Source organism: Nocardia sp. Marseille-Q1738, assembly GCF_965283145.1.
Genome location: NZ_CBDIMS010000004.1, coordinates 1 through 56,919 on the forward strand (window position 1 = coordinate 1; position 56,919 = coordinate 56,919).

The window sequence follows — 56,919 nt, forward strand, 5'->3', positions numbered from 1 at the left end:
TGGGCGCATCCCTGCACCTGCACGCGGAACTGGCCAGATCGGACGGCGCCACCGAGAACACCCTCCGCGACCTGATCCGCGGCGTCGCCGAATTCGGGCTCGCCCGAGCATGGGCCGCCGCCGCAGCTCTACTCCCCGGGCCGGAACCGGACACGGAACCGTGATCGACCGAAACTACCTGGCGGGGATGTGATCTGCCGCACAGTCGGTCACGTGGGGCAACGGTCGCTCGTCCAAGAGGCACAGGGTCCCTCTGATCAGAAAGTTGTGTCATGACATCGAAACCGGTGTTCATCCGGCTCGCCGCGACCGCCGCCGTGCTGGTCGGCGCACTTGAATTTGCCCCTTTCTCCGATCCCGAAAAGTACTGAGCTCGAGGAGCCATTGTGAACAACCCGATAGCGGACGTGCTGATCGTCGGAGCGGGCCCGGTCGGCCTGACTGCGGCGGTTGTGCTGGAGCAACTGGGACACGACGTCGTGATCGTCGACCAGCAGGCCGAGGGCGCCAACACCTCCCGCGCGGCGGTGGTGCACCCGCACACCCTGGAAATACTGGAGCCCTACGGCGTGGTCCCGGCCCTGGTGGAGCGCGGCGTGCACACCCCGACCTTCACGATCCGCGACCGGGATCGCCTGCTGATCGCGGTTCCGTTCAGCGAGCTTCCCACCGCCTACCCGTACACGCTGATGATCTCCCAGGCCGACACCGAGAAGTTCCTGCTGAATCGGCTCACCGCACTGGGCGGGAAGGTCACCCGCCCGGCCACGGTCACCGGGATAACGCAGGAACCGGATTCGGTCACCGCCACCCTCTCGGAGGGCGGGCCGCTTCATGCGCGCTACCTGCTGGCCGCTGACGGTATGCACAGCCTGGCCCGGGAACAGTCGGGAATCGGATTCACCGGCGGCACCTACGCCGAATCGTTCACCCTCGCCGACGTCCGCCTCACCGGCGGAGTACCCACCGACGAGGTCATCCTGTACTTCTCACCGTCCGGGCTCGTGGTGGTCGCGCCGCTGCCCGACGACAGATTCCGGATCGTGGCGACCGTAGACGAGGCACCGCACGACCCGGATATCGCATTCGTGCAGGGCTTGCTCGACGAACGCGGCCCGCAGGCCCACCCGGTCGTGGTCGAAGAAGTGGTGTGGGGGTCACGTTTCCGCGTCCACCACCGCATCGCCGACACCTTCCGCCACGGCCGGGTCCTGCTCGCCGGCGATGCCGGGCACGTGCACTCACCGGCAGGCGGTCAGGGAATGAACCTCGGTATCGAGGACGCCGTCACGGCCGCGACGATGCTGTCCCGGGTCCTGACCGGTGAACCGGAAAGCCTGCTCGACGAATACGCCGACGCCCGGCGCCGCACCGCCGCAACCGTGGTGTCCACAGCGAGCCGGCTCACCGACCTGGCCACCGCGTCGGCGCGCGTGCGACCGATGCGCAATACCGCAATGGCGCTGGCAGGTAAGGCCGCGCCCGTGCGGAACCGGTTGGCGTGGCGCCTGTCCGGACTCGACCGCCGCTGAGAACCTGGCCACCAGGAACTCCAGGAATCGAGGTGTGCGCGATACGGCAGTACGAGTTCGGTGCGCCGGAACGGCTGGTGGGCGCGTCGGTGCCCGACCCGGCACCGGGTGCATGGCAGATACCCGACGGCGCCGGGTTATCGCGTACCGACCAGGTAGCGCTGCAGTGTGGGGCCGAGCCATTCGATGATGGCTTCGCGGGAGAGATCGACCACCGGCGGAATGAACAGCACATACCGGCACAGCGCCAAGCCGAGTGCCTGGGAGGCCGCGAGCCCGGCCCGGGCCGGGGCCCCGGCGGGATCGCCGGTGAGCTCGGCGATCATCGGGACCAGCTGAGCGGCGAAGATGCCACGCATCCGCTCGGCGCTGCCGGTATCGGTGACCGCGGTCCGCAGCAGGATCCGCAGCGCCTCGTCGCCCTCCCACCGATCGGCGATATGGGCGGCCAGGGCCTGGCCCACCCGGTCGGGCGGCAGGACTGTCAGGTCGGGCAGTTCCAGGTCCAGATCCGCTGCACTGGCGAACAATTGCTGTTTGCTGCCGTAGTAGCGCATGACCATGGACGGATCGATGCCGGCATCGCCGGCGATCGCGCGGATCGTCGTGCGGTCGTACCCGTCGGCGGCGAACCGCTCCCGGGCGGCGTCCAGTATCACGGCCTTGGTCTGTGCCGACGACCTTCTCATGTCCCGCAGTGTATGCCAACAGCCGTTTGCAAACAATTGTTGACTCACCCGGAGTCCCGGGTGCATGATGTTTGTCAACGCTCGTTGGCCAACGAGTGTTGATAGAAAAGTAGAGAATGGAGTGCGAACATGCGCATCGTGAACGAACACCTCAACCCGAGTCAGGCCGCACTGGTCGCACCGAGCGGCACCGGATATCTCCTGCTCGCGGCCGAGGTCGACCGCCGGCCGATGTTCCTGCCCGGCAGCCGAGCCAAGGCTCGCCTGATCCGCGAGGCCAAAACGGTCACCGCGGAGCTCGAGCGGCTCCCGGAGGTCGTGCGAGCCACCGTGTTCCGGGGATTCGCCCACCTGGTCTTCGGCGAGAACCACCGCTTGCTGCGCCGCGCGGTCGCCGCGGATCGGCTGCGACCGGCCCGCTACGACGTGGTGATCCTCGTCGAGGTCACTACCCCGGCAATGATCGACACACTGCGGACCCACGCCCACTACCGTCGACTCACACACCTCGTCGCGGCCGGGGCCCGGCGTACCTTCGAACTCGCTGCCGCCAACCCGCGCAATATGGGCGATGTCGACGCCACGCGGCAAGGGGTGTTCCTGTTCAATTTCTTCTACGGGCAGGAGGAAAAGGAACTCGTCCCGGTGTGGGAATACACGGCGGGATGGTGGGCGGTCAACACCGGGCTGGACAACTCCCGGGTCATGCAGCCGCTCCCCGGGGAACCGCGCGACTACGGCATCATCAACCACTGCCGGTGGGACCGTCTGCGCGACGTGGCGCCGAAGATGATCTTCCGGCCCTCGTTCCGGCGGTTCGTCCTGGCCAACTTCGCCGCCAACGACATCTCCGCACAACCCGCCCTCTATCGGCTGGCATGACTCTCGACGAACAACTGCGCCAGGCCGGATCGACCGCTTCGGGCGTGGGAGCACCCGGGGAAGGACGACCTCGTGTGCCCAAAGCTATCGGCCGCGCAGGTTCTGTCGCGCTTGGCCGACTGGCCGGTACGCGATAACACGGCGAGCCGGGCTCACCCGATTCATCATCAAGGGTTTCCATCCGAACGCCGGTCCTAGGGCGTCTGAGCTGGAGGAATAGCGAGGCTGTCGATTGGCGTCGTGAGCTGTTCACCACTGACCGAACGTTCTCGGCAGTCTCCTTATCCAGTGCTCGGCCCCCTGCAATTCGACTGATCTGGGCGGCGATCGACAGACGCACGACACCCCCGGGCTTGGGCTTCCAGCTCACCGCCAGGTTCGGCGCCGAAGTGGTCGACGACCTCGACCCGGGTCCGGGCGAGGCCCAGCGCGATGCAGCGCCATACGATGTCGTGCTCGCCGACGGCGAACGCCTCGGCCAGCGCGACGCGCACCGAATATGTATCGACTACGGATACAGCCACGAATACGACTACTGGCGGTAGCACAGTTGTTTCAGCGCCGAGCACACCAGATCCGTCGAGACGTGCTCGTGCCTTCGATTGCTCGCCGGTCGAACCAGATGCCAGGTGGATCCGCCTCTGAAACGACTGGCCTTCAAGGAAGATGACCTATGTCCAAGCGTTCGCTTGCCGCAGGCCGGTGCGGGGTATGGGGAGATCACCCGTAGGCAATTCTTTCCAACAGATCCAGCGCTTGGTCCACCTTATGCAGCTCGCTCGACGACAAGCTCTCCGACAAGATCTGCGCGAGAGCGTTGTTGAGTGGTGCCTGCTGCCCGCGCACCCAAGCGCGGCCTTCGTCGGTGAGCATCAGGTTCACGCGGCGTCCGTCGATTGGGTCGCGCAAGCCGACGATCAGCCCCTGATCTCGTAACCCGTCGACGACGTTGCGCATAGTCTGCGGGCGCAACATCTCCAGGCGAGCCAGATCGACGGCGGCCATGGCTCCACATCGATGCAGGCGTCCCAGCACCGCCCATTGCGTCGCGGACAATTGACGCTCATCGGGATCCCTCCGGGCGCGGCGCAAAATCACGGTCAGCGCAATGCGCAGGCGCGCCGCCGTGGCGGACAGTCCTGTGGCGTCCGCGGTATCAACGCTCACGTACAACTCCTACTTACCTGATCGGGAACGATCCATAGGTGGCGATGGCCGCGGAAAGCCTATTAACCGGCCTGATAATTTGCGACACTGATGACAAAATTGTCATAATCATTCTTTCGATCGCCGAGTCGTGCAGCTTGCGATTCCCATAACTACGTCCACAAATGACGCGTACTCGATCGCCGAGAGGCGACGGGCCGCTGCGGGCCGACAAGCCCTGATCCCGCGCTCGGTGATCGCGCAGGCGCCCGGGGCACCGAAGGTGGTCGCCGTGCACGAACAGGGCCCGGCGTCCGGGTGTTCGCCTGATCCCGGCGCTGACCCGGCTCTGCGGCACCCGCCCCGGCGGTGTGGTGCCGCACGCGCGCAATCCCTCCGGTGCCCCGCCTGGAGCCTCTCGAACACTCCAGGTCGACCTTGGTGCGCAGGCTTCGGGCGGTGGCGACTCCGAACTGGAAGCGCGGAGTCGTGCGCACCATGAACGGTGTCGCCACCGCCGCGTGCGCCTTGGACTAGCCGATAGGCAGGCAGAAGGTGTTCTCGGCCGAGCCAAGGGGAATGGGAATACACAATTCCACCGAGCCCGTAACGGGGGTGGCCGCGGGCGCATCCGCTGAGGCCGTGCCGACACTGAGCGCGGTGGCTGACAGCGCGAATGCGACGACGGCGAGCGGACGGATAATTCTCGAGTTCATACAGTCATCCTCAGTCGAGTTATGTGAAAAGCCCCGGGCCCGAGACGGCCCAATCAGATCACGCCCCCGAGGGCCGCTGCACGTCGTTTTCAAGAATTCGGATTCCAAGATCAATTATTTGCGAAACTGTCGTGAACAATCACACTAACTGTGTCGTGAATATACACGATAATTCTGTCGATTGATTGTGGTCTTTCGCAATCGACATCGAATACCTCGAGGTCGGCGACGAGGGCATGCTGGGCCACCCCGAGTTGTGACGCCGAGGAAGACGCTGCCGTTCGGAATAGTGTCGGTCACAAACATCCGTTCGGCCCGTTTTTCGCTGCGCTGTTGCCTGTACTTTGATCTTGGAAAACTCCCTACCTCTGAGAGGCTGCCGGATACCGATGTCTCGGATCCGCTTCTCCCGCAGTTGCTTTCGATGCCTCGAGAACATGTTCGACCGGTCCGGTCCACCGGCCTGGTGAAGGAGCAATATGTCCACCGACACCGATACGACGCCTGGATCGGACGCCCCACCGGGGATTCCCTGGTCCGAACGGCTTTCGTCGATCTCCCGCCACGATCTGCCCGCCTCGATCGTGGTATTCCTTGTCGCCCTGCCGTTGTCGCTGGGCATTGCCATCGCGTCCGATGCCCCTATCGCCGCCGGCCTGATCGCGGCTGCGGTGGGTGGCATCGTCGTCGGCTTCGTCGGTGGAAGCCCGCTGCAGGTCAGCGGGCCGGCCGCCGGCCTCACCGTGGTCGTCGCCGAGACCATCCACCAGTTCGACTGGAAGACAACCTGTTTCATCACCGTCGCGGCCGGTCTGTTGCAAATCGTGTTCGGATTGAGCCGGATCGCGCGCGCCGCGCTGGCGATAGCGCCGGTCGTCGTGCATGCCATGCTCGCCGGCATCGGTGTCACCATCGCGCTGCAGCAGGTGCACGTGCTGCTGGGCGGTACGTCGCGCAGCTCGGCCTTCGAGAACGTCACCGAACTACCCGGTCAGCTGCTGAACCTGCACGGTGACGACTTCGTCATCGGCCTGATCGTCATCGGCATCATCGTCGCCTGGCGCTGGGCACCCGAGAAGGTGCGCCTGATTCCGGGCCCGTTGGTCGCGGTGCTGGTGGGTACGGTGCTGTCGCTGGTGCTGCCCGGCAATCCGGAGCGTATCAAGATCGACGGCTCGCTGTTCGACGCGATCGGCCTGCCCGGCCTGCCCAGCGGCAACTGGGGCGGGGTGATGCTGGCGGTGCTTACCATCGCCCTGATCGCCAGTGTGGAGAGCCTGTTGTCGGCGGTGGCGGTGGACAAGCTGCACACCGGCGAGCGCACCAACTTCGACCGCGAGCTGGTAGCTCAGGGCGCGGCCAACATGACCTCCGGCCTGCTCGGTGGCCTCCCGGTCACGGGCGTGATCGTGCGCAGCTCCACCAACGTGGCCGCCGGTGCGCGCACTCAGGCCTCGGCGATTCTGCACGGCGTGTGGATCCTGGTGTTCTCCATCGCGCTCGTCGGCGTCGTGCAGCAGGTCCCGAAGTCGGCACTGGCCGGGTTGCTCATCGTGGTGGGCGTCCAGCTGGTGAAGCTGGCCCATATCCGGCTCGCCCATCGAACCGGCGACCTGGCGGTGTACGTGATGACCATAGTCTGCGTGGTGTTCCTGAACCTGCTCGAGGGCGTGCTGATCGGCCTGGCGCTGGCGTTCGCGATGCTGCTGTGGCGAGTGGTGAAGGTGTCGGTACAGGCCGCGCCAGTGGCGGGCACCGACCGCTGGATCGTCGGCATCGACGGTACGTGCACGTTCCTGGCGCTGCCGAAGCTGACCAAGGAACTAGCCAAGGTGCCGGCCGGTACCCACGTACTGGTCGAGCTGACCGTCGACTTCCTCGACCACGCTGCCTACGAGGCCATCCACGACTGGGCCCGCCAGCACGAAAGCATCGGCGGCAACGTGGAATTCGTCGAGATCGGAACCGCCCGCATGGAACACGCCATGACCCGACCACCCCGGCGCGGCCGGGCGCGCGGCATGCTCGACGAGGTACTCGGCCCGTGGCGCGAGCGCAACGGCGACGCGGTCGCAGCCGGTGTGGCCGCCTACCACCGCAGCCACGCCCGCGTGATGCGGCCGCGCCTGGACGAGCTGCGTGACCGGCAGGATCCACACTCGCTGTTCCTCACCTGCGCCGACTCGCGCATCGTGCCCAACGTGATCACCAACAGCGGCCCCGGTGACCTGTTCACCGTCCGCAACGTCGGCAACCTGCACCCCCCGCACGGCTCGGACCCCTCGGTCGAGGCGGCCCTATCCTTCGCGGTGGACAACCTGAAGGTGCACAACGTGGCGGTGTGCGGCCACTCCTCCTGCGGTGCCATGAAGGCCCTGCTCGCCGACACACCCGCCGGACCGGGACTGGACACCTGGCTCGCCCACGCCCGCCCCAGCCTGGAGGCCTACCGTGACGGGCACCCGGTGCGGGCGGCTGCGGCGGCCGCAGGCTACGACGAAGCCGCACAGCTGAGCATGGTCAACGTCGCCGTGCAACTCGAGACCCTGCAACGCCACCCGGTGATCCGTCAGGCCGTCGCCGACCGCGGCCTGACCGTGTCGGGCCTGTTCTTCGACATCTCCACCGCCTGCGTGCTCGAGGTCACCGCCGACGGCATCAGCGAAATCACCGACCAGGTCGCCACCCCGGGCGTCGTGACCGGCCGTGTGCGAGTTCCCCAGTTCGCCAAGTGAACTCGCCCCCAGTGCCGGTGGCAACACCATCCGGACCACACGTTGATCGCCGGATTCCGGCCTGACACACGAGATGCGTTCGGAAACTGTTTCTCTCGGTAGTGGCAATCGGCGCCGCGGCCAGGGCGTGTGCCGGTTCGGCAAGGCCGCGATCGAGCCGATCGCGGCAAGAGTGGTTCGACTGGCACCTAGGTCGACACGTTCACCGGCCCAGTCACGCATCGCCTGACGGTCCAACTCTGAGCTCCCGGACGAGCATCGGGCCATCGACACTGTCTCGGCGAGCTCGACGTCCTCGGCCACATCCGGCGCGGTGGAGCCGCATCTGATCGACGGCTTCTAGATTTCGATCGATATTGCGCGCCCCTGACGTCGGCTCAGGGAAACTATGGCTAGGGCAAACCACATGGCGGTGGCCGTTGGTCGACAGACCGATGCGCACGCAGCCGCGGGCGCGGGGTTTCAAGATCACTTCCATCGCAATTGTCGACACCGTGGTCGCGGCGGAATGAGTTTGGTCCAGAAGTCGTGGCGTACTGCGTCCCACAACGTGTTCATTTCCGGAAGCAGTTCTCGTGCTTGTGCGAGATCCGGAAAATTCTCGGGACCAAAGGATACGATCGGGGTGGCGCCCGATGCCTCGTGGACGGCGACGATGGAGATCAGGTGGTTCTGAAACGGCCGCCATGTTGCGCGCAATCCGTCGGCTTCGGTTCTTCGCATGTCATCCATGTTTTGTTTCCAACTCGTCGGCTTTGTTCTAGGGCGTTTTCGACCGTTGTCAATGCCGATCTCCTGCTGATTCTGATTGCACGATTACTATCGGTCGGGTCGGGTGCGGGCATGGGTGAGAAACGCAAACATGCCCCTATATTTGCAACTCATAGGCGTACCGGGTGGTGTGAAGTCTGCGATTGGAAGGTGGCGCTCTCCAGCGCGGGCGCCGCCGTGCTGCGACGGGAACGGCGGACGCTGATCGACCGGAGTAATTGCGCGTCCGCTCGACGGCACTCCGTCACCTGCGGTAAGTGTGGGCAACCAATGCCGAACGCAGGTACCACACCCCGCTCGCCTTGGTGGGATCGAACCCTGTGAGCTGACCGATCCGCTTGAGCCGGTAGTCCACGGTGTTGGTGTGTACATGCAGCAGCCGCGCAGTGCGCTGGCGGTTCAGATTGTGCGCGATATGGACCTGCAGGGTCTCCAGCAATTCCGGATGCTCGTCCAGTGGGTCCAGCAGCGACCCGAGATATTCACGGGCGGGGCCCGGGCGGGGGAGCTGGGATTTCCGCGCCAGAACCTCGGAGGGGTACAGGCCCGGCCCCGACCGCACAACCGGGTGACCATGTCGAGTAGTTGGTGGGCTTGATCGGCCGCGGCGGGCACGGTGTCGGTGGGCGCGGTCACCACGGTGGCGGTGATGGGCACGCGGGCCGCCCGCGACAGATGCCCGATCAGTTCCTCTATGGGGCCCTCGGTGATGTGATCGGCGGGCATGAGCAGGGTGCCGCCGTCGATCGACAGCAGCGACAGCACGGTGTCGTCGCAGCGGGTGGCCAGTTCCGCCTGCACGCGCCGGAGTTTGCGGCGGGCAACGACTTTCGCGTCCAGCATCGGGTTGGACTCGTCCGGGTGGGAGGGAATGGCGAGGGCTATGACGCGATAGCGGTCGGAGATGTCGATGCCACACTCGCGGGCCATGGTGGAGGTGGGGTGCCCCCCGAGTAGCGCCGAGGTGAGCGTGTGCACCGCGGTGTGGTGCTCCGACACGACCGCGCGAAGTTCGCGCACATAGGCCACCGAGACTGCCGTGGTCATGGTGTCGAGCATTTCGACGACGAGTTTGGCGCCGTCGAGAATACTTTGGTAGTCGGCCATGCTGGGGGTGAGCATCGGCTCGGTGTCGGCCGAGCCTGAGGCACGCTGCTGGGCCAAGGCAGGAGACACCACTAGGTCGAAGCCGATCTTGAAGCCCTCGTGGATAGCGTGGTGAATGGTACCAATGGGCACGCCTTCGCGAGCCCATTGGGCCGCAGCGTCCTCGAGCTGTTCGGTCTTTTCCGGAATGTTGCTGCCGTCCAGCATGCTGACTGCCAGTTCCAAGCACACGCGCGTGATGATCGTGATGTCGCCGTGGATTGCGTCACCGGGCAAGGTGCCGCAGGGGGCGACGGTTTCGACGAAATGCCCGACCATCTGCCGTGACAAGGCCCGCACGTCTTTCAACGGCAACGACATGGGTCTGCCGGATACGGTGAGTCCTTGCCGGCGCGGAGAGGTGACAGGCATAGTCGAACTTCCTTCCGTCGCCGTTAACTGCGCTATTGCACCAGCGTAACCAGAACACGATTCATGAGAACGGCTTACTCCGAGTAACGTGAAATTTCGGGAGGACCGGTCAGCAAGCGATAGTGAGAGTTCACAATGACGGTCGCTAACTGCCACTGACGTGCCGAGATGCCGGAGAGCAGCGAGGCGAGCGCGACCGGGGGAAGTCGCCGAAACGAGCGCAACCTGCGAGATCGACGGCGCGGATCCACACCTCTCGGTGCGCATCCGCTCCGCGTCGGCGGCTATGCGATCAACGGAAGGTTTGTTTGCCTAATCAAGGACCAGCCGGTCTGCTGCTTTGCGTCTGGCCATCGGTACAGGTATTTCACCTAGCCGGTTTCGCCTTCGCCGGATTCTCGAAGCTGGTAAGCGCCTCCGCTCCGAAAACCGCATAGGTGGTTTATTTCGCGAAGTCGCCTTCTCCGAAGGCAACTCGCCATCCGAGAAGCCCCCACGATGAGGTCAAATGCCAAAAGACTTGGGGATCAGCAAGTTCGGTCGACCTCCGTCAGGTGGTGTCGTTGAGGTGCTTGTCGGTGGTTGGCTGGAGCTGAACGAGGATCGTCCAGTTGCCCTCCCGCCCGGCGTTGACGCGCCAGGACAGATCAAACCTCGGATTCGAAGATCATCCGGGAAGGTACTCCTTCCTGGTCATCCACGGGTTTTGATCATTGCTCACGACTCACGGGAAGCGCAGTGTTGTCGCCGAGGCTGGCTGGCAGCAAACCCCACAGCTGTGTCTTGCTCACGCTGCCCCGGCGTGACTGAACCTGGACAGGCCTCGGTGGCGGACTACCAACCCACCGGGCATCAGATAGGGCCGCAGTGTCATTGGCCGGTCGGCGCGTTGGGTGCTGAAACCGGCTGCCCCAAGGCCTGGGCCTTCAGTTGCTCGAATTCCACGTCCGTGATGACACCGGAGTCGCGGAGGGCCTTGGCGTCGGCGATGTTCTCGGCGGGGGACTTGCCCGCGACCTGCCGGATGTACTGATCGGTGGCTTGCTTCGCATCGGCCTGCGCCCGTTGGGCGCGCAGCGCCATGCCCCGCCCGCGGACGATCAGGTACACCAGCGCCGTCAGGTACGGGAACACCACCAGGGCGATCACCCACACGGCTTTGGCGACGCCGGAGACGGAGTGGTCGCGGAACAGATCCACGAGAATCTGGAACAGCACGATCAGGTAAGCCACGAAGGCGAATACGAGGATCGTGTACCACACGTAATCCCAGAACGAATCCATGTTGTGAACCTCCTCGGGCGGATCTCTCCCGTGTCGTTGCGAGCGTGGGTCCGGCTGCTGCGAATCGGACCGCCGGTCGTCCCCTCGGTCGAAAACAAACTTTTGTTATCTTTGCGGTCCCCTGCCGCATCGCGATTCGGCGACAGATTATGGGTGCGGTTCGAAACAAGCACAGAGCGACGTCGGCGCCAGAACTCGACAAAATTGCTGAACATATAGTACATGAGCAGCGACTCTTGCCGGGATGCAAAGGTTCGACTGTGCCAGTGGGCACTGGCAAAAGCATGCTCGCAGATGAAGCATGGCTGCTGAAATCGCCGCGTGAGTACCGCCGCGGGTCGGTTTGCGGTATCCGGGCCGGGTTTGCGCCAGCTGTCGACACCACGAGTTGCGCCGCTGACGACGGTACTCCTCGCAATCCTGCTCGATATCGCGTTGATTTCGATTCGAACGAAGAAGCCCGTAAGCGCCGGAAATAGAGCTGAGTGGCCGACCAGCTGGCACGGCGGCCTCGCACTCGCGACGATGCTGATGCCGTTCGCCAAATCCACTATTTATGCGAGCCACACCGCTGGAGACGGAGGCGGACATGACCACGGGTGATGGGGATTGGTCCAAGCGGGCGGCGATGACCATTCCGAAAGAAGGGTATTTCAAGTTCGAGCAGGGCAGGTACGGGCCGATATCCCCCGCACACCGGTCAATTATGGCTTCTCGATCATCGCGAGGATCAAACCCGGTCGTGAGGCAGCGATCCGGGAGTACGGTAAGCAGCTCGAGGCAGCATGGGTCTTTTCGCCCGCATCCGCCCGTTCGACACCCTTGTCCGCACCTGCGTCGGTCGCGATTCGAGGACGCCGGCAGTGTCGCTGGAGATATGCTGGCTGGGTGAGGCCAGTGCCACAATCGGTGCGAGCGACCGCAATGCGGACGGCACACCTCGCTGGAGTTCGGGCGTCGAAGACGACTTGGGACTTGGCGAAGCACGATGCTCATTCTCGCCATAAACCACTGCTTTCCTGCGCTGATCTACCGTCCGCGATCCCCGCTTCTGTTCGAGCCGTTGCCGCGGCCCACCTCCGCTCGGGCCCGGCCCCGTTTTGTTCGCGTGATGAGGCGGTGAACCCGATCAGATGCCTCACCAAGTTATGAGAGGTGATTCGCCATGTCAGCAACTGATCAGCGTTCCGTCGGGCAGGCGGTCGCGGCCGGGACGTCCATCGCCGCCGCCATCCTGCTGATGGCAGCCGGCATTCTGTCGATCTTGGAAGGAATCTCCGCCATCGCCAAGGACGAAGTCCTTGTGGCCACGCCCGACTACACCTACCAGCTCAACACCACCAACTGGGGTTGGATCCATTTGATCCTTGGGATCCTGGTGGTGCTCGCCGCAGTCGGACTGATGGCCGGAGCCATGTGGGCGAGAGTGATCGCTGTGTTCCTCGCAGCGCTGTCCATCCTCGTGAACTTCCTGTGGCTGCCCTACTATCCATGGTGGTCGATCGTGGTGATCGCCTTGAACGTCGTCGTGATCTGGGCCGTGACGACGTGGCACCCACGCCGGATCTGACCGCTTCTTCGCACACACTCAGAACCACCGCGGCCGACGATTGGACCGGCTGGGTACCGCGGCGGGCTGTGGCTGCCGGTCATGCGCCGACCGGCCTTGGCCGTGTCCCGGCATCGTTCTTCGTCTCGGACTCGTCCTGCCAGGCGCGGGCGGGTCGGATCAAGAGTTCCAGCGCCAGCAGCGCCAGCAGCCCGCCGAGGACGATCCATACCACCACCAGTCCGGTGGGGTAGCGCCAGAACACCAGCAGGAGCGCGGCGATGCCGATGATCGCCCAGCGCAGCGCGGCGCGAGCCCGGAAAGCCCACGTTTCCACCGAGTTCGGCGGCCGCGATCGCCGAAGTTGCTGCACCGCGTCCATACCGCGCCCGAATCCACGGCGCACCGCGATGGCCGAGGGCGAGTCCCCGGTCAGGTAAGCGCCCAGCGCGATCGCCAGGCCGAGCACGGCGACCCCGCGCAGCGCGGTCCGCAGCGGCACCAGCACCGTGTCGATGATCGCGGTGGCCGCATCCGGTGACAGCACGTCGGGCGGAACCTTGTCCAGATACAGCGCCCGGCCGATGATCAGCGCGATCGCCAGGATGAGCATGCCCGCCGCGATGGCGAGTCCGACGAAGACCAGGGCGCGGCGTCGACGACCCGGGGGTGCCGCGGCGATCGCGGCCACCGCGGCCGCGATCGTCACCCACGGCAGCACTGCCGAGCCTCTGTCGAGCGTGTCGACCGCCTGTTGCGCCCGCACCAGTTCCGGGGATCGGAACAACACGAACTGTTTGTCGACCGCGGGAATCTTCTCGGCGAAGGTGAAGCCACGGTCGAGCAGCCGGGCTTTGACGTTCTCGATCACCGTGCGCAGGGAGAGGGTCACGGTGCCGTTCTCGTCGACGGTCACCGACTCCGGGCCGACGTGCCCGGTCGCCACCGCCACCAACGCGGTGTGGGCGACACGGTTGGCTTGCAGCCAGAGGTCCTCGAACTGGTCGCTGCGCACGAACGACAGCACAGTGTCGTTGACGAAGCCGCGGGCCTGCTGGGTGATGACGGGCGCCAGCCCTTCGACCGCGCGATCCACCCGCGGCCGGTTCGCGGTCGCCGGGACCGCGTCGGTCAGCGCGGCCAGCGCGTCCGCGGTGAGACCCTCGATGTCGACGCGGGCGAAGATCTCGTCCGTGATCGTGTTGGATACCTCGGTCTGCAGAGCCGGATCCGAGCCCAGCGGCGCCACCGTCGAGATGTAGCGATCGGTGTCGAGGACCTCACCGCGCACGAACCGCGACACCACCGTGGTGATCGCCAGAACAGCGACCAGCACCGTCAAGATCGCCACCGCGGTCCACCGCCACGCATGCCGAGGCGGTCGGCGTACCGGCGGCGCCGCCGCGCCACGACCTTTCGTCCGCAGGGCAGCCACCTCGGCACGCAGCCGCTCCAGCTCGGCGCGTTCGTCGGCGCTCAACCTGTCGCCGGGCGTGTCCTCTCGCGCATCGGAAGCCATCGGTACCCCTCACTCCAGGAACGGATACGGCGTTTCCCCGACGTCATCGAAACCAACGGTGTCGGGCGGCCCGTGCGCCTACTATTCGTCGGCCACGACCAACCGCGGCAACCAGCTATCGTGCGGTTCGGTTGGCGGCGCCGCCCCGGTCTCGGTGAGGGCGGCGCCGCCCCGGTCTCGGCGGAGCGGTCCGCCGAGAGCATCGACGTTCCGCCCGCGATGCCTTGCTCGACCCTGTTGGTTTCTCCGCCGACACGCATGTTCCCCGCGATAGCGGTCCCCTTTCGAGGCAGGGCTTGCATCGAAAAGCATCTGCTGATTCACGCCGGGTCGAATCCGATCAGGCCATCCGAGGTCCGGTGAGAAATCAGCGATCTGGTGACGATCAGGGGCGTACGCTTGGACCGAGATTAGCACCACTGATGCCGATGAGTTCGGGATTCTTCTCGAACCGACGCCGCTCGATCCGGCAGAAATTGAAACGAGCTCTGCAGGGAGTCAGGCTGACACGACTTCCTTTCTCGTGACAGAAAGAGGGCTACCGTGACCGAAACCGATATCGACGCGTTAGGTCCCATCGACTATCTCGTAATCGAATTTCCCGCCGATAGGCCTCCGGACGGTTCGGCGCTGCCCCTGCTGCGCGACCTCGTCGAGCGCGGCATCGTCCGGGTGCTGGATCTGGCGTTCGTCCGCAAGGGCACCGACGGATCCCTATCCGGAATCGACATCGCCGACGTCGGACTCGAAGGGGACTTCGACATCACCCTGTTCGCGGAGGCGGGCTCGGGCCTGCTCGACGAAACCGACCGCAGGGAAGCCGGTGCGGCGCTGGAACCGGGATGCTCAGCCGCGATTCTGGTCTACGAGAACAGGTGGGCGGCGCCCTTCGCATCCGCGCTGCGGCGCAACGGCGCCGAACTCGTGGCCTCCGGCCGCATCCCCGTGCAGAGCATCTTGTCGTCCCTCGATGCCATTGAGGCCGAAACTCGTTAGCAAACAATCGCATTCGCGTCGTCGGCCCGACCGAGTAAGGAGAGTGTCATGCCCGGACTGCTTCGCGGCGTAGCCCGCACCGCCGTGGTCGCCGGAACCGCGACCGCTGTCTCCAACCGCGTCTCCCGACGGCAGGGAGAGCGCTGGGCCATGCAGGAGCAGGCGCAGTACGCCCCCGACGCGCAGTATGCGGCGCAGCCCGCCGCACCGCAGCCCGCGCCGCCGTCCGGCGGCGGTGCGGGGATGGACCGGATCACCGCATTGAAAGAACTCGCCCAGCTCAGAGCGCAGGGTGTGCTCACCGAAGCCGAGTTCGAAGCCGAGAAGGCCAGAATTCTCGCATCCTGAAGGAATTTCCCCTCTACGCCATTCACTGCTTGCTCAACGGCAACGGAACTTGTAGATACCACTATGCCCCTTGGTCGCGGTATGGGTGCCGATGCGGTGGCGGCACGAGTGTACGTTGCGAAATTACAGATCGATTCAGGGTGGCATCGACGTTTTACCAGCAATGACGCGGGGACCTCACCGTTCCACAATGGCAAATCAGATCCCGATCGGATCGGGCGCTCACGAACGGGACTGCGGTCACGACGACCGATGACAGTCGACGAGATCCGCCGCGGTATCGCACGACTGACCTTGTGCCACAACAGCGCGTGTAAGCACCACCCGTGCGAGTGCCACCGACCCGACGTAGAAGAGTAGCGGCCGAATCGGCATTGCTGGGCTGTTGCAGGCCGTGGAACTCGAGCACTCGGCGCAACGACGTCACCCGGCTCCACGGCTTTCCGCGGCCGCGGCGGCGCGCCGGGGTAGCAACGCCGCGGCGAGGAATCCGGCGGCTCCGATGGCGGCCAGGACGATCATCGCAGCGGCATAGGCGTGGGACGTGAGCCCGGCGACGAGGATGGTGCCTGCGATGGCGGTGCCGAGCGAGGAGCCGAGGTTGGACACGCTGCGCGACAGCCCGGAGATTTCGCCCTGTTGGTCCTCGCCGAAACTGGACTGGACGACATTGACCGCTGGAGTCAGCATGACGCCGAGCCCGAGGCCGATCAGCAGCAGTCCGGGCGCGAACGCCCAGGGATTCACCAGAGTCCCGGCCAGCGCGAGCAGCACGCCGATGCCGGCGATGGTCACCAGAAAGCCCGCCATGATGAGGGTGCGCTGGGCGCGCCGTCGCGCCAGCCGTGCCGCGGCCAGTGACGAAGCCAGCAGTCCCAGGGTGGCCGCGGTGAAGATCACGCCGGTCTGAATCGCGTCGTATCCCCGCACGACCTGCAGGTATGCCGCCACCACGAACGACGTTCCCATCAGCAGCAGCCACTGGATGTGTTCGGTGATCAGTCCCAGGTTGGAGGTGCGGTTGCGGAACAGGCTCGTCGAAATGAGCGGTTCGCGTCCGGCTCGCTCCCGGGCGCGAATGTTGAGGAAGAAGCACGCCAGGACCACTGCGCCGAGCAGCAGCAGGCCGAGCATGAGCCAGCCATTGTCGTCGGCCGCCAGGATGCCGGTCACGAGCAGTATCAGACCGGCCGCCGACAGAATTGCACCACCGACGTCGAAGGCCCGGGTCGGGTCCGGCGGCAAAGGGTCGGCGATGCGCCGACCGAGCAGCACGATCAATCCGACCACCAGTGCTTGGAAAGCGAACGCCGCTCGCCAGCTGAGCGCGGAGGTGATGACTCCGCCGAGCAACGGTCCCGCCGCCGCACCGATGCCACCCAGCGCCATGATCGCGCCGAATGCCCGTGCCCGCGAGGCCGTTTCGGTGAACAGCAGGGTTGTGAGGATGTAAACGGGCGGGATCAGCATCGCGGTGCCGATACCCTCGAGAATCGAGTTGCCCAGGATCAGCACCCCCAGCCCGGGAGCGAGCGCACTCACAACGGCGCCGACACCGTAGATCATCAGACCCAGCTCGAAACAGCGTTTGCGGCCGTAGCGGTCGGTGAGCTTGCCGCCGGGAATCATCAGCGCCGCCATGACCAGCAGGAAGACCGTTATCACGACCTGCACGCCCTGCGCCGTGGTGTTCAGGTCGGCGCTGATGTCGTTGATCATCACGTTCATGTTCGAACCGGCGAAGCTGCAGATGAACTGCGCGAGCGCCAGCGGAACGAGCGCCCCGCGGGGTGGGCTGGACACACCGGTACCGGCCATCCGGCTGCTCGGCCTATCCGGGCGTCGCCGTGGGCTGGGCCTCGGCGCGGTCGAGTTGCTCGTCGAGGGCCATAGCGGCCGCGACCAGGGCCAGGTGGGTGAATGCCTGCGGGAAGTTGCCCAATTGTTCGCCGGAGGGACCGATCTCCTCGGCGAAGAGCCCGACGTGATTGGCGTAAGTGAGCATCTTGTCGAAGGCGTAGCGGGCTTGGGTCACCCGGCCCGCACGGGCGAGTGCCTCGACATACAGGAAGCTGCACAAGTTGAAGGTGCCTTCGACGCCGCGCAGACCGTCCGGCGATGCCTCGGGGTCGTAGCGGTAGACCAGGCTGTCTCGGACCAGTTCGTCGTCCATGGCGTCGAGGGTGCTCAGCCATGCCGGGTCGCGCGGTGACAGAAACCCCATGCGTGGCATCAGCAGCAGCGACGCATCCAGCACATCGGTGGCGTAATGCTGGACGAAAGCCTGCCGCTTCGCGCTCCAGCCGCGTTCGACGATCTGGGCGAACACCGCGTCCCGCGCCTGTGTCCAGCGGGCTACATCAGCGGGTCGCGAGTAGTCGGTGGCCAACTGGATGCCTCGATCGAACGCGACCCACGTCATCAGCCGGCTGTAGGTGAATTCCTGCTGGCCGCCGCGAGTTTCCCAGATCCCCTCGTCGGGCCGGTCCCAGTGCTCGGTCAGCCAGTCGGTCAGGTTCGCGAACGACCGCCAACCCCAGATGCCACCCATATCCGACGATTGAGCCAGGGCGTCGGCGGCCTCACCGTAGATATCGAGTTGGATCTGATCCGCCGCCGCGTTCCCGACCCGCACCGGCGCGGAACCGCAATAGCCCTCCAGATGGTCTAGTACCTCCTCTTCCAGATGCGGGTCACCATCGATCCGGTACATGATCTGCAGCGGCTCACCGGACGCCGTGTCACCGGCGTCGAGGCGGTCGCGCAGCCAGCGCCGGAAAGCCAATGCCTCTTCGGTGAAGCCGAGGTCGATCAACGCCCGGACCGACAACGAAGCATCCCGGACCCAGGTGTAGCGGTAGTCCCAGTTGCGCTCGCCGCCGAGTTGCTCCGGCAGACCCATCGTGGCCGCGGCGATCGGCGCACCGGTGGGTGCATAGGTGAGCAGTTTCAACGTGATCGCCGAACGGTTGACCATGTCCCGCCACCGGCCCCGGTAGGTGGACGAACGCAGCCAGGACTGCCAGAAGCCCCGGCACTGTTCGAACGCGGCGGCGATATCCTCGCGCGACGGATGCGCCGGCGCTGGACCGTCGCTCGCGTTACTGGTCAACACGATCACGGCGGTCTCCCCTTCGGAGAGCGTGAAGCGGGCCGTGACGTCCCCGTCCTCGGTGTGCAGCAGAACCGGGTCGGTGGCCTGCAGATGCAGATCCGTGCCGGGGCCGTGAAAGACCGCAGCCCGGTCGCCGAGCCGTTCCAGGGTGTGTGTGGCGCGTCCGTAGTCGAATCGCGGGCGGCAGGTGAGCATGAGCGGCAGACTCCCCCGCACCACCCGGGCCACACGCACCAGCCGATGCTGGTCAGTGGGTGCGGAATCGCGGATCGGCTCCATGAAGTCGGCGACCTCACCGACCCCTTCGGGCGCCATGAACCGAGTGACGAGGATGGCCGTGTCCGGCATGTACAGCTGGCGGATCGCCACGTCCTCCGTCGTGAGATCGGCGGCCAGGCGACAATGTCCGCCCCGCTCGCTGTCCAGTAGTGACGCGAAGATGCTGGGTGAATCGAGCCGCGGTGTGCACCACCAGTCGATCGTGCCCGCGGACGAGACCAATGCCGTAGTCTGCAGATCCCCGACGATGCCATGCTCGGAGATCGGTGGGTAGGCGTTCACGATTTACTCCTTCATACAGGGAAATCGGGCATAACCGGACGGCCGGAAGTGGCCCCGCCCAAGCGTCCGCACCTCCTCTCCGGAAGCACTCTCCTTCACAGTGTGCGCCGCGCCGCCAGCGCGCGGGAGAGAGCGGACGAAAGTAGATCTGTTCCAGATAGCGAATCTGCGGTGAACTAACGTTGCAGACGTCTTCACCGTGGAAATCGCATTTAGATCAGGCTTTCAATCTGATGGCGGCGAGCCTCGCGCGATCATCGGCGAGATCAGCAACCATTGGACAACCCTCGATTTCGTCAATGATGAGACTGGTGTCGCCGCGACGAACGCTGTGAGGACCGATGGAACGCAGCAGACAAGCCCTCCTGCACGGACCCCTGTTTTCCCGGAGCGTTCCGCTCGACCGCCGAAACGCGGCCAGCCGGATCAGCGCGTACATCTACGGCAACGTCCTGATCCTTGCCGCACTGATACCGGTCACGCCGTCCGCCGAGAACGTCGGCATCTTGGTCGTACTCGGGACCGCCCTCTCCACGTTCATCGCGCACGCCTTCGCCGAAGGGGTCGGGCAAACGGTGCGCCAGAGCCATGCTCTCTCCCCACAGGAGCGATGGGCGGACCTGCGCGACTCCGTCCCCATCCTCAGCTCGGCCGTGCTGCCCTGTGCGATCCTCGCGGCCGCGGCAATCGGGTGGATCGAACCACGCACCGCACAGGTGCTCGCGGAATCGGCCATGCTGGTGCGGATCGGCGGAATCGTCTTCGTCATCGGTCGGCTCCACGGCGAGCAGCCCCGTCGTTCGACACTGCTCGGAGCGGTCCTGCTGGTCTGCGCGGCCACCACCGTCGTGGCGGTCAAGGTCATCCTGACCCACTAGGCGAGCGGAACTCGGCGCCGCCGCGCCGAAGCGTGATCACATGCGCCTCGCTGCGATCGGGTTCGCATCGCACAGTGCGCGGCGTCTGTTTGCCGAGCACAACGATCCGGCACCGATCCACGATCCCACACACCAGCAAGTGGGCCCGGTGGAGAATCGTTCATATCTGATCGGGTCTTCGAGGAAGGAGCGAATCATGTCCGAAAATGCGTCGGTCAAGCAAGGAATCGCGGCAGGAACCTCGTTAGGGGCCGCGATCATCCTCGTCACCGTCGGACTGCTCCAGCTGTTCCAAGGCATCGCTGCGGTAGCCGAGGACGAAGTCTTCGTAGTAGGCGTCGAGTACGTCTACAAGTTCGACTTCACCACATGGGGCTGGATCCACATCGTGCTCGGAGTACTGATGACGGCGGTAGGGTTCGGCCTGTTCACGGGAGCGGGCTGGGCGCGAATTGCCGCGGTCGTCATCGCGGCGATATCGATTCTCGCCAACTTCCTGTGGCTGCCGTATTACCCGTGGTGGTCGGTACTGATCATCGCACTCGACATCGTTGTGATCTGGGCGGTCACGACATGGAAGCCCGAACGCGTCTAGTCGGCTCCCTTTTCTGAGCGAAATTCCCGATCGTGGGCCGAGGCTATGACAGAGCGAAACGATCTCTCCGTCCCGGAGCCCGACGAACGCACTGACGCGGCCGACCGATGGAACCTGGCCGGCCGCGCCGAATATGGCAGGTCGGTACGGCGCCGAATACCGCTCGGCGTGATGGCCGAGTACGAACCACTCTCTGAACGCGACCCGGTCGGACTGCTGGAAACTCAGGCAGCGACACGAATTCCCGAACTCGTCCCGGTGCGGTACGGGCGGATGGCCGCTACGCCGTTCGCGTTTTACCGCGGAGCCGCCGTGGTCATGGCCGAGGATCTCTCGCATGCCCCGGCCACCGGCCTGATCACCCAAGTGTGCGGCGACGCGCACCTGAGCAACTTCGGACTCTTCGCGACACCGGAACGCAGACTTGCCTTCGACCTCAACGATTTCGACGAAACCTACCCCGGCCCGTTCGAATGGGACGTGAAACGACTCGTCGCAAGCCTCGCGGTCGCCGGGCGCGACAACAACCACAGCGGCAAACAACGCAGGAGATACACCCGCGCCTGCGCCGCCGAGTACCGCGAAACCATGAACTACCAGTCCGCACGTGGAGAGCTTGCGGTCTGGTACTCCCATATCGACGCCGCGACCGAATTGGACGGACTGCGCGAGGTCCTCGATTCCCCGACCACAAAACGCATACAGAAGACGATCGACAAGTCCTGGAGCCGAGACAGCGTTCAGGCGCTGTCCAAACTGACCACAGTCGTCGACGGGCAGCCGAGAATCGTGAGTACGCCGCCGCTGATCGTCCCGATCGAGGAAATCTTCACCGGCGCCGATGCCGAGCATTTGAACCGGGCACTGATCCAACGGCTCGGTCACTACCGCGACACGCTGCAACCCAACTGGCGGGCCCTGTTCGATCGGTTCGAATACGTCCAAGCGGCGCGGAAGGTCGTCGGCGTGGGCAGCGTCGGCACCCGCGCCTGGATCATCCTTCTCCGCGGGCCGAGCAACGATCCGCTGTTCCTCCAGATCAAGGAAGCCCAGCCGTCGGTCCTCGCGGAGCACCTCGATGGCCCATCGGTCACGAACCAGGGTGAACGTGTCGTGACCGGGCAGCGGCTGATGCAGGCCGCCAGCGATATCTTCCTCGGCTGGCAGCAAGGGCCGGGCGAAGACGGAGTGGTACGAGACTTCTACGTCCGTCAGCTCCGCGACGGCAAAGGATCCGCCGACATCCAGACCATGTCCCCCGAACTGATGACTCGCTACGGCCGTCTGTGCGCCCGCGTGCTCGCCCACGCCCACGCACGTGCCGGCGACCGGTTCGCGATCGCAGGTTACCTCGGCTCGGACAACGACTTCGAGGAAGCGATGTGCGCGTTCGCCGAGAACTATGCCGACCAGAACGCACGCGATCACGCCGCGCTGCGCAACGCGATCGATGACGGCACGATCACCGCCAGGCTCGGGGTGTAGCCGGTGAACAGCCGCCGAGCCTCCTCCGCCGACGCCGTGACCCGATCGAGGCCCGGCAGGCGGACGAACGAGGAGCCGACCTGCTGGGCCAGGGTGGCGGGGACGGACGCAGGCCCTCGTGCGGCTCCGCACGCTGGCGTGGCACCGCAAGCCGCCTGGTTGACCAGCGTTCGACTCAGTTCGGTGAGATCGGCTGGAATGGCCGGAGTTCGTCCGCTCCCGCTCGGACGAGCCCGGCACAGGACTCCGGCACCTCGTTCCATGCCCCCGAAAGGTCGCGGAGGGGTTCGGAGACCACGAATCGAGTCGCGCCACCGAGACGGTGTAGCACCTCCACCTCGGGATGCAGAGCGCGCAGCTTGGAGATCTCCGTCGAGAAGAACAGCGACCGCGTCTGCCGTTCACTCGAGTAACGGAAGACCCAGATCGATTCGCCTTCCGTCGTCGCAACGGTCATCTGGACCGGATTGTCCACCCCGTGCGCGCGGCCGACCTCTTCGACGAAACCGACTGCGCGGGCGACGGCATCGATGGGATCGTCGGCGAGGCCGAAGGTCAGGGCGAGGAAGAACAGGGCTTCGGAGTCCGTCGACCCCTCGAGGTCGGGAAACAATGCCGGGTCCAGCGCGGTCACCAGGTCACGCCGGATCTCCCGATAGCCACGCAGGGAGCCGTTGTGCATCCACAACCATCGCCCATACCGGAACGGATGACAGTTGCTGCGCTGCACCGGTGTCCCGGTCGACGAACGCACGTGTGCGAAGAACAGCGGAGTTCGCACCTGGCCGGCGATCTCGCGGAGATTCCGGTCGTTCCAGGCGGGTTCAACACTCTTGAACACCGCCGGTTCGGTGCCTTCCCCATACCAGCCGATACCGAAGCCGTCACCGTTCGTAGTGGTTTCTCCGAGGCGCGAGTGCAGACTTTGATCGATCAACGAATGCTGCGGCCGGAACAACAGGTCCTCGGCGAGGATCGGCTCCCCTGAGTACGCCATCCACCTGCACATTCGTCAATTGAAACAGAAGCCGTGACCGAAACCCGGGCATTCCCTGTTCGGGGCGTGTGTCGGCCGAGCGCCTGCACACTTTATGACCTTGTGTCTCAGCCGGGTTGTCTTCGCAGGTAGGATGCCGGTATACGCCATGTCCGGGATTCGCTTGTCCACATCCGAGTCGCCGAGAGCGGACACATGGACAGACCGCAGGCACCAACACAGAATTTCGACTTCCGCCCGACGAGGATGCCTACGCAGGACTGGCTGGATCCAGATAGGACGAGCACAACCGCCGGAAAGGCCGGAATATCCTGGCCTCCTAGCCGAAACGCCGAGTGGACGGAGCGTCGAAAATGGAAGGCTTCTGGGACTTCTTCTGGTTCATCTTCGCCACTTTCGCATTCGTGGCATATCTGAGCGTGCTGTTCTCGATCATCACCGACCTGTTCCGTGACCATGAGAGTTCGGGCTGGGCGAAGGCTGTCTGGATCTTCTTCCTGTTCTTCGTGCCGTTCCTGTCGGCGCTGATCTATGTGGTCGCCAAGAACGACGGAATGACGCGGCGGTCGATGGCCGCCGCCCAGCATGTCCGGCATGCCCAGGACGACTACATCAGGGAAGTCGCCGGGAAGTCCCCGGCTCAGAACATCGCGGAGGCGAAGGCGCTGCTCGACTCCGGCGCGATCACAGAAGAGGAGTTTCAGGTCCTCAAGGCAAAGACGCTGACATAGCGGCACTGCCACTCGCGGCCGGTCTTCTCCGTATGCGAGCGGCCCGCACGAGCTGGAGAGCGGAGCTGTGGCACTTACTCGGCAGCTCGGACCGGCCTAGGCCCATGAGAGGAGCGCCAGATGTCGTCGGCGCCGACTGTGCGGTCGAGTTCCCTCGTGCTGGCGGTGTTGGCGTCGGGGCAGTTCTTGATGACCCTCGACAGCTCCGTGATGAACGTTTCCATGGCCACCGTCGCCCAGGACGTCGGCACCACGATCACCGGAATCCAAACCGCCATCACCCTGTACACGCTGGTGATGGCGTCGCTGATGATCACGGGCGGCAAAGTGGGCACCATCCTCGGCCGACGCCGGACGTTCGGGTTGGGCCTCGTCATCTACGGCGTGGGCTCGTTCACCACCGGGCTGGCACCGAATCTGCCGATCCTCCTGCTGGGGTGGTCGTTGCTGGAGGGTATCGGCGCCGCCCTGATCATGCCGGCGATCGTCTCCCTCGTCGCTGGGAACTTCGCACCGGAACGCCGTTCCGCGGCCTACGGTCTGGTGGCGGCGGCGGGAGCGATGGCGGTCGCGGTGGGCCCGCTGCTCGGTGGTGCCGTCACCACCTTCGCATCGTGGCGGTACGTCTTCTTCGGCGAGGTGGTCGTCGTCGTGCTGATCCTGCTGGCGTTGCGCCGGGTCGAGGACGCTCCTGCGAACCGTGTCCGGCTGGATCTCATCGGATCGCTCCTGTCTGTGATCGGGCTCGGCATGGTCGTATACGGCGTGTTGCGGTCGAGCGAATGGGGTTGGGTGCGGACCGTAGCCGGCGGACCTGCCGTGCTCGGTCTGTCGCCGGTCATCTGGCTGTTGATCGGTGGCCTGCTGGCGTTGTACTTGTTCCTGCGGCGGCAGACCCATCTGGTGGAGCAGGGCCGCGATCCGCTGGTCGATCCGGGGCTGCTGGCGAACCGACAGCTCACCGGGGGCTTGACCATGTTCTTCGCACAGTTCGCGGTTCAAGCCGGAGTGTTCTTCTCCGTGCCGCTATTTCTGTCGGTGGTACTCGAACTGAGCGCACTCGAGACCGGGGTGCGGATCCTTCCGCTGTCGATCGCACTGGTCCTGGCTGCGGCGGGCATCCCCCGGTTGCGACCGCATGCCGATCCGCGCCGGGTCGTTCGCATGGGTTTGTGCTCGATGATCGTCGGCGTGCTGATCCTCGCTGCTGGAATGGACCCTGGCGCCAATGCGGCCGTCGTGTCGATTCCGATGCTGTTGATGGGACTGGGTCTGGGCGCCTTGTCCTCGCAACTGGGCGCCGTCACGGTGTCCGCCGTGCCCGATTCGCAGAGCGCCGAGGTGGGGGGACTGCAGAACACCGCCACCACTCTCGGTGCGTCCCTGGGCACCGCGCTGATCGGGTCGATCCTGATCGCCACGCTCACGTCGTCCGTCATCGCGGGCATCGAGAACAATCCGGCTATTCCGGTGTCCGTGCAGGAGCAGGCCACCACGGATCTGGCTGCCGGGGTGCCGTTCCTGTCCAACAGTCAGTTGGCGGGCGCGCTCGATAATGCCGGTATCGACGACACCACCGCGGACGCCATCCTCGCGGTCAACTCCGGGGCCCGCCTCGAGGCGCTGCAAGTGGCGTTCGCCGTCACCGCTCTGCTCGCGATCGCGGCGCTGTTCGGCACCGGTCTGTTGCCTCGCCGATCGGTCGCCGCACCGGACGGGAAGGAGCAGCGCACGCCAGGGGAAGCCGAGCCCGGCGACGGGGGATGACACGACCGTACGTGGCCAGGGTCGAACGTGGGCTGGGTGCGGGGATGATCGAACGACCGTTCGCGGTATTCGCGCAGCGGCAGCGTCATTCGCCGTCGCCGCTGTCCGGGCCCCGCAAGTAGCGACCGATGGTGGTCTCGTCCAGCGCGAGTGCCTTGACGACCGATGCCGCGCCCACGATCACCAGTGACATGATGAAAAGCCAACTGACCGAGGTGAATGCCAGCCCCAGCGGACCGAAATGCTCTTGAGCGTTCGTTGTGATACGAGGCAAGACGACACGGCCTGCCGCGTGCACCGCGGTCAATCCGACCGCGGTGAGCACCCCGGACACCCACAGCAGACGTCCGGTCAGCGCTCTCTTCGTAAGAAGAAAGGGAGCGAGCACCCAGACGAACACCCAGATGAGCACCTCACTCAGCAGGGCAAGCAGCCGACCTGCGTAACGGATCTGAGCGAGTTCGCGTGTCTGCCCGACCAAACCTGCGGCGAGGGCCACCGCGAGCAGCGCGGCCAGCCACCGCCAAGCGTCTCGCGGACCAATCGCGGGCACCTTCCAGATCGCCTCGTAGACGCGCCCGAGAGCGCGCGCGAACGAGGTGCCGCCGAGCAGGACCATCAGCAGTCCGACCACACCGAACGCAGCCACCGACGGATCGGTAGGAACGGCTTCCCCGTCGGACAGCGATCTGGAATCGAAGCCGAACTGGTCGCTGATCGTGTTCGCCGGCGCCTGCCAGCCACTGAAGATGGACGCGGCGATCATCACCGGCAACACCGAGGTGAAGATCTGCGCGGCGAGCGCCAGCGACCGGTCCACGATCTGGATCTCGGCAAGACCCTCGATCGCGCGGCGCAGCGTCCGGCCGTACGGCGTTCCTCGCAGCCAGCCGGTCGCGGCCTGGGTGCGCGCGATAGATACTTCGCGGGCCAATGCCACCGACAATTTCACGGACCGCACCGTGCTCACTGTCCTTCTGTTCGTTCCATCGGGAAGGGCCGGATTGTGCCAACTGGCCTGGTCTGCAACGTGGCCACGATGTCACCGTGCGGCACGACGGTGCGGAGTAACCGGCACCGGTCTCCGGCCGAGCCGCTGGGAGAACCATCCGCTGTCGGCATCGAACGTCCCATCCACCTCGTCCGACGCGCCTGGAATCGGTCGTCCGACTGGTCATGAACAGCACATATCCTGTCGAATCGAACGCTACGCCGACATCCCGGCAACCACGTCGACTTAGTTGATTCCGGTGGCACAACCGGGATGCCTGTTCGAGGCCTCGGACCAGCTCACGGCACACTGCTCTCCGGCCGTGGCGAGGCCGAGCGGATCTCCACTGTCGGGTGAGAAAGAAGCGTTGCATTACGCCATGCGCTGCTCGAACGCCTGGGTACTGGCACCGGTGGCGGGATCGACGGTGAAAACTCGCAGGTTCACCGTATTCGGGGCGAGGTCCATAACCATGAAACCCACTTGGTGGAAGTTCCCGAACGCCATCGGATGGCTGTCGGCCCCACCGAGGCTGGGCTGACCGGAAACGGTCTTGGCCGCCGCGCCGGAGATGATCTGTCGGGTACCCTTCGACATCGGGGACGGCTCCAGCACCTGGAGCGAATGGTCATGGCCGGACATGATGAAGTGCACCTTGCCGACCACATGGTCTTCGAAGAACCGCTTCACGTGCACTCCGTTGATCGGTTCGATCGGCAGGCCGTCATAGGAGCCCGCGCTACCGTGCGGGCCGTTGTTGAGATACGGGTGGTGGGTGCAGATCACCTTCCATTTCGCGGTGGATTCCGCGAGCGCCTGGTCCAACCAGGTGCGCTGGTCGGTCATATACGGACCATCGACCGCCCAGTACGGGTCGAGCACCGGTGGAATGTAGGCACCGAGCGGGTTGAGATCGAGAATGAAGAACTCGACTACCGGGTTCTTCGCGGGCACCGGCAACGAGTAGTACCGGCTCGGCATCCACCAGCGCGAGGAGATTCCATGGTAGGCGACCTCGAAGTTGCCGCGCGCCAGCCAGCCGCCGTCACCGGGAAAGACCGAACTCGTATCGTGATTGCCGAGGACCATGGCCCACCGGAAATCCAATCCGGCATTCGGGTTTTCGAACTTGGTCGCGAACTGGATGTCCTGATCGTCGTCCGGGCCGGAGTCGTAGATATTATCGCCGAGCCCGACGGCCAGCGAGAACGGTTCACGGGCATGGAATTCCCGCGCCGCATCGGCGACCGCCCACTGGGTCCGGGTGCCGGTGCCCGCGTCGCCGGTGACCAGGACGCGGACATTGCCGCCGGTCGGGAGATCGAACTTGGCGACGCCCTCGGCGACCGGTACGGCCTGCGCCGGGGTCAGGCCGAGCAGTGCCGTTCCCGCCAGCGCACCGGCCGCTCCGGCCAACAGCTGCCGGCGATTGATGTGCGACATCTCGGATTCGTTCACTCTTGCTTCCTGCGCTTCACTGCTTGTTCTCGCGTGGTCGGTCGAATCTAGACGGCGCACATGGATTGCATGACGCCCTTGACGATCGAAGCACCGTAGTCCGCGGGTGCGAAGGCGAGCTTCTGGACGAGCGAGAGTTGATCGATGATCGTGCCTCCGACTCCGGCCGCGCTCGCGAGGGCGCCGCCCGCCTTCATCAGCAGGCTCGTGGTGTCGAACACCAAGGTGACCAGATCCAAGGCGTTTTCGACCTGGACGTCGTCACACCGTGGCGCACCGATTCCGGTAGCGCCGGATCGAGCAGCACCTCCACGTCGTAGTGGGTGTGGATGTCGATCATGCCGGGGATCACCCACTGACCGGTGGCGTCGACGACCTGGCCGCAGCCGGTCTCATCGAGCAGTACGGCGGATACCTCGGTCACTTTGCCGTCGCGGATGCCGAGTTGGCGGACCGCCGACGGGGCGCCGGTGCCGTCGAACCACCGGCCGCCCTTGATGATGCTGTCGAACATCGCTGTCTTCCTATAGTGCGATCTCGCGCCGCACGACCTTGCCGGTCGCATTGCGTGGCAACGGTTCCGCGGTGATCCGCCACCGGGCGGGCACCTTGAAATAGGCGAGCCGCTCGGCGACGAAGGCCCGCAGTTCCTCCGCGGTGACCGCATCCGGGTCGGCCACCACCACCGCGGCCACCTCCTGACCGAGGTCGGGATGGTCGACACCCAGCACCGCCGACTCCCACACCGCCGGATGTTCATCGAGCGCGTTCTCGATCTCGGTGGGATACACGTTCTCCCCGCCGCGCAGGATCAGATCCGTTCGTCTGCCGGACAGTCGGAGCCTGCCGTCGGTGAGCACGCCGAAATCGCCGGTGCGCAACCAGCGTTGCGCATCGATCGCGGCGGCGGTCGCCGCATCGTCGTTCCAGTAGCCGAGCATCACGTACGGGCTGCGCACGCAGATCTCGCCCTCTTCGCCATCGGGCAGGACGACGCCGTCGGAGTCGCGGATTTCGATGGCGACACCGAGAATCGGCCTGCCGACGCTCTCCGGGTCGGCGGCCAACTCCAGCGGCGTGGCCACCGTTGCCGCGGTGCCGCTCTCGGTCAGCCCGTAGCTGGTGGTCAATGCGAACTGCGCGACGGGAAGCCGCTCCCGCAACCGCTGGTGCAGCGCGGGAGAAGACGGTGCCGCGTTGAGCGAGAATGCCGTCAGTGAGGTCAGGTCGTAGCGGGACAGGTCGTGCTCGAGCAGCCGGCTCGCCATGGTCGGCACCGCGGCCCAGTTGGTGACCCGCTCGCGTTCCACCAGCCGCAGCACCCGGTCCACGTCGAACCCGCCGTGCGGGAATACCACGGCCGCGCCGGTCGCCAACCGCGGGACCACCAGGTTGTGCAGGCTCGCGATGTGAAACAGCGGCAAGGTGATCAGGTAACGGCGGTCGCTGGGGCCCGAGCTCGGCGGCCGGCCGGTGAACGCGGCCAGGATCGCATCGGAGAATCGGTGATAATCGCTGATCGCCACCAGGTTCCGATGCGAGTGCACCACGCCTTTCGGCCTGCCGCTGGTACCGCTGGTGTAGAGGATGACCGCGGGATCGTCCTCGGCCACCGAGGTGCGCGGGATTTCACCGGTGTGCTCGGCGATCAGGGCCGGCAGGTCCTCTTCCATCGTCAGCACAGGTACGTCGACACCCGAGTCGGCGAGCAGAGCAGCTCTTTTCGCGTCGGCGATCACCACCGTCGGCGCCGTGTGGCCGAGCCCGTACGAGATCTCCCTCGGCGCCCACCACGCGTTGTAGCCGACCGGGATCGCGCCGAGGCACTGCGCCGCCCAGAACGCGATCACCCATTCGGGGGTGTTGGCGGCGAAGATGCCGATCCGATCGCCCTTGCCGACGCCGTGGCGGTGCGCCAGCGCCGCCGCGAGAGCTCCGGCCCGAGCGGCATGCTCAGCGAACGAGATCCGGCGCTCCTCGGCCACCAGATAGTCGCGATCACCCCACTCCAGGGAAGCGTCGAGCACGTCGAGCAGGCTGCGGCGGCGGTGCGCCAGCACGGGTATCGGCACGCCGAGCACCGGTTCGACGGTCATCTCGAACGGCGCGCCCGGCGCGGTCAGGCCCGCGACAATCTGGGCCGTCATCGCCTGTGGGTCAACAGCTTTCGTCACCAATACCTCCACTATGGAATGAGCACCGCGCGCCCGCGGATCGTGCCTGCGTCGAGTCGGTCGAAGGCGGTGCGGGCGGCCGCGAGGTCGAAACGTTCCACCTCGGCCCGCACCGCACCGGCGCGGGCCAGTGAGACGACCGCCGCCAGATCAGCTCGGGTGCCGCCGTAGGACTTGCGCACCGTCGCGCCCCACGGCAGCCCGGGCCCACCGGCCGGGCCCGCGTCGATCCCCGGCACGCCGCCGCCCAGTCCTACCATCCGGTACGCACCGTTGGGCGCGACGGTTTCGACGGCCAGCTTCGCGGTCGCGTCGGAGCCGACGAAGTCGAATACCGCCTCGGCGCCTCGCCCGCCGGTGAGGTCGAGGATCGCCGCCGCCGTGTCGTCGCCGGCGAGCAGCGCGATATCGGCGCCGCATTCGGTGGCCAGCGCCAGTTTGTCCGGGGCGACATCGACGGCGACGATCCTGGTCTCGGTGATCGCGGTGAGAATCTGCACCGCCACGTGCCCGAGGCCGCCGATGCCGATGGCGACGACCGTGGCGCCCGGCCACAGCTGGTCCCAGGCGCCGCGGATGGCGTGCATCGGGGTGAGGGCGGCGTCGGCAAGCGGCGCGGCCTGCGCGAAATCCAATTCACCGACCGGCATGAACGAACTCGCGGGAATCCGCACGTATTCGGCCATGCCGCCGTCGGGGCCGAGCCCGGGACACGGGGGCATCGCCGTCCGGCCCGCGGCAAGGCAGACATTCTCGTTACCGCGCAGGCATTCCCGACACTTCCCGCATGACCAGCACAGGTAGACGATGCCGCGATCGCCGACCGTCCGGCCCGCGACGTCGGCGCCGATCGCCTCGATGGTGCCCGCGATCTCGTGCCCCAACGTCAGCGGATCCTCGCGCAACGGGAACGGCAGGCCGAGCACGAAGGAATCCGAATGACAGATCCCGGCTGCACCGACCCGCAGCAGCAGATCATCGGGCCCGATAGAAGGGATCGGCACCGTCCGCAGCTCCAGTGTGCCCGGTGCGGTCAGCTGCATCGCACGCATCGTCATCGCCGACCACCCGCCGCGCCGAAGACCGCCTTCAGATAGGCATCGCATCGATCGGAACCGATCAGCCGGGGCGCCATTCGATTCATGGTGTAAGCGAAGGTTATTCGCCGGTCCAGGTCGTTGACGACCATCGACCCGCCGTAACCGGACCACCAGCACACGCGCCCGTCGGGCACATGCGGCGCAGTCTGCGAATATGGGAGGCCGTAGCCGATGCCGAACCGCAGCGGGGTCAGCAATGCCAGGTCGACGCCCTCGGACTGCTGCCGGAAGATCAGGTCGAGGGTGTCCGGCGACAGGAACCGCTTCCCGCCCAGCTCTCCCCCGCATGAGATCAGCGACTGCACCCTGGCCACCGAACGCGCGTTGCCGTGCCCGTTGACCGCGCCGATCTCGGCCTCGCGCCAGGCCGGGGTCGCGGTCTCGGCGATATCGAGCAGCGGGCTGGTGAGTGTCTTGATGAGCACACTGTCCTGATCCAGCGTCGCCAGGCCGAACTCGGGCAATTCCGGCGGTATCAGGGTGGCGATCCGGTCGGCATGCTCGGGGCCGGTGCCGATGTGGAAGTCGGCGCCCAACGGTCCGGCCAGCTCCGCGGCGAAGAACCGCCCGAGCGACATACCGGTGAGGCGGCGCACAAGTTCTCCGACGAGGTGGCCGTAGTTCAGCGCGTGATAGCCCGATGCTGTGCCCGGCTCCCACCACGGAGCCTGCGCCGCCAACCGCGCGGCGGCGGCCTCGGCATCGTAGATGTCGGCCAGCTCGATCGGCCGCTCCCAGCCGGATACCCCCGAGGTGTGCGACAGCAGGTGCCTGACCGCGATGTCGGCCTTTCCGTTGGCGGCGAACTCCGGCCAGTAGTGGGCGACACGCTCGTCGACGTCCAGCTCGCCGCGATCGACCAGCAGCAGCGCACACAGCGCGGTCATGGTCTTGCTGACCGAGAAGACGTTCACCAACGTGTCGGCCCGCCACGGACTGGTCCGCTCGCGATCGGCGTGGCCGCCCCAGAGGTCGAGCACCGGATCGCCGTCTACCGTGACGCACAGTGCCGCACCGAGTTCGGCTCCTAAGGTTAGGTGCTTGTCGAAAACCGCTCGCACCTGGGCGAATTCGTCGTGGCAGAACCCCGATGCGCCGCTCATCGCCGCACCCCCAGCGCCGCCCGAGCGGGAACCGGCAGCGTATTCCCCGCCGCAGCAGCCCGTTTGGCACCGCGGGCGATCTCCTTCATCAGTTCGCGGACATACGGCTCGAACTCGATCTGGATGGTGTGCCGCGGCGAATCGTAATACCGCCCGCTGCGCCGGGATTCCTGCTCGCGCATTTGCCGGTCGATCTGCTCGCGCGGCGGCAGATGATAGCGACCGATCAGGTAGGCGGCGACGAGCTTGGTCTGCTGTTCGGCGAAGTTGACCAACGTCGGCAGCGGCTGCGCCAGCCCGAGGTAGAAGAGATTGTCGACGCCCGGCTTCATCATCATCTCGAACAGCGGGAATCGATTGGCCGCGTCGGGAACCAACGCGGGATCGGTGAAGAACGGGAAGCTGATGTGATAGCCGGTGGCACAGAGCACCACATCGATCCGCTCGACGCTGCCGTCGGCGAAATGCACCTGGTCACCGGCCAACCGGGTGATCGCGGGCTTGAACTCCACGTCGCCGCAGCCGGCGCGGTGCAGGAACTCCTCACTCGCCGACGGATGCGCCTCGAACGGTTCGTGATCCGGCGCGGGCAAGCCGTAGTTCTGCATCTCGCCGCGGTACTTGCGCACGAACCGCTGCCGCAGCTTCAATCCGATCTTCGCCGGCATCCAGGCGGGCATCGAACGCCGATCTCCCACTTGGCCGTTCACATACTTCGGCAGCACCCAGACGCCGCGCCGGGCAGAGACGAACAGCTTCTCGGCGATGAATCGCTGCGAGAGTTCGGTGGCGATGTCCAGGCCGGAATTTCCCATGCCGACGACCACGATCCGCTTGCCGCGCATGTCGACCGGGTCGAACGGGTCGTTGTAGGCGTGGCTGTGCATCAGCACGCCGTCGAATTCGCCCGGGTAGTCGGGGAATCGCGGGTTCCAGTGGTGGCCGTTGCACACGATCAGCGCGTCGTAGGCATCGGTCTCGCCGGTGCTCGTCGTCACTGTCCACAGGCCGTCGGCATCGCGTTCGGCGGCGGTGACCAGCGTGTTGAAGCGGATTCGGTCGCGGATGCCGAAGTGCTCGACGTAGTCCTTGAAGTATTGCAGCAGCTGCGAGTGGTGGGGGAAGTCGGGCCAGTGCGCGGGCGCCGGGAAGTCCTCGAACTGCAACCGGTACTTCGAGGTGTCGATGTGCAGGCTCTGGTAGCAGGCCGACATACCGTTGGGGTTCTTGAAATACCAGTTGCCGCCGACCTCGTCGGATGCTTCGTAGCAATCGAACGGAATGCCGTACTCGGCTAGGCGTTTGGCGGTGGTGATGCCCGACGGTCCGGCGCCGATGACGCACACCCGGGGCAATTCGCGTGTATCCATGCACAGCTCCTGACCGGCCACAGCTGTCGGCGACCACCGACGTGACCTGAACCACAAAGTAGCATTAACTAGACACGGCGTCTAGTGAATTTGCGTGTAGTCTAGACATCGTGTCCATGCCGACCGAACCGCCCGTGGCCCGCCGCGGATCGCTGCGAGAGGAACAGAAGCGCATCACCAGGACGCGCATCGTCGACACCGCGCGCCACCTGTTCGAAACGCAGGGCTACTCCGGCGTCCGAGTCGATGACATCGCCGCCGCCGTCGGCTGCAGCCGGGCAACCTTCTATCTGCACTTCACCGGCAAATTGGAAGTGCTGCGCGCCATCGCCGAGGCGGGCACCCTGGCCAGCGTCCGGCAGTTCTACGCCGACCTCGACCGAGTACTCACCATCGGATCACGAGAAGCGTTCGCGGAGTGGATGACTCGTGCCATCGACTGGTTCTTCGCGAACAAGGATCTGCTGCCCGCCTGGGACGAGGCGACCGCGCTCGAGCCCGAGTTCCGCGCGGTGGCGCGCGACGGCATCATGACGCTGGCCGACAGCATGCCGGACTTTCTCTCCCGCTGGCCCGCCGAGCGCCGGGACGAGGCGCGGCTGCGCATCGAATTGCTCGTCGCACAGCTGGAGCGTTTCTTCACCCGCTGGGCCATGCAGGGCACCATCGACGTGTCCGCTGAACAGGCCGCCGAAGTGCTCACCGGCATCTGGTTCCCCGCCCTCCAGGCGCCGGAGCGCTGATCGCCCTCGGGTCAGAGCAGTCCGACACTGCGGCTTGCGAGACAGCCGTGGCCCGCGCCGGTCACCCCTCGGCGAGCATCCCGCAGCCGGCGGCACTGACACCACAGCGGTGAACACCGCCTGCTCATCGGTCGGGCTGTCCCGATCCCTGCAGTGTGGGTGTACTCCGTCGAAAAGTTGCACAACGTGGGTGCCCCCCGGCCGCGCATTAGGGTCTGACCGCATGGCAGTCCTCTACCGCCCCATCGGAAGCCTGGCGATCGTACTCGGTGTGGCCGTTGCGATTCCGATGCTCGCGACCCTGGCCTTCGCGGCCATCGGCCACCCCGAATGCGCGACCATCCCGCAAGATGTGGGCCCCTGCGGATACTGGGCCCGCGTGGCGGAATACGGGCCGTTCATCATGCTGTGGTGATAGTGATCGTCCGGATCGGGCCGGGGAGCGTTTGGCAGCGGTTCCGAAAAATCTTCGCGGACAGCGATGAGTCCTCGGACGGTGCTCCGTCCTATCTGTTGAACGCGCTACCAACCCGGCGCGACCGACCAGAAGGACCAGAAATGACCACCGCCAACGCCTCCGCCACCTTCTCCAACGACGTCACCGACCGTCCCGGCAAGATCCGCAACCGCGCCCTGTGGACCCTGCAGATCCTGCTCGGCTTGTTCTTCATCATCGCCTCCGGCGGGCCGAAGATCGTTATGCCGAACGCCCTGATGGACAACGCCCCCGAGAATCTGACCATCCCCCTCGGGCTGCTCATCTTCATTGGAGTTGTGGAGGTCGCGGGCGGTATCGGCCTGATGGTGCCACGGCTGAGTGCCCTGGCTGCCGCGGGTCTGTCCGTTCTCACCGTGCTCGCCGCCGGGACGCAGGTTTTCATCGCCGACAAGCCCGTGATGGGGATCTTCCCACTGGTGCTCGCCGCGATCTTCGCCTGGATCGCCTACGAGCGCCGCGCCACCATCACCGATCTGCGCAACTCGCTCTCGCGATGACAAATCCATAAGTACGACCGGCGATCGGTGGCCCACCCACCGATCGCCGGTCGTACGTTCTCGGATCGATCGCCCGTCGGGTTGGCGGCGATCGATCCAGCGGCCATCTGGTCCGCGGCGGCCCGGCCCGGGCGCCGCTCCAGGTGGCCGTCGTCGCGTCGGGGCGTAAACGACTCACCGAGGCCGTGCGCCAGGCCCGCCCCAGATGGTGCGTCCAAAACTTCCATCGGATCGATCGGTAGTGCGGCGGTCGGCCAACTCGTCCGTCCCCTGTCCAGGCGGGCGCCGATGCACGTGGCCGGATGCCTGCCGGCTGGTTGAACGAACGAGCGATGCAATCGGCGGAAATTGTCGCGCAACGACGTGCGCCGGGCGCGCCCCACGATCGAGTAGTCACCTGTTGTGAACGGACTGCGGTGCTCACCCTCTCCGCATCCATTCCGGGACAGGGCAATTGGTGCGCCAATAAGGTTTCACACCGTGACGTCTCCGATGCTGTCGCGCGGACAGAACCTCACCTTGCCCGCAGCGATACGTCGTATCGATGCGGTCATCGGTTGGGCCGACTCCACCGCCGAAGTGAATGTCTCCGCACTACTGCTCGGAGCCGATCGGAAGGTCAGGCCTGAGGCCGATTTCGTTTTTACAACCAGCCACGCTCGATGGACGGCTCCGAGGCACAGCCACTGTCGACCGACGAAAGCCGTATCGAGAACGCCGCAGCGAAAGCGGCCGACGGCAGGAGCGGCCAAATGTGGTTCAGCACAGAGATTGTCGCGTGCATCAACAGCTTCGCACGGCGTAGGTGGCTTCCGATCTTCGGAATTCAACACCACGAAGTCATCACGGTGTCCGTCCTTCTTGCTCCCTGGCCTCATGAAGTAGGACAGCTTCACGCGCTTCGCCTGGGCGTGGAAGCTCCTGAGTAACGAAGGTCCGTTTCGCCCATTCATAGGCGTAGAGCGCCCTCCGCATCCAGTGGGAGGGACAATCTTGAAAATCATCACTGGGGTGAGGATCGTCCATCACCAGGGCTTCCATAGCCGCGTGAAAACCGGCTCTGTTGATATCTATTTCGGGAAAATACATGCTCAGTCCTTATTTTCAAGTCAGTGTGAGGCACCTCCGGCAATGGCAGCGATAGCAAGTGACAGCAACATGCGAACCGCACTTACCTGTCTGCTGGGAACGACGTCAGCAACCCGCGGCCCGGCTGCCGCAAGCTCGAGGATCGGATCGACGTGTTCGCCGTTCCGAAGCTGGTGGTGCGCGAACCGGCGAATGGTGGCGAAGGTCTCTTCGCGGCAGTCCCGCTCGTGGGCGGCCGGATCGCCAGTCGTGCGCACCAAGAGACACCACGGAAGCGGGTTCCGCGCCAGGCTGGGCCGGATGCTGCGGGGGCGGCACGCACCTCGTACTGAGACCGGAAAGCGTGACGAAAGCCTCCAGATGCGACTGGAGCGAGATTTCCACGTCTTGCCAGGTGAATACCGTCCGCGCGGTGATCTCCCGAGCCCGCCGGAGGACCTCCTCGGCAGTCGTACGCCCCTTATCCCGGTTCGTCGGCGAGTCGTCGAGCAAGCCGAGAAGGGCCGGCACCTCAGCCATCGCGCATCCTTCCGTTCACCAGTAGGCTGAACACGCACCGTACGTTCGCTAGCCTACTGTTCAGGCAGTGACCATGCTCACAGCATCTCAGGAAACTGTCAAGCTTTCCTGGTTATTTATGCAGAGGCATGGGTAAGCTGATGTAGCATGTTCAGTATGACTGAACAGGCGATGGTCGGTGGGGGTGCGGGCGACACCGGTGCGGGCAATCTGGTGCGCCGGACTCGGATGGCGGCTGGAGTCTCGCTGCGCGAACTGGCGCGCAAGATCGACGTCAGTGCTGGAACCCTCAGCGCCATCGAGAACGGCAAGACACCGTTGACCGTCGACCGACTCGACCGTATTGCTGCCGAACTCGGTGTCTCCACCGTCGATATTCTCACCGCCCGCCCAACAGCAGCTGCCGACGCTACCGACCCCTCGCCTGCACGTTCGGCCGGTGACGGGCAAACGTGGCGCAGCTTTGAGCCTCTGATCCTCGATCCTGTTCTCGCCGCGGCGATCGCCGCATTCATGCAAACCGGTTACCACGGCGCGACGATGAGGAGCATCGCGGCGAACGCCGGTATGAGCGTCGCCGGCGTCTACCACTACTACCGGAGTAAACAGGACCTGCTCGTCGCCATCTTCGACCTCGGAATGTCCGAACTGCACTGGCGAATTCCGGCAGCCCGCGACGACGGTGTCACCGTGGTCGAACGATTCGCCAACATGGTCGAAGCCCTCGCGCTGTTCCACACGCACCGTGCTGACCTCGCGTTCATCGGCGCGAGCGAAATGCGCAGCTTCGACGAACCCAACCGCTCCCGAATCGCCGCTCTGCGCACCGACATTCAGCGAATGATCGACGATCAAGTTGCCGTCGGCATCCGGGCAGGCGAATTCACCACCCCCCACCCCCGCGAAGCCGCCCGCGCTGTCTCCACCATGTGCACTTCCCTCCCGCAGTGGTTCCGCCCCGGTGGTCCCATCTCTCGCCACCAAATCGCCGTCGAATACGCGCAATTCGCCGTCGACATCATGCGTGGACACACACGACCCCAGCCGTCATAGCCCAGAAGCCATCGGGAGGGCTGCTGAGTCAGTTATTCGCGCCACGCCCCCGGCCCGGCGTAATGAACGCGATATCGGCTATTGCCGAACCGCGCTGGCGACAACGGATGGCGGGGCTCATGCCTGCGGATGATTCAGCGGGCAGTCGCCAACCATGCGCGTGGTGAGCATCCCACTCTTTGCGTGAACGCCCGCGAGAACGCCGGAGGGGTGGCGTACCCGAGTTCCGCGGCCGTGCGAGCAACTGAGGCGCCGGCGCGAAGCCGGTCCTGGGCGACCGTGATCCTCCACCCGGTCAGGTACTCGGCCGGGGGCTGCCCCACCATCTCTTTGAACCGGGCAGCGAAGGAACTGCGGGACATGCGCGCTTCGCGCGCCATCGTGGCGAGCGTCCAAGGCCGCCCAGGCGACTCGTGGATGGCGACGAGTGCACGGGCGAGGCTTTCATCGGACAGCCCGGTCAGCAGCCCAGTGGGCAGCGCAAGCTCGTCGGCGTGGTCGAGAATCCAGCGGAACAGCTGGATGAGGACGACTTCGAAGAGCCGATCGGCCAGCACTTTTCGGCCGCACTGCACATTGTCGATCTCGGCGAAGAGCAGATCGAGCGCTGGTTCGAGGGTGCTGACGGCGTTCAGCGGGAGCACGATCACGGGAGGGAGCGTGCGTACCAGGGGGTGGTGCGGGCCGCCGTCGAAGTCGAGTGTCGCGCAGGCGAACTCGGAGTCCTCGGTGGGTGCGTTGTGGAAGGCGTGTTCCAGCGGGCGTGGGTAGAACAGCAGGCTGGGCTTATCGATCTGTCGCTTTTCCAGCCGACCGCTGACGCCTCGGTGCGTCACTTCCATCTCACCGTATCGGAGCACGTGGAGAAAGCCTCGGCCTAGTTGTGCGTCGAAGGTCGTTACGCCACACAACGGTCCCGCATGGAACAGGCGGGTTCGCACCCGGAAGCGTTCGAGTAGGGGCGAAAGCTGGTCGAGGGAAGTCACAAACCAAGGATGACAGACGATCGGGTAGGAAATCGAGATGATATGACTCAATCAGTCCAAGTGGTCCAGGCAGTCTGAGAGTACGTCGCCCGGCGAGACACTGCGGGCGTCGTCCGAATCACGACCCGAGGAGCACTCCATGTCTCTTGTCCCCCTTGTCGAGCGCGAGTCCGCGACCGGAACCGTCAAGGACCAGCTCGATCGTATCCATGCCGCGTTCGGCACCGTCCCCGCGATGTTCCGAGCTGTCGCGAACTCGCCTGCCGCCCTGACGAGCATGTGGGCTTCGTTCGGCGCCTTCGGCGGCGGTACTCTGGGTCCGGCGCTCAGCGAGCAGATCGCCGTGGCCGTCGCCAACCGAAACTCCTGCGAGTACTGCCTGGCCGCGCACACCGCTCTCGGAGGCAAGGCCGGGGTGAGCCGTGCGGCGCTGGAAGCCGCGCAGACGGGCCAGTCCGATGACCCTCGCACGGCGGCACTCCTCGGCTTCGCACTGAAGCTGGTGGAAGAGCGCGGCCAGGTCACGGCAGAGGACGTGCAGGCAGTTCGTGACCAGGGCTGGAGCGATGAGCACATCGTCGAAGTCATCGGGCAGGTCGGGCTCAACCTGTTCACCAACTACATCAACGTCGCCCTCGCAGTCCCGGTCGACTTCCCCACGGTGAGTCTGCGGCGGGCCGGCTGATGTTCCAACGGTGCCGACGCCGACCGGATGCTCCCATCCCGCCGACGTCATGGCGTGGATGGCAGCCCTGACCATCGCGGCGATCGGCTCGACGTGGCAAGCAGGGGCGCCGAGGTCGTAGATCGCTCCGCGGCGGGCGCGCATCCATTCGGACGTGCGCCCGCCCCGCCTCGGGAGTCACCACCAGCCCGATCGGCGACGACCGCTTGCTCGACGCCAACCTCGTCATCGTTCTCGGGCGGGCCGATCGGCGTGGGCGACGGTGACCGTTATCCGTTCGGCTACGCCATCCGCGGCCGATCTGTGTTCGCGACATGGCTCGACGCGCTCGATAACCGACAGACATACCCTCGCGCCGCAGGACAACACGAAAACCCTCGCAGGCAAGGGAGTAATGCCAGTGCAGGGCCTGCAGCCATCGCGGCACGAAGATGCGCCGGGCCCGGCGTCGCACGCCGCGGGCCGAGATATCGGCCCCGTACCTCTGTACGACTCGCCGGAGTCGCGAACAACACCCGATATGGATTGTGCTGTGTGCCGCGCGGTGACGATGTCAATCCCGCTTGCGGAGTGCATCGCGCCGTGCCAGGGTCGCTGCGATGCCGTCCGCGGCAGCGCGCACCGACGCCGCGTGCTGCCGCGGGCGGAAACGGGTTACCGGACCGGTGACACTGACTGCCGCGAGCAGCCGCTCGTCGGCGTCGAGCACCGGCGCGGCGACGCACACAATGCCTAGTGCGGACTCCTCGAACTCGAAGGCGATCCCGCTTTCGACCACGTCATCGAGCTGTTTACGGAGCGTCCCTGGTGCGGTGATCGTCCGCGGCGCCAGTCGCGCCAGCGGTTCCGCAAGAACCGCCCGCCGCACGTCCGCGGGAGCATGGGCCAGCAGCGCCTTGCCGATGGCGGTGGCGTGCAAGGGCATCCGGCCGCCCAGTTGGGAAGGCGAGCGCACCTGCCGGTGGCCACCGATCTTCGCGACGTACACCACCTCGCGGCTCTCCAGGAGCCCGAGGTGCACCAACTCGTGGGTGCGTTCGTAGAGGTCCTCGAGGAAGGGTGTGGCCGCCTCGATCAGGCCTCGTTCGACCGAGGCCCGCATGCCGAGTTCGAAAAGGTGACCGCCCAGATGATAGGCACCGCCGACCCGATCCAGCAGGCGTGTCGACTCGAGATCGCCCAATATGCGGTGCAGCGTTGCCTTCGGCAGCCGCGTACGCCGTTGCAACTCGGCGAAACCGACTCCGTGGTCCTCGACCCCGAACGCGTGCAGCACTGACATCACCTTGCCCAGCACTGTGTCCGGATCCGGCTCGGCACGCCTTGCGGAATCAGGCACTTCACGCCCCTCGATCAAGCAGGCCACCAGTATCTCAGTGACGCCTTCCTTACGCGCCTCCGCCGAGGCAACCGCCCTCGCGTCAGCGGATCCCTTCGTCACGGCGGGTCTGCGAACCTTCGTTGTCCATCGGTGGCGCCTCAACGAGGGCAGCGTCTCGATGCGCCTGTCACTCGGTCGCGGTACCTACGAGTGGCAGTGAGCGAGTGGGCATGCCGCCTTCCTCCCTATGAGCTCGGGGCGGCCGTCAGGTCCAAGGCGATGTCGATGATCATGTCTTCCTGTCCGCCGACGAGCCCACGTCTGCCGACCTCGAGGAGGATGTCACGCACGTCGATGCCGTATCGCCCGGAGGCGGCTTCCGCGTGGCGCAGGAAACTCGAGTAGACACCCGCATAACCGAGTGTGAGGGTCTCGCGGTCCACGCGGACCGGCCGGTCCTGCAATGGACGAACGAGGTCGTCGGCAGCATCCTGAAGCGCGAAGAGGTCACATCCGTGCTTCCAGCCGTACAGGTCGGCGACGGCGATGAGAGGTTCGATGGGACAGTTGCCTGCGCCCGCGCCATGGCCTGCCAGCGACGCATCGACCCGGGTCACTCCTTCCTCGACCGCCACCACGGAGTTGGCAACCGACAGCGACAGGTTCTCGTGCGCGTGAATGCCGATCTCCGTCGTCGGGCTGAGCGCGTCGCGATAGGCGCGAACGCGGTCGCGAACCCCGTCCATCGTCAGCCGTCCCCCGGAATCGGTGACATACACGCAGTGGGCGCCATAGGACTCCATGAGCGCCGCCTGCTTCGCCAGCTCGCCGGCCGGGGCCATGTGGCTCATCATCAGGAAGCCGGACACGTCCATGCCGAGCTCGCGGGCCGTGGCGATGTGCTGCGCGGAGACGTCGGCCTCGGTGCAGTGCGTGGCCACGCGGACGGAGCGGACGCCGAGGGAGTACGCCTGCTTCAGGTCATCGATGGTGCCGATTCCCGGCAATAGCAACGTGGTCAAGCGAGCGTGCTCGATATTGGCCGCGGCGGCTTCGATCCACTCCCAATCGGTGTTGGACCCGGGGCCGTAGTTCAGGGAGCCGCCGGCCAGGCCATCACCGTGCGCGACCTCGATGCCATCGACACCGGCGGCATCGAGCGCGGCCACGATCGCGGCGACATTCTCCGGCGTGATGCGGTGCCGGACGGCATGCATGCCGTCACGCAGCGTCACGTCCTGGATGAACAGGTTGGCGGTCATCGGGTTTGTTCCTTCCGCTGGGCGATGCGCTCGGCCATCTGCACCGCGGCAGAGGTCATGATGTCGAGGTTTCCGGCGTAGGCCGGCAGGTAGTGGGCAGCGCCCTCGACCTCGAGGAACACCGAGACCTGATGGGTGGGCACGGTGTCGGTGCCCTCGCGCAGCAACGTGTGCACCGGCTGGCCATCCGGGATCGGGTTGATCTGGACCGCCTGCTTGAGCCGGTACCCGGGCACATACGCGGCCACATCGCCGACCATCTTCTGTACCGATGCGGTGATCTCGGCATGGACGGCCTCGTCGGGGGCGTGAACGAGGCACAAGACGGTGTCGCGCATGATCAACGGGGGCTCGGCGGGGTTGAGGATGATGACGGCCTTACCGCGCTCCGCTCCCCCGACGCTGGTGATGGCATGCGAAGTGGTCTCGGTGAACTCGTCGATGTTGGCGCGCGTGCCCGGGCCTGCCGACTTCGATGCGATGGACGCCACGATCTCCGCGTACGCGACGGGCACAACCCGCGCGACGGCCGCCACGACCGGGATCGTCGCCTGACCACCGCAGGTGACCATGTTCACGTTCGCGGCGTCGATGTGCTCCTCGATGTTGACCGCCGGAACCACGAACGGTCCGATAGCCGCCGGGGTGAGGTCGATGAGCCGCTTGCCGTACGGCGCCAGTTCGGCCGCGTTGGCCTCGTGCGCCTTGGCCGACGTCGCGTCGAAGACGATCTCGATGTCGTCGAATCCGGCCATGTCGATCAGGCCGTCGACACCGTCGGCCGTGATGGGTACCCCGAAGCGGGCCGCGCGTGCCAGCCCGTCGGAGTCCGGGTCGATGCCCACCATGGCGCCCATCTCCAGGTGCTTCGAGAGCCGCAGCACCTTGATCATCAGGTCGGTGCCGATATTCCCGGACCCGATGACGGCGACCTTGGTCTTGCCGTCGTGGTTCATGCTGTCTCTCCTGCGTGGATGCTGGTGGCCTTGCCGGGGGTTGCGCTGGCTGCGAAGCGGGCCTGGACCACGCCCAAGCCGCTGATCTCGGCGGTGACGTGATCGCCGGCGACTACTGGTGCCATCGGGCCCAGCGCGCCCGAGAGGATGATTTGGCCGGCCCGTAGCGGATCGCCGAATTCTCGGGCGGTCCGGGCGAGCCACCGCAGGGCTTCGAGTGGGTCGTCGAGGCAGGCGGAGCCGGTGCCGGTGGACACTTCCCGACCGTTGATCCCTGGATGAGGCGTGCCGCGGCAGCCTCGACAACACCGGGCCCGGATCCCGGGCTGTTGATTACGAAGGACATGGGCATACCGTGACCCATCGATGTGCAGCGTGGCGACGATCGAGTTCCGGTGAGCCGAACTCGACCACAGGTCGCCCACCGCGCAGTCGAGAAAGTCGTCCGGATTTCCGCATCGAGACTTGGCGTTTCCCGAGATGTACCCGGACGGCGCGACGCCGTCAACGTCACCGATCGTCGACTCGTGGTCATGCGCGAGTCGGCCACGACAGCCGTGCGCGTCTCGGCATTCCATGATCTACCGATTCGTGCGATGCGGCGCATTTGCCGGAATGAACCGGACTCGAAGAGCTGTCGAGCTGGTGGCACGCCAAGGGATTTGGTTCCGGCCGAGGCCCATCAGATGCGGCAGCAGGCGGCATCAGTCATGTTGTTCATCGCCAGAGCCGCTGACAAGGCATGGGCTGCAATGCTTCGCGCATATCCTGATCGATTTGAATTGTTGCCACTCCAATTTCATACAGTGCCATCGCAAAAGTGTGCGCTGCTACGGAATCGGCGCGGTAGTGCATCGGCGGCCAACCCGGGAAGTGGACTGTGACATGGCATTGCATTACTTTGCCGACCTCTCTGTACTGCCATGGTCGAGAAACTCCCGCGTCTTCAGCAGCGGATTCATGGGCACCGCGACGGCGACGGCGCGCAGGATGCTGTGGTACAGGACGGCGAGCGCCGGCAGGTTCGGCAGCATCAGGCCGACCCCGGTCGCCCGCGTTCGCCCCGGCGCTGCGCAGGAGGGATGCGCCTCGGGCACTCGCCTCGTCGACTTCGGCGTACCTCAGGGTGGCACCGTCGAGCCGGACGGCGGGGCGGTCGGGGTGGCGCGCGGCATGGGCCGGCGGCCGGATCACGCTCCGCCCTTTCTTCCGCGGGCCAGGAGCGGAACGAGTACGGCGGCGACTGCCAGGTGCATCAGGGCGAGCGTGGCTTTGGCGCTGCCGGATGCCTGGATGTACGTCAGGGGCGCGAGCGACACCAGTAACACGGTGGCGGCCAACAGGGTCCAGGCAGCTGGGGCCCGGTCGGTCAACCGGTCCAGCCACTTCCGCGCCGCTGAGGCGAGCAGGGAGACGACGAGCGTGCTGCCGGCGACGAGGGGCAGGCCGACGACCTGGGCCGGCTGTCCGTTGCGGGTATCGACGCGAAGTTCGACGCCGAGGCTGCGGGCTGCGGCCCACAGCAGGGCTGTGACCAGGACGGCGCCGCCGATCGCGGATGCGCAACACAGGAGACTCGGGCTGGCCTGGCGGGTGGAGGTCGTGGTCATCAGAGCACTCCGATCAGAGGTTGGGACGGTCTTGCCGGGGCGGGGGCGCCGCGGCGAACAGGGGTATGTGAGGCCCCACACGTTCGGGCTGGGGGCTCACCGGGAGGAGTGATCGAGACGAGCGGACCGGCGGCTCGTCGCGGCCGGAGGGCGTTCCGTCCGTTCGCGGTGCAGGATCGGAAGGAGCAGGCGTGAGCTGGAGTGCACCGTGTTGACGCCCGCCATGCCGACGGTGGCGTGACCGAACAGCAGCATGGGCTGGAAGTCCTTGCGATTGTCGTCGCTGGTGAGGATCAACCGGATGCGGTGCCCACGCTGGAACTGGCGGGCGTTGGCGACCAGCGGGATGCGGTAGTCGACCGGCTCGCCCGGAGGGATAGGGATCTGCGCCCGCGCAGGGAGGACGGGGCGGCCGGTCTCACTCGCGTCCTCGTCGACGTGGCGCATGCCGGCGCGCAGCCAGCCCTGGGTGATGTCGGTGGCCGTGCCGTCCGGGCCGACGTCTTGCAGGAGCAGGATCCATGCCGTGTCGGTCGCGCTGCTGGTGGCGGTGAGCCGTAGTTCGGGGTGGCCGACCATGTCGATGTCGCCGGGAAGAGGGTCGCTGGTCCAACTCAACTGTGCGGGCATTGCGTTCGCGCCGTCGGTGGCGTAGCTGCGCTCGCCCTGCCGCTCGCCGGGCGTCAGGGAGCCGTCGGCGTTGAGGGCCAGGGCGGTGTGGGTGGCCGGCGGGGGCCAGGAGTCGGCGGTGCGCCATTGTTCGGCCCCGGGCAGCCAGTAGCGGATGGCAGGGCCTTCGAGAATGCCGGTGTCCTGGCCCTTGAGCCAGTGGTCGAACCAGGCGAGGGCCTCGATGTGCATGCTTTCCCATGGCCAGGGCAGGCTGTGCTCCCCGAGCATGGCCATGCGCACGTGCGGGTTGTGGGCGAGGGCGTCCCAGGCTTCGAAGAGTCCGGTCAGGTGGAGGGGGACGTTGGACCACTCGCCGCCGAGGTAGACGGGTATGTCGACATCGGCGAGCAGTCCGGTCAGGTCACGCTCGTCCCACCACGCATCCCGGGTGGGGTGATCGGTGGCCACTGCCTCGAGCAGGGCGTTCCATGGGTGGGGGTCGTGGCGGAAGCGGCTGACCAGCCGCAGGCCGCGGGTTGCCTGGATGCCGTCGATCCGGGTGAACCGCCGGTGGACGGCGGGGATGGCGAGGAACCGGCGCAGGAGACGGGACAGGCCCTTGCGGTAAAGGCGGTCGCCGTGAGCGGACAGGACGCCCAGCGAATGGATCCAGGGGGTAATGAAGGACCCGCTCAACAGGCCGTTGTGGTAGGCGGCTTCCCGGACCTGGACAGTGACGTTGAAAGGAAACAGGGCCTCGAGGTGTGGCGGGCGCTGGGTGGCTGCCTCCAACTGGCTCATGGCGTAGTAGCTGATCCCGATCATGCCTACCTTCCCGTCGCACCAGGGCTGCCCGGCGACCCACTCGACCAGGTCGAACAGGTCCTTGCGCTCCTGCTCGTCGAAGAAGGTGTAGGTGCCGCCGGAGCCGACCGTGCCGCGGAGGTTGGCGATGACATGGGCGTAGCCGCGCGGCACCCAGAAGTCGCTGATACCGGCCTCGATGACGGCCGCGGGGGCGCCCAGGTCCTGGAGCTGGCGGGGGTAGGGGGCCGCCGCGATGAGGGCGGGGAACCTGCCCTCCGCGTCGGGCCGGTGAATGTCGGCCAGGAGCTGGGTGCCGTCGCGGACCAGGACGGGCACATTGTCCTCGCGGGTCGTCCCATGGAGAACCGGGGACAGGTTGTGGTACTGACGACCGGTGGTCTGCGGTCCGTTGAGCTGACGTTGACCGGGCTCTACTCCAGCAGCCTTGAATCGGGCCATGACACCTTCATTTCCACGTGTATAGAAATTAACTGTCCTCACCGTACGCGTGCCCGCTCGCTGCGGGCAAGAGGAATTTCCACATGCCGTGAAAATATCGGGTGTCCGGGGCGCGGTCGCCGCCTACCAGGCGTTCGCCGGGAGCTCGCCGCGACCGGGGCACACGTTCAGGCCGGCGCATCGTCCGCGCAGGTCATCCCATGGCTGGTGGAGTGTGGGGCACTGGCGACCGGCGGTCTGCGCTGGAAATAGGCGGGCTGGCGGGCGTCCCGGGCAGTCGCTTGCGGTCAGGCGTTTCCCGGGATGTCCCCGCCCAGGGCGCCCGTGAGATAGTGCTGCACCGTCGGCGCGATCAGGCGGATGATCTGCTCTGAGGGGATGTCGGCGATGCGGTCGATCGCCCAGACGTAACGTGTCATCGCAAGGCCCACGATCTGCGTGGAGACCAGATTTGCGCGCAGCTCGGCCTCGTCGTGGGGAAGGCTCGCCGACACGATCTGCAGGACGAGCGCGGAGAAGACGGAGCGGAGGCGCTCCATGGCGAAGGGCTCGTGACTTGCCGCGAGGATGATCGAGCGCAGGACCTCCGCGGTGGCCGGGTCGTCCCACATGCGCAGCGCCGCCTCCACGAAGGCTCGCCCGCGCTCCTCCAGCGGCACCTGGGCGGCCTCGGCAATGGCCGCACCGAAGGTATCCGGCGGCTCCAGCGCCGCCTTCAGCAGTCCCGTCTTGTTGGAGAAGTAGTAGTTCACCAGGCTGGGATCCACATCGGCGGCCTGAGCCACCGACCGCAATGAGGTGCCGTTGTAGCCCCGCTCGGCGAAGGACTTGCGGGCCGCCGTCAGGATGCGGTCCGCCTGCGCGCCACGTTCCCCACGCGGACCCCTTCCAGCTCGTGCCGCCATTGTCCCGCTGTCCCCCTTTGCCCGTTCCATGAGCTCGCGTGATTGCCTGCTGATGCTGTTTCAGCACCTGCTGAAAACATATTTCAGTACCCCGTGAAATTGCAACTATGCACGGAAACCCAGCAAGGCTTGGGTCGGCATCGGTCAGATTCTTCGGCCAGCCCGGCCGCCGCGATTGCGTCGCCGCCACGTGGTCAGTTGCGCCGCCTGCGGAAGTCGGCTCCAGTTCGTGTCGACGGTTGGGTAATCGAGATGGATTCGGTGGTTGCTTCCGGGGAGCAGGCCGAAGTGGTTACGCAATCAGTTAATCTCACCCCACAGCTCGTTCAACGTGACGGCACCGTCCGCTCCACTGCCAGCGGCTATTGGGCTTACTCCCCTAGGCGGCTCAGCGCCTGCATGGCCTCGCGCTCTATGCGTGAAAGATCGCCGAGAATGGCACCTGCCCGTACGAGGCACTGCGTATTGCCTGATTCACCGGCTTGTGTGATCAGTGCTGCGACTTCTGTCCATAGGGTGGCTGCCTCGGTGTACAGCCTGTGGCCGGTGCGCAGGTGGCGGCTGTCGAGTGTTTGGGTGCATTCGGCGAGGAAGTCGCGGTAGAAGTTGCGGAACAGGGCGCCGCCTGTGCCGGCCTTCTCCATCATGAGGGCGGCCTGCGGTAGATCGCGCTGCGGGTTGTCGGTTCGCTGTAGCCATGTGCGCACCAGCTTGCCGGCCTTCTCGATGCCTCGGTGGCCGAGATTGGCGATGGGCGGGTTGAGGAAGGCGTCGGCGCAGGCGGTGATGGCGGGAACGATCCGGCTCCGTGGGGAGGGCAGGTTCCTCGCAGCGGTGAGGGTGAAGGACCGGTGCTCGGCGGTCATCGGGCCGCGCGCGGCCCTGGCCTCGGCGAGGCTGGTCAGGCTGGTGGATACCGTTCCGCCTTGCTGGTCGGTGTCCACCAGGTAGGCGTCGTGGTCGTCGTAGCCGTACATGGCGACGACATGACCGCCGAAGTGCACCTTCGCTGTGAAGTAGTCCAGGTAGTAGCTGTCGAGTTGCAGTCCGATGGGGTGGCCGGCGTCGATGCGGGCAACCACGTACTCCCAAGCCTTGCGCGCGGAGGTGGTCTCCTGGACCAGGAGCTCCAGCCCGAGTCTGGTGGCCAGGTTTCTGGCGAGGTCGAAAGGCTTGACCCGTCCGCCGAGGAAGGGGAAGCCCATGTTCTTACTGTCCCAGTAGACGAAGGACAGACCGGAGCCGAGGCCGAAAAGCATGGGCTCGGACAGATCGAGACCCTGGTGCCGCAGCAGCACTCCCAGAGCTGTCGTTTCGCAGTGCTGGCCACTGCGGGCATCAATGTTTATCACCGTGGTCATGCCATGCCTTCCTGGGTGCAGATCATCAGCTCTTCTCGCGGTGCTCTGCCTGCCCGACGAGATACGACTCACCTACGGGCGCTTGCGGGCGCAGCCCGCGTTCCGTGATGGCGACGAAGAGAGCGCTGCCATCATGGTGGACCCTCCCCTGGTGGGAGAGTCCAACGCTGTACCCATTGACCTCGAGGCCAGCGAGGATCAGGTCCACGAGGCGGCGGCCGGTGCCGTGTCCGGGGTGCTCGGCGCCGATGAATTCGAGCGTCCAGGCATGCGGCGGTTTGCGGCGGTCGGCTTCGCGAGAGTAGTCGAGGGTGCGGTGGATCGCCGTGGGGCCGACCCAGGACATTCCGGGTTCGGATTCAAACGCTCGGGCGAGGACGATGTCCGGTTCCAACGGGGACCTCCGGAATCAGATGGCAGATCAGCAATTTGAGATAGAACAGCGGGATGAACCAGGCCAGCAGCGCCGGTACCGGTAATGCGATCAGGTTGATCAGGAACACGGTCATATAGGCCGCCATGGCGACCGGGCGGCGCAGTGCAGCCGGCACGGCTTCGATCAGCAGTGCGGACCCGAGCAGCAGCAGGGTATTGGCCACGAACCATGCCGGATCGCCGAGGAGCAGAAAACCCACCACGGCGATGTGCAGGGTGTGCACCGCGACGAATGTCAGACGGCCGCGTGCTGAGCGGGTGCGGTGGTACCAGCGTTTCGCCGAGTTCGTCGCGTTGGTGAGCACGCCGCCGACCAGATCGCAGGCAATGACGGCGAGCGCTACGACTTCCGCGATGCTGCGTCCGGAAAGCGCTGTCCAACAGTATGTTCCGAGGAGAAGTACGCAGACGACGCCGCCCGTGTATTCGACCGCCGACTCCGCTCGAGTCTTCCCCGGGCCCATGAACCGCTCCAGGCGCCCCGCCCATCCCGGCCGTGTCGTCGGGATCGACCAATCCGCTCGCAGGTCGCTACGCATGACGAGGTCCCCACAGTCCGGCCAGCAAGCTGAAGATCTGATCGGGATCGCCGCCGCTCGTGAGCGCCCAGTGGTCACCGGCGCGCAGCACGGCTGCGGACGCCGCGGTCAGCAATCCGCGGTCGATATCCGTACGGATAATGCCCAGTTCGATGCCGTTGCCGATCACCGCAGCGAGCCACGATTGCTCGGCTGCGGGAGGTATGCGGGCGATGGCGGCGTCGGCCAGCGCGAGGTCCAGGGGATTGTCCCGGAGGAAGCCGACCAGCGCGGCCGAATTCTCGCGCAGGCGCGTCCAGAACGCGTCGGAAGTGTCGGCCGCCACCCATGCCCCCAACTGCTCTCGCAGCCGATCGGCGACGTCCGACAGCACCAGCGCGAGGATGTCTTCTTTCCCGTCGAAATACTGGTAAGCAGAGCTTTTCGAGATGCCGGCGTTGGTGATGATCGTGTTGTACGACGCCCGTTCCGGTCCGTTGTGCGCGAACTCGACCTTCGCGGCGTCGATGATGGCGCGTTGTCGTTCCGGTGGGAGGCGGTGAAAGCGAGGAAGCGGCATGCACCAATGGTACACACCATTGGTGTGTACCTATAGTCCACGCTTGGGCCGGTCGCTCGGCACAGGCACATCGCCTCTCCGAGGGAGCCGCAGCGGATGGGATGGCCTATTCAAGGTGAAAGTCGTCGATACACAGGTACCGAGGGCGGCTACCCACCGGTGAGATTGCCCGCACATCGGAAAGCGTGACGGCGTCGAGGACGGGCGAGGTCGGCGTGGCGAAGTCGGCGTTGCGCGAGGACACTGAGGACGTAGCGCCCAACTCGTCCCCAGGAGCACACGCGATGGCAACCAACGGGCCTTTCGGCATCGATCCGGAAGATTTCGAACGCGCACTGCGTGGAGCGGGAACGGAGCTCCGCGACCTGCTCGGGAAAGCCGGCGTATACCTGGATCGCGTAGATCACGCGAGCGTCAGTTCACTGGCGTCGCTGCTCGGTCAGTTCGTCCAACCGGAACGGCCGCGTCCACCCGAACCCGAGGGCGAGACCACCGGTGAGACCGGCAGCGGGGTGTGGGCGATCTACAGCATCGATGACAGCGGCGAGGCCAGGGTGGACCAGGTCTTTCCGAGCGAGCTCGAGGCCTTACGCGCGCATCGCGACAACACCGATGCCCGCCGTCGGGTGCGGTTTCTGCCCTATGGGGTTCCGGCAAGTGTGTTGGATGCGCCCTGACGGCGCTGACTCGATCCACGCTGCGCGGTCCCGAACACCGCTAGCGCGGTCGCGGCGACCTGCCGGGCGCCGGTGAGCAACAGCGCGTGACCTTGCCGCCGCTGTCGTGGTCCAGGTGACGTCCGGTGCGAGGATCGCCAGCAGGCCTTCGAGGTCGCCGGTGGTCGCCGCGGTCAGGAACTGTTCGGTGACTTCGGCGGTGCGGGCGGTGTCGGCGGGGCCGAATCGGTTGCGGCGGGTGTGGACGTGCCCGCGGCCGCACAGCCCTGACCTCACCGGGAGGCGATCGGTCACCTCCGCGAACTGGCGGGCAAGCACCACGTCACCCTGCTCACCGGCCACCCACGGCCAAGCCGTGGTGCTCGCCGAATGGTTCAACGGGAATTGACGGGGCGAACGTGAGATCGAGTGTCGGACGGCCGGTTACCACGATTCGATCAGCGGGAGGTCATGCTGCTGCCGGCGCCATTGCTGGGTGAGGCGACCGAGTCGGTGTGGGGCGGCGATGCCGCGCAGGCCTGCGATCTTGTCGTCACGGATCTCCAGGATCGCGACACCGAGGACCCGGTCGTCGAGCGTGAACAGCATGGCCGGGCAGCCGTTGACCACGCCGGCATGGATCGAGGGTGAGCCACCGGCGAGTCTGCGTTTGGTCGGAGATGGTGTGAAACCGGCCCGCACCGCGTCGGCGAGCCGCTGCGGGGTCGAGTACCGGATCAGCGTCTGGGCCAGTCCCCCGGCGCCGTCGGAGATGCCGGTCGCGTCGTCGGTCAGCAGCGCCACCAGCCGTTCGGTCCGGCCCGAGGAGGCGGCATCCACGAACGCCTCCACGATTCGACGCGCGGCGGCGCGGTCGATGCCGGTGCGGTTGCCGGCGGCGGTGATCCGGCGCCGGGCTCGGTGGGTGTGTTGCTGACTGGCGGACTCGGTGATGCCGAGGATCTCGGCGATCTCGGCGTGGCTGTAGGCAAAGGCCTCGCGCAGCACGTAAGCGGCCCGTTCGACCGGCGACAGCCGCTCCATGAGCGTCAGCACCGCCAGAGTCACCGATTCGCGCTGCTCGACGGTGTCGGCCGGGCCCAGCATCGGGTCACCGTCCAGCAGCGGTTCGGGCATCCAGGCGCCGACCGCGCGTTCGCGCCGCACCGTCGCCGAACGGAGCCGGTCGAGCGCCAGGTTGGTGACGATCTTGGTCAACCAGGCCTCGGGCACCTCGACGTAGTCCCGGTCGGCGGCCTGCCACCGCAGGAACGCCTCCTGCACCGTGTCCTCGGCGTCGGCGGCCGAGCCGAGCAGGCGGTAGGCGAGGCAGGCCAGCCGATTCCGGCTGGCCTCGAACCGCGCCACGGTGACAGCGTCCATGAGCACGACTCTATGCGGCGACCACGTCGGTCGAGTGCTCTCCGGTGGTGGCCAAACGATACTTGTGACCCGGCATTCCGAAGGTCGGGTGGCTCAGAGCCCAGGCGGCAGTGTCGAGGATTGCCGACTTGACGCGCGCGGCCGTCCGGCCACACAGGGCATACGACTTCGATCGCGCGGTACCGTCGACCGGCTGGTAGATCGCGTCCTTGCGGCCGAGGCTGATGTGGTTGCCCACATACGACATCGAGATCGTCGAGATCTCGCGGCCGGTCCGGTCCCCGATGATCGCGGCCGTCGCCTGCTTGCTGGTGGGTCCCGCGGAAGCGCAGGACATCGGCAGCGGCAGACCGTTATCGCCGATGACGAAGACACTGTCACCGGCAACGTAGATATCCGGGTGCGAGACCGACCGCATCTGACGGTCGACGGTGATCTGGCCGTTGGCTACCACCGCCAGGCCGCTGGCGGCGGCAATCGGATGGACGGCGAACCCGGCGGCCCACACGGTCGCGTCGGAGGCGAAAACGGCGCCGTCGGCGGCGACCGCCACCGCCTGTTCGACGCGCGCGATGGCGGTGTGCTCATGGACCGTGATACCGAACCGGTCGAACGCACCCAGCAGATGACGGCGCGCCTTCGGGCCCAGCCAGCCGCCCACTTCGCCGCTGGTGGCCAGGCCGACCCGAAGTCCTGGACGGGATTCGGCGATCTCGGTGACGGCCTCGATCGCGGTCAGGTTACCGCCGACCACCAACACCTTCCCCTCCTCGCCCAGCTCATCCAGGCGTGCACGCAAACGCAACGCGGACGGGCGCGCGGCGACGTGGAAGGCGTGCTCGTCGACGCCAGGAACGCCGTGGTCGGCGATGCTGCTGCCGAGCGCGTAGAGAAGGGTGTCGTAGTCGAGCCGGTCGATGCCCTCGCCGTCGACGACTGTGACGGTCCGCTGCTCGGCGTCGACGTGGGTTACCCGCGCCACTCGTAGCCGGATGCCGGTACCCGCGAACACCTCCGCCAGCGGCCGGTGGCGCAGCTCCTGCCCGGCGGCGAGCTGATGCAGGCGCAGCCGCTCGACGAAATCGGGTTCGGCGTTGACCACGGTGATCTCGAAGTCGTCGGAGTGGAGTTGGCGGGCCAGGTATCCAGCGGAGAAGGCTCCGGCGTATCCGGCCCCGAGGACGACGATGCGGTGCTTCATGGTTCGCTCCTGTCTGGTTCGCGTGCTCTGTGAACGAGACAGCCCCCGAATCCCTGACAGCATCGACCAGTGATGTGGATCACTCCCCGCTGATGCCGAACTCGGAGACTCGGCGGAAACCGAACCGCGGTTAGTAGGGCGGTGACCGAGCACGGTGACGAACCGTTCCCCGTGCTCCGCGGCGGCACGCAGGCCAGGCACGGATCGAAGCACCTCCCGCACCGGTCTGCTGATGCTCCGGCAGAACGGCAACCGGCCCCAGGCACAGGGCCGGTGTCTCGCCGATGTGGCACCCAGGTCACCACGAGCGGAGGGCTGAGTGTTGAAACCTATTCGCCCGCGCGGCGCGGGCCGGTACTGCGACCGGAGACCAGAGTCACCCGGAGCTTGTGCACCCGCCCGACGCCGCGGCCGACTTGATTTCTTCCCCCGAATACCGCTGCTTATTTCAGGAGTACTGGCAGGTGGTCGTGCCCGTTGGCAATGAAACCGGGTACCGTGCCGAGTTCGTCGGGAGAGACGGCTAGTTTCATGTGCGGGAACCGCTGAAAGAGTGCGGGAAGGGCCACCTGTGCCTCCAGCCGTGCCAGCGGTGCGCCCAGGCAGCGGTGGGCGCCGTACCCGAACGCTCTATCGGCACCGTGACCCCGAACGACGGTGGCGGCATCCGCCAAGCGCATCCGCTGGTCGACATCAGGGTCTGCGGCGCACTGACAACCAACGGGCATTATCACGGAAGCCAGGGTTGACAACTCGTCGATCTTCTCCTGTCTCAAGGATATTCCTGATGGAATCGACATTCGCCGTGAGCATCGCGCGAAAGGACTCTTCGGTAGCGCCAGCCGCGTGCGGCGTGACGAGAAACCTGTTGTTGCCCAATGCCATCAACCCAAAGGGATCGTTCTGTTCGGAAGGCGCGGGCACGATGTAGTAGCCGTCCATGGCAGCGGCCGCGAGGCGACCGTCGAGCAGCGCGGTTCGCAACGGCTCCGGATCCACGAGCTCCGCCTCGGAAGTATTGATCAGAATCGCGCCGGGCTTGACGGCAGCGAGTTGCGCTTCGCCGATTATCCGGTCCGTCTGCGGGCCGTATGAAGTGTGCAGACTGATGACATCGGACTCGGCAAGCAGCTCAGGTAGCTCAACCCGGCGAGCGGCGATGTCTCGTTCCAGTTCCGGTTTGGCTGTTCGGCTCACGTAGACCACTCGCATCCCGAACCCGCTGGCCGCTATCCGGGCGACGATAGTGCCGATGGTCCCCATTCCAACGATGCCAAGCGTCTTCGCATAAAGGTTGCGTCCCTTGATCTCGTGCCATCGACCAGCCTTCGTTTCCATCGTCAGGTCCGTGATCCGGCGCCAGGCATCGAGCATGAGACCGATCGCGAATTCCGCGACCGCTCGGGCGTTGGCTCCGGGCGCATTGGTCACCGCAATTCCCGCCGCAGTCGCTGCCGCAGTATCGATGTATGTGTGATACCCGACACCCATGAATGCTATGACTTTGAGGTCATCGGCAGTGGACAACGCGGCGGCGGTCGCACGCTCTACGCCACCGAGAATGTAGGCGTCCTTGTCCACCAGAGCGCGCGCCAACTCGTTTTCGGATAGGTCGCGGCGACAAACTTCGACCTCGAGATTCTGCTGCCGCAGCCATTCGATATCGGCTGGCGTCAAATCAGCCCCGGTGAGTAAGGCACTATGACGGCTCAATTGAGTGCTCATGGTCATACGTCCTTCGCGGCGAGCCGGATTGCGGTGTCTCGCAGCAACAGCGCACCCTCCAGCATCAGCTGCGGATCGCGGGCCAAGGCAACGCGAACGAACTTTCGCCCGCGCTCCGGCTGATTCCAGAAGAAGTTTGTTCCGGGTAGAACGTGCACTCCCTCCCGAATCGCCTCATGGACGAAGTCCTCGCAATCGATGCCCTCCCGGAGAAGCAGCCAGTCCACCGAAACAGGGGATCGCAAGTCGGTAATGAATTCCAATTCTCCGTCCGAGAGAATCGACCGGAGGGTAGCCCTGTTCTGTAGCACAGAAGGCAGGACGCTACGCTCTATACCATTTCTCGAAGTGTCCTCGATGAATTCCGTCAGCACCCTCAGATGGAAAGGAGAGACGCTCTGCAGCAGATCGTCGTGCAGTCGGTACATCTCTGCGTACATATCCGGACTGCATACCGTCAATCCGACCTTTATTTCACTGGTGGACCAGGTCTTGCCCGTGTCTTCGAGCACAATATACGAGATTCCCGATTCCTCCAGAACCTCGTACTGCGACCAACCGATCGGCAGAGGTGAAAAGAATCGAAAAGACGAGTCCAGAACCAGGGTGCAACGACGGTCGGCGCAACACTGAACCAGCGTTCTGAACTCCGGTTCGGACAGCGTCCATCCGGTGGGATTGTTGGGCGAGACCAGCCAGACTACCGCAGGTTCGAGCCGGGCCATCGCCACAGGCAGTTGTTCGACCGTGCAATCCTGTTCCGACAGCGGCACGAGCTCGACATTCTCTCGGCGCAAGATCGATGAAATATTGTCGAAAACCGGCTCGATCAAGGCAACTCGCTTGCCTGCGCGAGCGCAGTGGCTTGCCACCATTGTTATCGCGGATGATGCGGAATACGACAGCATATACCTGGACACATCCTGGTGCATCGGCTCGCCCGCCAGGCGCAGAAAAGCGGCGAGGAAAGCCTCCTCCAGCTCGGACTGCGATTGCTTTCGCGCCTCGTAGAAAAGCTCCGGAAATCGTTCGACAATTTCGATTTGG

At 65.7% G+C, this 56,919-nt stretch carries 52 protein-coding genes and 4 pseudogenes (1 of these 56 only partly in view); 19 read left to right on the forward strand and 37 right to left on the reverse strand.

Features of this window, described 5'->3' with window-relative positions:
• Positions 1-386: 386 nt before the first annotated feature.
• Positions 387-1,532 carry an FAD-dependent oxidoreductase gene (locus tag ACWPXK_RS16770; protein WP_454197068.1) on the forward strand — a complete coding sequence of 382 codons (1,146 nt, stop codon included), beginning with the start codon at positions 387-389 and terminating at the stop codon, positions 1,530-1,532.
• Between the two features lie 137 nt (positions 1,533-1,669).
• Here ACWPXK_RS16770 and ACWPXK_RS16775 read toward each other — a convergent pair whose 3' ends face one another.
• Entirely contained in the window at positions 1,670-2,221 is a 552-nt protein-coding gene (locus ACWPXK_RS16775; RefSeq protein ID WP_454197069.1) for a TetR/AcrR family transcriptional regulator, read from the reverse strand.
• Positions 2,222-2,350: 129 nt separating this feature from the next.
• Here ACWPXK_RS16775 and ACWPXK_RS16780 point away from each other — a divergent pair, with 129 nt between their 5' ends.
• Both ACWPXK_RS16780 and ACWPXK_RS16785 read left to right on the forward strand, forming a co-directional pair.
• Positions 2,351-3,103: a hypothetical protein gene (locus ACWPXK_RS16780; RefSeq protein ID WP_454197070.1), complete on the forward strand. Its 753-nt coding sequence runs from the start codon at positions 2,351-2,353 to the stop codon at positions 3,101-3,103.
• A 353-nt stretch (positions 3,104-3,456) separates the two neighbouring features.
• Positions 3,457-3,648, forward strand: coding sequence for a hypothetical protein (locus ACWPXK_RS16785; RefSeq protein ID WP_454197071.1), 192 nt, complete (start codon positions 3,457-3,459; stop codon positions 3,646-3,648).
• A gap of 175 nt (positions 3,649-3,823) precedes the next feature.
• Here the strand turns inward: ACWPXK_RS16785 and ACWPXK_RS16790 are convergent, their stop codons facing one another.
• Together ACWPXK_RS16790 and ACWPXK_RS16795 are read right to left on the reverse strand one after the other, a co-directional pair.
• Positions 3,824-4,270: a MarR family winged helix-turn-helix transcriptional regulator gene (locus ACWPXK_RS16790; RefSeq protein ID WP_454197072.1), complete on the reverse strand. Its 447-nt coding sequence runs from the start codon at positions 4,268-4,270 to the stop codon at positions 3,824-3,826.
• 512 nt (positions 4,271-4,782) lie between these two features.
• Positions 4,783-4,965 (reverse strand): hypothetical protein, encoded by a 183-nt coding sequence (locus ACWPXK_RS16795; protein WP_454197073.1) that lies wholly within the window; start codon positions 4,963-4,965, stop codon positions 4,783-4,785.
• Between the two features lie 479 nt (positions 4,966-5,444).
• Between ACWPXK_RS16795 and ACWPXK_RS16800 the strand changes: the two genes are divergently transcribed.
• Entirely contained in the window at positions 5,445-7,700 is a 2,256-nt protein-coding gene (locus ACWPXK_RS16800; protein WP_454197074.1) for a SulP family inorganic anion transporter, read from the forward strand.
• Between the two features lie 468 nt (positions 7,701-8,168).
• On the opposite strand, the gene ACWPXK_RS16805 is transcribed toward ACWPXK_RS16800, so the two are convergent.
• The 3 genes and pseudogenes from ACWPXK_RS16805 to ACWPXK_RS16815 form a co-directional block, all read right to left on the reverse strand.
• Positions 8,169-8,423, reverse strand: coding sequence for a hypothetical protein (locus ACWPXK_RS16805; protein WP_454197075.1), 255 nt, complete (start codon positions 8,421-8,423; stop codon positions 8,169-8,171).
• Positions 8,424-8,715: 292 nt separating this feature from the next.
• Positions 8,716-9,989, reverse strand: a pseudogene (locus ACWPXK_RS16810) (PucR family transcriptional regulator).
• A gap of 870 nt (positions 9,990-10,859) precedes the next feature.
• Positions 10,860-11,273 carry an SHOCT domain-containing protein gene (locus ACWPXK_RS16815; RefSeq protein ID WP_454197076.1) on the reverse strand — a complete coding sequence of 138 codons (414 nt, stop codon included), beginning with the start codon at positions 11,271-11,273 and terminating at the stop codon, positions 10,860-10,862.
• A 589-nt stretch (positions 11,274-11,862) separates the two neighbouring features.
• Here ACWPXK_RS16815 and ACWPXK_RS16820 point away from each other — a divergent pair.
• Both ACWPXK_RS16820 and ACWPXK_RS16825 read left to right on the forward strand, forming a co-directional pair.
• A pseudogene (locus ACWPXK_RS16820) lies at positions 11,863-12,074 on the forward strand (hypothetical protein); the annotation flags it as partial.
• A gap of 364 nt (positions 12,075-12,438) precedes the next feature.
• Entirely contained in the window at positions 12,439-12,843 is a 405-nt protein-coding gene (locus tag ACWPXK_RS16825) for a DUF7144 family membrane protein (RefSeq protein WP_454197077.1), read from the forward strand.
• A 79-nt stretch (positions 12,844-12,922) separates the two neighbouring features.
• Here ACWPXK_RS16825 and ACWPXK_RS16830 read toward each other — a convergent pair whose 3' ends face one another.
• The gene (locus ACWPXK_RS16830) at positions 12,923-14,341 is read right to left on the reverse strand and encodes a hypothetical protein (protein ID WP_454197078.1); all 1,419 of its coding nucleotides are present in this window, start codon (positions 14,339-14,341) and stop codon (positions 12,923-12,925) included.
• Between the two features lie 543 nt (positions 14,342-14,884).
• Between ACWPXK_RS16830 and ACWPXK_RS16835 the strand changes: the two genes are divergently transcribed.
• Positions 14,885-15,337: a DUF6325 family protein gene (locus ACWPXK_RS16835; protein WP_454197079.1), complete on the forward strand. Its 453-nt coding sequence runs from the start codon at positions 14,885-14,887 to the stop codon at positions 15,335-15,337.
• Between the two features lie 48 nt (positions 15,338-15,385).
• A complete protein-coding gene (locus ACWPXK_RS16840; RefSeq protein ID WP_454197080.1) occupies positions 15,386-15,685 on the forward strand; it encodes an SHOCT domain-containing protein in 300 nt (99 codons plus the stop codon).
• Between the two features lie 423 nt (positions 15,686-16,108).
• Here ACWPXK_RS16840 and ACWPXK_RS16845 read toward each other — a convergent pair whose 3' ends face one another.
• The gene (locus ACWPXK_RS16845) at positions 16,109-17,503 is read right to left on the reverse strand and encodes an MFS transporter (RefSeq protein WP_454197081.1); all 1,395 of its coding nucleotides are present in this window, start codon (positions 17,501-17,503) and stop codon (positions 16,109-16,111) included.
• A gap of 13 nt (positions 17,504-17,516) precedes the next feature.
• On the reverse strand, positions 17,517-19,361 hold the full coding sequence (locus ACWPXK_RS16850; RefSeq protein ID WP_454197082.1) for a glycoside hydrolase family 15 protein: 1,845 nt from the start codon (positions 19,359-19,361) through the stop codon (positions 17,517-17,519).
• 341 nt (positions 19,362-19,702) lie between these two features.
• Here ACWPXK_RS16850 and ACWPXK_RS16855 point away from each other — a divergent pair, with 341 nt between their 5' ends.
• The 3 genes from ACWPXK_RS16855 to ACWPXK_RS16865 all read left to right on the forward strand — a co-directional run bounded on the left by ACWPXK_RS16855 (position 19,703) and on the right by ACWPXK_RS16865 (position 22,319).
• Entirely contained in the window at positions 19,703-20,239 is a 537-nt protein-coding gene (locus tag ACWPXK_RS16855; protein ID WP_454197083.1) for a hypothetical protein, read from the forward strand.
• A gap of 196 nt (positions 20,240-20,435) precedes the next feature.
• Positions 20,436-20,834, forward strand: coding sequence for a DUF7144 family membrane protein (locus ACWPXK_RS16860; RefSeq protein WP_454197084.1), 399 nt, complete (start codon positions 20,436-20,438; stop codon positions 20,832-20,834).
• A gap of 45 nt (positions 20,835-20,879) precedes the next feature.
• Positions 20,880-22,319 carry a DUF2252 domain-containing protein gene (locus ACWPXK_RS16865; RefSeq protein ID WP_454197085.1) on the forward strand — a complete coding sequence of 480 codons (1,440 nt, stop codon included), beginning with the start codon at positions 20,880-20,882 and terminating at the stop codon, positions 22,317-22,319.
• Between the two features lie 175 nt (positions 22,320-22,494).
• Here ACWPXK_RS16865 and ACWPXK_RS16870 read toward each other — a convergent pair whose 3' ends face one another.
• On the reverse strand, positions 22,495-23,316 hold the full coding sequence (locus ACWPXK_RS16870; RefSeq protein ID WP_454197086.1) for a class II glutamine amidotransferase: 822 nt from the start codon (positions 23,314-23,316) through the stop codon (positions 22,495-22,497).
• 353 nt (positions 23,317-23,669) lie between these two features.
• On the opposite strand from ACWPXK_RS16870, the gene ACWPXK_RS16875 reads away from it, so the two are divergent.
• Both ACWPXK_RS16875 and ACWPXK_RS16880 read left to right on the forward strand, forming a co-directional pair.
• Positions 23,670-24,047, forward strand: coding sequence for an SHOCT domain-containing protein (locus ACWPXK_RS16875; RefSeq protein ID WP_454197087.1), 378 nt, complete (start codon positions 23,670-23,672; stop codon positions 24,045-24,047).
• A gap of 120 nt (positions 24,048-24,167) precedes the next feature.
• Positions 24,168-25,814 (forward strand): MFS transporter, encoded by a 1,647-nt coding sequence (locus ACWPXK_RS16880; protein ID WP_454197088.1) that lies wholly within the window; start codon positions 24,168-24,170, stop codon positions 25,812-25,814.
• Between the two features lie 85 nt (positions 25,815-25,899).
• Here ACWPXK_RS16880 and ACWPXK_RS16885 read toward each other — a convergent pair whose 3' ends face one another.
• The 8 genes and pseudogenes from ACWPXK_RS16885 to ACWPXK_RS16920 form a co-directional block, all read right to left on the reverse strand.
• Complete coding sequence (locus ACWPXK_RS16885) at positions 25,900-26,775, reverse strand: hypothetical protein (RefSeq protein WP_454197089.1); 876 nt, start codon at positions 26,773-26,775, stop codon at positions 25,900-25,902.
• 402 nt (positions 26,776-27,177) lie between these two features.
• Complete coding sequence (locus tag ACWPXK_RS16890) at positions 27,178-28,248, reverse strand: metallophosphoesterase (RefSeq protein WP_454197558.1); 1,071 nt, start codon at positions 28,246-28,248, stop codon at positions 27,178-27,180.
• Positions 28,249-28,310: 62 nt separating this feature from the next.
• Complete coding sequence (locus ACWPXK_RS16895; RefSeq protein ID WP_454197090.1) at positions 28,311-28,484, reverse strand: hypothetical protein; 174 nt, start codon at positions 28,482-28,484, stop codon at positions 28,311-28,313.
• Between the two features lie 35 nt (positions 28,485-28,519).
• Positions 28,520-28,777 (reverse strand): annotated as a pseudogene (locus tag ACWPXK_RS16900) (hypothetical protein); the annotation flags it as partial.
• A 10-nt stretch (positions 28,778-28,787) separates the two neighbouring features.
• Positions 28,788-30,437 carry a class I adenylate-forming enzyme family protein gene (locus ACWPXK_RS16905; RefSeq protein ID WP_454197091.1) on the reverse strand — a complete coding sequence of 550 codons (1,650 nt, stop codon included), beginning with the start codon at positions 30,435-30,437 and terminating at the stop codon, positions 28,788-28,790.
• 11 nt (positions 30,438-30,448) lie between these two features.
• On the reverse strand, positions 30,449-31,489 hold the full coding sequence (locus ACWPXK_RS16910) for an NAD(P)-dependent alcohol dehydrogenase (RefSeq protein WP_454197559.1): 1,041 nt from the start codon (positions 31,487-31,489) through the stop codon (positions 30,449-30,451).
• A 2-nt stretch (positions 31,490-31,491) separates the two neighbouring features.
• Positions 31,492-32,640, reverse strand: a complete 1,149-nt coding sequence (locus ACWPXK_RS16915) for a serine hydrolase domain-containing protein (protein ID WP_454197092.1) — start codon at positions 32,638-32,640, stop codon at positions 31,492-31,494.
• Entirely contained in the window at positions 32,637-34,010 is a 1,374-nt protein-coding gene (locus ACWPXK_RS16920) for a flavin-containing monooxygenase (protein WP_454197093.1), read from the reverse strand. The genes ACWPXK_RS16915 and ACWPXK_RS16920 overlap by 4 nt, the downstream gene beginning before the upstream one ends.
• A gap of 116 nt (positions 34,011-34,126) precedes the next feature.
• On the opposite strand from ACWPXK_RS16920, the gene ACWPXK_RS16925 reads away from it, so the two are divergent.
• The 3 genes from ACWPXK_RS16925 (at position 34,127) to ACWPXK_RS16935 (ending at position 35,749) form a co-directional block, all read left to right on the forward strand.
• Positions 34,127-34,753: a TetR/AcrR family transcriptional regulator gene (locus tag ACWPXK_RS16925; RefSeq protein WP_454197560.1), complete on the forward strand. Its 627-nt coding sequence runs from the start codon at positions 34,127-34,129 to the stop codon at positions 34,751-34,753.
• Between the two features lie 223 nt (positions 34,754-34,976).
• Positions 34,977-35,168 carry a hypothetical protein gene (locus tag ACWPXK_RS16930; RefSeq protein WP_454197094.1) on the forward strand — a complete coding sequence of 64 codons (192 nt, stop codon included), beginning with the start codon at positions 34,977-34,979 and terminating at the stop codon, positions 35,166-35,168.
• 143 nt (positions 35,169-35,311) lie between these two features.
• Positions 35,312-35,749, forward strand: a complete 438-nt coding sequence (locus tag ACWPXK_RS16935; protein ID WP_454197095.1) for a DoxX family protein — start codon at positions 35,312-35,314, stop codon at positions 35,747-35,749.
• A gap of 843 nt (positions 35,750-36,592) precedes the next feature.
• Here the strand turns inward: ACWPXK_RS16935 and ACWPXK_RS16940 are convergent.
• Entirely contained in the window at positions 36,593-36,838 is a 246-nt protein-coding gene (locus tag ACWPXK_RS16940; protein WP_454197096.1) for a hypothetical protein, read from the reverse strand.
• Between the two features lie 690 nt (positions 36,839-37,528).
• On the opposite strand from ACWPXK_RS16940, the gene ACWPXK_RS16945 reads away from it, so the two are divergent.
• Positions 37,529-38,410, forward strand: a complete 882-nt coding sequence (locus tag ACWPXK_RS16945; protein ID WP_454197561.1) for a TetR family transcriptional regulator — start codon at positions 37,529-37,531, stop codon at positions 38,408-38,410.
• A gap of 134 nt (positions 38,411-38,544) precedes the next feature.
• Here ACWPXK_RS16945 and ACWPXK_RS16950 read toward each other — a convergent pair whose 3' ends face one another.
• Positions 38,545-39,396: an AraC family transcriptional regulator gene (locus ACWPXK_RS16950; protein WP_454197097.1), complete on the reverse strand. Its 852-nt coding sequence runs from the start codon at positions 39,394-39,396 to the stop codon at positions 38,545-38,547.
• A gap of 139 nt (positions 39,397-39,535) precedes the next feature.
• On the opposite strand from ACWPXK_RS16950, the gene ACWPXK_RS16955 reads away from it, so the two are divergent.
• Entirely contained in the window at positions 39,536-40,081 is a 546-nt protein-coding gene (locus ACWPXK_RS16955; RefSeq protein WP_454197098.1) for a carboxymuconolactone decarboxylase family protein, read from the forward strand.
• Positions 40,082-40,634: 553 nt separating this feature from the next.
• Here ACWPXK_RS16955 and ACWPXK_RS16960 read toward each other — a convergent pair.
• The 12 genes and pseudogenes from ACWPXK_RS16960 to ACWPXK_RS17015 form a co-directional block, all read right to left on the reverse strand.
• Complete coding sequence (locus ACWPXK_RS16960; protein WP_454197562.1) at positions 40,635-41,363, reverse strand: IclR family transcriptional regulator; 729 nt, start codon at positions 41,361-41,363, stop codon at positions 40,635-40,637.
• A gap of 284 nt (positions 41,364-41,647) precedes the next feature.
• The gene (gene dmpG / locus ACWPXK_RS16965) at positions 41,648-42,664 is read right to left on the reverse strand and encodes a 4-hydroxy-2-oxovalerate aldolase (RefSeq protein ID WP_454197099.1); all 1,017 of its coding nucleotides are present in this window, start codon (positions 42,662-42,664) and stop codon (positions 41,648-41,650) included.
• The gene (locus tag ACWPXK_RS16970) at positions 42,661-43,620 is read right to left on the reverse strand and encodes an acetaldehyde dehydrogenase (acetylating) (protein WP_454197100.1); all 960 of its coding nucleotides are present in this window, start codon (positions 43,618-43,620) and stop codon (positions 42,661-42,663) included. Before ACWPXK_RS16970 ends, dmpG begins: the two co-directional genes overlap by 4 nt.
• A pseudogene (locus tag ACWPXK_RS16975) lies at positions 43,617-43,892 on the reverse strand (fumarylacetoacetate hydrolase family protein); the annotation flags it as partial. The gene ACWPXK_RS16970 and the pseudogene ACWPXK_RS16975, both read right to left, overlap by 4 nt.
• Positions 43,893-44,516: 624 nt before the next feature.
• On the reverse strand, positions 44,517-44,717 hold the full coding sequence (locus ACWPXK_RS16980) for a hypothetical protein (RefSeq protein ID WP_454197101.1): 201 nt from the start codon (positions 44,715-44,717) through the stop codon (positions 44,517-44,519).
• A 93-nt stretch (positions 44,718-44,810) separates the two neighbouring features.
• Positions 44,811-45,230, reverse strand: coding sequence for a DUF6069 family protein (locus tag ACWPXK_RS16985; protein WP_454197102.1), 420 nt, complete (start codon positions 45,228-45,230; stop codon positions 44,811-44,813).
• A gap of 96 nt (positions 45,231-45,326) precedes the next feature.
• On the reverse strand, positions 45,327-47,108 hold the full coding sequence (locus ACWPXK_RS16990; protein ID WP_454197103.1) for a CocE/NonD family hydrolase: 1,782 nt from the start codon (positions 47,106-47,108) through the stop codon (positions 45,327-45,329).
• A gap of 287 nt (positions 47,109-47,395) precedes the next feature.
• Positions 47,396-48,013 carry a TetR/AcrR family transcriptional regulator gene (locus ACWPXK_RS16995; RefSeq protein WP_454197104.1) on the reverse strand — a complete coding sequence of 206 codons (618 nt, stop codon included), beginning with the start codon at positions 48,011-48,013 and terminating at the stop codon, positions 47,396-47,398.
• 371 nt (positions 48,014-48,384) lie between these two features.
• Positions 48,385-49,374: a BtrH N-terminal domain-containing protein gene (locus ACWPXK_RS17000; protein WP_454197105.1), complete on the reverse strand. Its 990-nt coding sequence runs from the start codon at positions 49,372-49,374 to the stop codon at positions 48,385-48,387.
• A 25-nt stretch (positions 49,375-49,399) separates the two neighbouring features.
• Positions 49,400-49,768, reverse strand: a complete 369-nt coding sequence (locus ACWPXK_RS17005) for a hypothetical protein (RefSeq protein WP_454197106.1) — start codon at positions 49,766-49,768, stop codon at positions 49,400-49,402.
• The gene (locus tag ACWPXK_RS17010; protein WP_454197107.1) at positions 49,734-50,033 is read right to left on the reverse strand and encodes a hypothetical protein; all 300 of its coding nucleotides are present in this window, start codon (positions 50,031-50,033) and stop codon (positions 49,734-49,736) included. The genes ACWPXK_RS17005 and ACWPXK_RS17010 overlap by 35 nt, the downstream gene beginning before the upstream one ends.
• A gap of 307 nt (positions 50,034-50,340) precedes the next feature.
• Positions 50,341-50,907: a TetR/AcrR family transcriptional regulator gene (locus ACWPXK_RS17015; protein WP_454197108.1), complete on the reverse strand. Its 567-nt coding sequence runs from the start codon at positions 50,905-50,907 to the stop codon at positions 50,341-50,343.
• 284 nt (positions 50,908-51,191) lie between these two features.
• On the opposite strand from ACWPXK_RS17015, the gene ACWPXK_RS17020 reads away from it, so the two are divergent.
• Entirely contained in the window at positions 51,192-51,584 is a 393-nt protein-coding gene (locus tag ACWPXK_RS17020; RefSeq protein WP_454197109.1) for a hypothetical protein, read from the forward strand.
• Positions 51,585-52,007: 423 nt separating this feature from the next.
• Here the strand turns inward: ACWPXK_RS17020 and ACWPXK_RS17025 are convergent, their stop codons facing one another.
• The 5 genes from ACWPXK_RS17025 to ACWPXK_RS17045 form a co-directional block, all read right to left on the reverse strand.
• On the reverse strand, positions 52,008-52,946 hold the full coding sequence (locus ACWPXK_RS17025; protein WP_454197110.1) for a sigma-70 family RNA polymerase sigma factor: 939 nt from the start codon (positions 52,944-52,946) through the stop codon (positions 52,008-52,010).
• A 10-nt stretch (positions 52,947-52,956) separates the two neighbouring features.
• Positions 52,957-54,147 (reverse strand): NAD(P)/FAD-dependent oxidoreductase, encoded by a 1,191-nt coding sequence (locus ACWPXK_RS17030; RefSeq protein ID WP_454197111.1) that lies wholly within the window; start codon positions 54,145-54,147, stop codon positions 52,957-52,959.
• Positions 54,148-54,590: 443 nt separating this feature from the next.
• Positions 54,591-54,947: a cytochrome P450 gene (locus ACWPXK_RS17035; protein ID WP_454197112.1), complete on the reverse strand. Its 357-nt coding sequence runs from the start codon at positions 54,945-54,947 to the stop codon at positions 54,591-54,593.
• Positions 54,841-55,872, reverse strand: coding sequence for a 2-hydroxyacid dehydrogenase (locus ACWPXK_RS17040; protein WP_454197113.1), 1,032 nt, complete (start codon positions 55,870-55,872; stop codon positions 54,841-54,843). The genes ACWPXK_RS17035 and ACWPXK_RS17040 overlap by 107 nt, the downstream gene beginning before the upstream one ends.
• 2 nt (positions 55,873-55,874) lie before the next feature.
• Positions 55,875-56,919, reverse strand: partial view of a pyridoxal phosphate-dependent aminotransferase gene (locus ACWPXK_RS17045; protein ID WP_454197114.1) — the 3' portion only. The gene runs 137 nt beyond the window's last position; 1,045 of the gene's 1,182 nt are visible here — the last part of the coding sequence; the start codon falls outside the window, past its right edge — the gene reads right to left on this strand; its stop codon occupies positions 55,875-55,877.

Coding starts and splice junctions, on each gene's coding strand:
- ACWPXK_RS17020 (WP_454197109.1), top strand. CDS start 51,192: ATGGCAACCAACGGGCCTTTCGGCATCGATCCGGAAGATTTCGAACGC.
- ACWPXK_RS16920 (WP_454197093.1), bottom strand. CDS start 34,010: ATGGATACACGCGAATTGCCCCGGGTGTGCGTCATCGGCGCCGGACCG.
- ACWPXK_RS16795 (WP_454197073.1), bottom strand. CDS start 4,965: ATGAACTCGAGAATTATCCGTCCGCTCGCCGTCGTCGCATTCGCGCTG.
- ACWPXK_RS16995 (WP_454197104.1), bottom strand. CDS start 48,013: ATGGCGGCACGAGCTGGAAGGGGTCCGCGTGGGGAACGTGGCGCGCAG.
- ACWPXK_RS16910 (WP_454197559.1), bottom strand. CDS start 31,489: ATGCGTGCGATGCAGCTGACCGCACCGGGCACACTGGAGCTGCGGACG.
- ACWPXK_RS17040 (WP_454197113.1), bottom strand. CDS start 55,872: ATGAGCACTCAATTGAGCCGTCATAGTGCCTTACTCACCGGGGCTGAT.
- ACWPXK_RS16925 (WP_454197560.1), top strand. CDS start 34,127: ATGCCGACCGAACCGCCCGTGGCCCGCCGCGGATCGCTGCGAGAGGAA.
- ACWPXK_RS16860 (WP_454197084.1), top strand. CDS start 20,436: ATGTCCGAAAATGCGTCGGTCAAGCAAGGAATCGCGGCAGGAACCTCG.
- ACWPXK_RS16830 (WP_454197078.1), bottom strand. CDS start 14,341: ATGGCTTCCGATGCGCGAGAGGACACGCCCGGCGACAGGTTGAGCGCC.
- ACWPXK_RS16845 (WP_454197081.1), bottom strand. CDS start 17,503: ATGGCCGGTACCGGTGTGTCCAGCCCACCCCGCGGGGCGCTCGTTCCG.
- ACWPXK_RS16870 (WP_454197086.1), bottom strand. CDS start 23,316: ATGGCGTACTCAGGGGAGCCGATCCTCGCCGAGGACCTGTTGTTCCGG.
- ACWPXK_RS16935 (WP_454197095.1), top strand. CDS start 35,312: ATGACCACCGCCAACGCCTCCGCCACCTTCTCCAACGACGTCACCGAC.
- ACWPXK_RS17035 (WP_454197112.1), bottom strand. CDS start 54,947: ATGTCGATTCCATCAGGAATATCCTTGAGACAGGAGAAGATCGACGAG.
- ACWPXK_RS16825 (WP_454197077.1), top strand. CDS start 12,439: ATGTCAGCAACTGATCAGCGTTCCGTCGGGCAGGCGGTCGCGGCCGGG.
- ACWPXK_RS16955 (WP_454197098.1), top strand. CDS start 39,536: ATGTCTCTTGTCCCCCTTGTCGAGCGCGAGTCCGCGACCGGAACCGTC.
- ACWPXK_RS16985 (WP_454197102.1), bottom strand. CDS start 45,230: ATGACCACGACCTCCACCCGCCAGGCCAGCCCGAGTCTCCTGTGTTGC.
- ACWPXK_RS17030 (WP_454197111.1), bottom strand. CDS start 54,147: ATGAAGCACCGCATCGTCGTCCTCGGGGCCGGATACGCCGGAGCCTTC.
- ACWPXK_RS16855 (WP_454197083.1), top strand. CDS start 19,703: ATGGAACGCAGCAGACAAGCCCTCCTGCACGGACCCCTGTTTTCCCGG.
- ACWPXK_RS17000 (WP_454197105.1), bottom strand. CDS start 49,374: ATGACCACGGTGATAAACATTGATGCCCGCAGTGGCCAGCACTGCGAA.
- ACWPXK_RS16780 (WP_454197070.1), top strand. CDS start 2,351: ATGCGCATCGTGAACGAACACCTCAACCCGAGTCAGGCCGCACTGGTC.
- ACWPXK_RS16990 (WP_454197103.1), bottom strand. CDS start 47,108: ATGGCCCGATTCAAGGCTGCTGGAGTAGAGCCCGGTCAACGTCAGCTC.
- ACWPXK_RS16775 (WP_454197069.1), bottom strand. CDS start 2,221: ATGAGAAGGTCGTCGGCACAGACCAAGGCCGTGATACTGGACGCCGCC.
- ACWPXK_RS16800 (WP_454197074.1), top strand. CDS start 5,445: ATGTCCACCGACACCGATACGACGCCTGGATCGGACGCCCCACCGGGG.
- ACWPXK_RS16880 (WP_454197088.1), top strand. CDS start 24,168: ATGTCGTCGGCGCCGACTGTGCGGTCGAGTTCCCTCGTGCTGGCGGTG.
- ACWPXK_RS16970 (WP_454197100.1), bottom strand. CDS start 43,620: ATGAACCACGACGGCAAGACCAAGGTCGCCGTCATCGGGTCCGGGAAT.
- ACWPXK_RS16915 (WP_454197092.1), bottom strand. CDS start 32,640: ATGAGCGGCGCATCGGGGTTCTGCCACGACGAATTCGCCCAGGTGCGA.
- ACWPXK_RS16945 (WP_454197561.1), top strand. CDS start 37,529: ATGGTCGGTGGGGGTGCGGGCGACACCGGTGCGGGCAATCTGGTGCGC.
- ACWPXK_RS16875 (WP_454197087.1), top strand. CDS start 23,670: ATGGAAGGCTTCTGGGACTTCTTCTGGTTCATCTTCGCCACTTTCGCA.
- ACWPXK_RS16840 (WP_454197080.1), top strand. CDS start 15,386: ATGCCCGGACTGCTTCGCGGCGTAGCCCGCACCGCCGTGGTCGCCGGA.
- ACWPXK_RS16805 (WP_454197075.1), bottom strand. CDS start 8,423: ATGCGAAGAACCGAAGCCGACGGATTGCGCGCAACATGGCGGCCGTTT.
- ACWPXK_RS16865 (WP_454197085.1), top strand. CDS start 20,880: ATGACAGAGCGAAACGATCTCTCCGTCCCGGAGCCCGACGAACGCACT.
- ACWPXK_RS16940 (WP_454197096.1), bottom strand. CDS start 36,838: ATGTATTTTCCCGAAATAGATATCAACAGAGCCGGTTTTCACGCGGCT.
- ACWPXK_RS16815 (WP_454197076.1), bottom strand. CDS start 11,273: ATGGATTCGTTCTGGGATTACGTGTGGTACACGATCCTCGTATTCGCC.
- ACWPXK_RS16930 (WP_454197094.1), top strand. CDS start 34,977: ATGGCAGTCCTCTACCGCCCCATCGGAAGCCTGGCGATCGTACTCGGT.
- dmpG (WP_454197099.1), bottom strand. CDS start 42,664: ATGACCGCCAACCTGTTCATCCAGGACGTGACGCTGCGTGACGGCATG.
- ACWPXK_RS16960 (WP_454197562.1), bottom strand. CDS start 41,363: ATGTCAGTGCTGCACGCGTTCGGGGTCGAGGACCACGGAGTCGGTTTC.
- ACWPXK_RS17015 (WP_454197108.1), bottom strand. CDS start 50,907: ATGCCGCTTCCTCGCTTTCACCGCCTCCCACCGGAACGACAACGCGCC.
- ACWPXK_RS17025 (WP_454197110.1), bottom strand. CDS start 52,946: ATGGACGCTGTCACCGTGGCGCGGTTCGAGGCCAGCCGGAATCGGCTG.
- ACWPXK_RS16890 (WP_454197558.1), bottom strand. CDS start 28,248: ATGTCGCACATCAATCGCCGGCAGCTGTTGGCCGGAGCGGCCGGTGCG.